This window comes from Phaeovulum sp. W22_SRMD_FR3, assembly GCF_052113705.1.
Classification (GTDB): Bacteria; Pseudomonadota; Alphaproteobacteria; order Rhodobacterales; family Rhodobacteraceae; genus JBGQOG01.
The window spans coordinates 284,382-328,683 of the sequence record NZ_JBGQOG010000005.1 but is presented as its reverse complement, the minus strand read 5'-3'; the positions used below and the strand labels follow the sequence as shown (position 1 = coordinate 328,683).

43 protein-coding genes are annotated in these 44,302 nt (G+C 65.5%); 29 read left to right on the top strand and 14 right to left on the bottom strand.

Features of this window, described 5'->3' with window-relative positions:
* The 4 genes from ACEN2S_RS09565 to ACEN2S_RS09550 form a co-directional block, all read left to right on the top strand.
* Positions 1-424: acyl-CoA thioesterase (locus ACEN2S_RS09565; RefSeq protein WP_441865490.1), on the top strand; the 424-nt coding region annotated here is incomplete at its 5' end.
* A gap of 18 nt (positions 425-442) precedes the next feature.
* Positions 443-856: a RidA family protein gene (locus tag ACEN2S_RS09560; RefSeq protein WP_441865488.1), complete on the top strand. Its 414-nt coding sequence runs from the start codon at positions 443-445 to the stop codon at positions 854-856.
* Positions 849-1,247: a hotdog domain-containing protein gene (locus ACEN2S_RS09555; protein ID WP_441865486.1), complete on the top strand. Its 399-nt coding sequence runs from the start codon at positions 849-851 to the stop codon at positions 1,245-1,247. Before ACEN2S_RS09560 ends, ACEN2S_RS09555 begins: the two co-directional genes overlap by 8 nt.
* A 197-nt stretch (positions 1,248-1,444) precedes the next feature.
* Positions 1,445-1,909: a MarR family winged helix-turn-helix transcriptional regulator gene (locus tag ACEN2S_RS09550; protein WP_441865484.1), complete on the top strand. Its 465-nt coding sequence runs from the start codon at positions 1,445-1,447 to the stop codon at positions 1,907-1,909.
* Between the two features lie 147 nt (positions 1,910-2,056).
* Here ACEN2S_RS09550 and ACEN2S_RS09545 read toward each other — a convergent pair whose 3' ends face one another.
* Positions 2,057-3,079: an AraC family transcriptional regulator gene (locus ACEN2S_RS09545; RefSeq protein WP_441865481.1), complete on the bottom strand. Its 1,023-nt coding sequence runs from the start codon at positions 3,077-3,079 to the stop codon at positions 2,057-2,059.
* A gap of 121 nt (positions 3,080-3,200) precedes the next feature.
* Here ACEN2S_RS09545 and ACEN2S_RS09540 point away from each other — a divergent pair, with 121 nt between their 5' ends.
* The 14 genes from ACEN2S_RS09540 to ACEN2S_RS09475 all read left to right on the top strand — a co-directional run bounded on the left by ACEN2S_RS09540 (position 3,201) and on the right by ACEN2S_RS09475 (position 19,512).
* Positions 3,201-3,998, top strand: coding sequence for an SDR family oxidoreductase (locus ACEN2S_RS09540; RefSeq protein WP_441865479.1), 798 nt, complete (start codon positions 3,201-3,203; stop codon positions 3,996-3,998).
* Positions 3,999-4,071: 73 nt separating this feature from the next.
* Positions 4,072-5,301 carry a styrene monooxygenase/indole monooxygenase family protein gene (locus ACEN2S_RS09535; protein ID WP_441865477.1) on the top strand — a complete coding sequence of 410 codons (1,230 nt, stop codon included), beginning with the start codon at positions 4,072-4,074 and terminating at the stop codon, positions 5,299-5,301.
* Positions 5,302-5,304: 3 nt separating this feature from the next.
* Positions 5,305-5,796 (top strand): flavin reductase family protein, encoded by a 492-nt coding sequence (locus tag ACEN2S_RS09530; protein ID WP_441865474.1) that lies wholly within the window; start codon positions 5,305-5,307, stop codon positions 5,794-5,796.
* A gap of 305 nt (positions 5,797-6,101) precedes the next feature.
* Positions 6,102-6,893 carry a cyclase family protein gene (locus ACEN2S_RS09525; protein ID WP_441865471.1) on the top strand — a complete coding sequence of 264 codons (792 nt, stop codon included), beginning with the start codon at positions 6,102-6,104 and terminating at the stop codon, positions 6,891-6,893.
* Positions 6,894-6,902: 9 nt separating this feature from the next.
* Entirely contained in the window at positions 6,903-8,465 is a 1,563-nt protein-coding gene (locus tag ACEN2S_RS09520; protein WP_441865468.1) for a phytoene desaturase family protein, read from the top strand.
* Entirely contained in the window at positions 8,462-8,923 is a 462-nt protein-coding gene (locus ACEN2S_RS09515; RefSeq protein WP_441865465.1) for a MarR family winged helix-turn-helix transcriptional regulator, read from the top strand. The genes ACEN2S_RS09520 and ACEN2S_RS09515 overlap by 4 nt, the downstream gene beginning before the upstream one ends.
* Positions 8,924-8,991: 68 nt before the next feature.
* Positions 8,992-11,136 carry a thiamine pyrophosphate-dependent enzyme gene (locus tag ACEN2S_RS09510; RefSeq protein WP_441865463.1) on the top strand — a complete coding sequence of 715 codons (2,145 nt, stop codon included), beginning with the start codon at positions 8,992-8,994 and terminating at the stop codon, positions 11,134-11,136.
* 10 nt (positions 11,137-11,146) lie between these two features.
* Positions 11,147-12,703: an indolepyruvate oxidoreductase subunit beta family protein gene (locus ACEN2S_RS09505; RefSeq protein ID WP_441865460.1), complete on the top strand. Its 1,557-nt coding sequence runs from the start codon at positions 11,147-11,149 to the stop codon at positions 12,701-12,703.
* The gene (locus ACEN2S_RS09500) at positions 12,700-14,238 is read left to right on the top strand and encodes a phytoene desaturase family protein (protein WP_441865458.1); all 1,539 of its coding nucleotides are present in this window, start codon (positions 12,700-12,702) and stop codon (positions 14,236-14,238) included. The genes ACEN2S_RS09505 and ACEN2S_RS09500 overlap by 4 nt, the downstream gene beginning before the upstream one ends.
* A 78-nt stretch (positions 14,239-14,316) precedes the next feature.
* Positions 14,317-15,843 (top strand): ABC transporter substrate-binding protein, encoded by a 1,527-nt coding sequence (locus ACEN2S_RS09495; RefSeq protein WP_441865455.1) that lies wholly within the window; start codon positions 14,317-14,319, stop codon positions 15,841-15,843.
* A gap of 73 nt (positions 15,844-15,916) precedes the next feature.
* A complete protein-coding gene (locus tag ACEN2S_RS09490; RefSeq protein ID WP_441865453.1) occupies positions 15,917-16,921 on the top strand; it encodes an ABC transporter permease in 1,005 nt (334 codons plus the stop codon).
* The gene (locus ACEN2S_RS09485) at positions 16,914-17,783 is read left to right on the top strand and encodes an ABC transporter permease (protein WP_441865450.1); all 870 of its coding nucleotides are present in this window, start codon (positions 16,914-16,916) and stop codon (positions 17,781-17,783) included. The genes ACEN2S_RS09490 and ACEN2S_RS09485 overlap by 8 nt, the downstream gene beginning before the upstream one ends.
* A complete protein-coding gene (locus ACEN2S_RS09480; RefSeq protein WP_441865449.1) occupies positions 17,780-18,646 on the top strand; it encodes an ABC transporter ATP-binding protein in 867 nt (288 codons plus the stop codon). Before ACEN2S_RS09485 ends, ACEN2S_RS09480 begins: the two co-directional genes overlap by 4 nt.
* On the top strand, positions 18,643-19,512 hold the full coding sequence (locus tag ACEN2S_RS09475) for an ABC transporter ATP-binding protein (protein WP_441865447.1): 870 nt from the start codon (positions 18,643-18,645) through the stop codon (positions 19,510-19,512). The genes ACEN2S_RS09480 and ACEN2S_RS09475 overlap by 4 nt, the downstream gene beginning before the upstream one ends.
* Before the next feature lie 183 nt (positions 19,513-19,695).
* Here the strand turns inward: ACEN2S_RS09475 and ACEN2S_RS09470 are convergent, their stop codons facing one another.
* The 12 genes from ACEN2S_RS09470 to ACEN2S_RS09415 all read right to left on the bottom strand — a co-directional run bounded on the left by ACEN2S_RS09470 (position 19,696) and on the right by ACEN2S_RS09415 (position 33,308).
* Positions 19,696-20,613, bottom strand: a complete 918-nt coding sequence (locus ACEN2S_RS09470) for a SphA family protein (RefSeq protein WP_441865445.1) — start codon at positions 20,611-20,613, stop codon at positions 19,696-19,698.
* 112 nt (positions 20,614-20,725) lie between these two features.
* Positions 20,726-21,532, bottom strand: a complete 807-nt coding sequence (locus ACEN2S_RS09465; protein ID WP_441865443.1) for an SDR family NAD(P)-dependent oxidoreductase — start codon at positions 21,530-21,532, stop codon at positions 20,726-20,728.
* Positions 21,529-22,371, bottom strand: a complete 843-nt coding sequence (locus ACEN2S_RS09460; protein WP_441865440.1) for a fumarylacetoacetate hydrolase family protein — start codon at positions 22,369-22,371, stop codon at positions 21,529-21,531. The genes ACEN2S_RS09465 and ACEN2S_RS09460 overlap by 4 nt, the downstream gene beginning before the upstream one ends.
* A gap of 61 nt (positions 22,372-22,432) precedes the next feature.
* Complete coding sequence (locus ACEN2S_RS09455; protein ID WP_441865437.1) at positions 22,433-22,858, bottom strand: cupin domain-containing protein; 426 nt, start codon at positions 22,856-22,858, stop codon at positions 22,433-22,435.
* A 341-nt stretch (positions 22,859-23,199) separates the two neighbouring features.
* Entirely contained in the window at positions 23,200-23,889 is a 690-nt protein-coding gene (locus ACEN2S_RS09450; RefSeq protein WP_441865434.1) for a response regulator, read from the bottom strand.
* Positions 23,886-26,609 carry an ATP-binding protein gene (locus ACEN2S_RS09445; RefSeq protein WP_441865431.1) on the bottom strand — a complete coding sequence of 908 codons (2,724 nt, stop codon included), beginning with the start codon at positions 26,607-26,609 and terminating at the stop codon, positions 23,886-23,888. Before ACEN2S_RS09445 ends, ACEN2S_RS09450 begins: the two co-directional genes overlap by 4 nt.
* A gap of 8 nt (positions 26,610-26,617) precedes the next feature.
* Positions 26,618-27,196, bottom strand: a complete 579-nt coding sequence (gene kdpC, locus ACEN2S_RS09440) for a potassium-transporting ATPase subunit KdpC (RefSeq protein WP_441865428.1) — start codon at positions 27,194-27,196, stop codon at positions 26,618-26,620.
* 12 nt (positions 27,197-27,208) lie between these two features.
* Positions 27,209-29,233: a potassium-transporting ATPase subunit KdpB gene (gene kdpB, locus ACEN2S_RS09435; protein WP_441865425.1), complete on the bottom strand. Its 2,025-nt coding sequence runs from the start codon at positions 29,231-29,233 to the stop codon at positions 27,209-27,211.
* 58 nt (positions 29,234-29,291) lie between these two features.
* Entirely contained in the window at positions 29,292-30,977 is a 1,686-nt protein-coding gene (gene kdpA, locus ACEN2S_RS09430; RefSeq protein ID WP_441865422.1) for a potassium-transporting ATPase subunit KdpA, read from the bottom strand.
* A gap of 11 nt (positions 30,978-30,988) precedes the next feature.
* Positions 30,989-31,189, bottom strand: coding sequence for a hypothetical protein (locus tag ACEN2S_RS09425; protein WP_441865419.1), 201 nt, complete (start codon positions 31,187-31,189; stop codon positions 30,989-30,991).
* Positions 31,190-31,607: 418 nt separating this feature from the next.
* Entirely contained in the window at positions 31,608-32,243 is a 636-nt protein-coding gene (locus tag ACEN2S_RS09420; protein ID WP_441865416.1) for an SGNH/GDSL hydrolase family protein, read from the bottom strand.
* Between the two features lie 123 nt (positions 32,244-32,366).
* Entirely contained in the window at positions 32,367-33,308 is a 942-nt protein-coding gene (locus ACEN2S_RS09415; RefSeq protein ID WP_441865413.1) for a LysR substrate-binding domain-containing protein, read from the bottom strand.
* A gap of 150 nt (positions 33,309-33,458) precedes the next feature.
* On the opposite strand from ACEN2S_RS09415, the gene ACEN2S_RS09410 reads away from it, so the two are divergent.
* The 4 genes from ACEN2S_RS09410 (at position 33,459) to pcaD (ending at position 36,953) form a co-directional block, all read left to right on the top strand.
* The gene (locus ACEN2S_RS09410) at positions 33,459-34,646 is read left to right on the top strand and encodes a muconate/chloromuconate family cycloisomerase (protein WP_441865410.1); all 1,188 of its coding nucleotides are present in this window, start codon (positions 33,459-33,461) and stop codon (positions 34,644-34,646) included.
* 8 nt (positions 34,647-34,654) lie between these two features.
* Complete coding sequence (catC, locus tag ACEN2S_RS09405; protein WP_441865407.1) at positions 34,655-34,945, top strand: muconolactone Delta-isomerase; 291 nt, start codon at positions 34,655-34,657, stop codon at positions 34,943-34,945.
* Positions 34,946-35,011: 66 nt separating this feature from the next.
* Positions 35,012-35,950 (top strand): catechol 1,2-dioxygenase, encoded by a 939-nt coding sequence (gene catA, locus ACEN2S_RS09400; RefSeq protein ID WP_441865404.1) that lies wholly within the window; start codon positions 35,012-35,014, stop codon positions 35,948-35,950.
* A 214-nt stretch (positions 35,951-36,164) separates the two neighbouring features.
* Complete coding sequence (gene pcaD / locus ACEN2S_RS09395) at positions 36,165-36,953, top strand: 3-oxoadipate enol-lactonase (protein WP_441865401.1); 789 nt, start codon at positions 36,165-36,167, stop codon at positions 36,951-36,953.
* Positions 36,954-37,047: 94 nt separating this feature from the next.
* On the opposite strand, the gene ACEN2S_RS09390 is transcribed toward pcaD, so the two are convergent.
* Positions 37,048-37,614 carry a nuclear transport factor 2 family protein gene (locus ACEN2S_RS09390; protein ID WP_441865399.1) on the bottom strand — a complete coding sequence of 189 codons (567 nt, stop codon included), beginning with the start codon at positions 37,612-37,614 and terminating at the stop codon, positions 37,048-37,050.
* Positions 37,615-38,071: 457 nt separating this feature from the next.
* Between ACEN2S_RS09390 and ACEN2S_RS09385 the strand changes: the two genes are divergently transcribed.
* Genes ACEN2S_RS09385 through ACEN2S_RS09355 form a run of 7 tightly spaced genes read left to right on the top strand, consistent with a single transcriptional unit; the run spans position 38,072 to position 44,294 of the window.
* The gene (locus ACEN2S_RS09385) at positions 38,072-39,241 is read left to right on the top strand and encodes an amidase (protein WP_441865397.1); all 1,170 of its coding nucleotides are present in this window, start codon (positions 38,072-38,074) and stop codon (positions 39,239-39,241) included.
* Positions 39,238-40,377, top strand: a complete 1,140-nt coding sequence (locus ACEN2S_RS09380; RefSeq protein WP_441865395.1) for an acyl-CoA dehydrogenase family protein — start codon at positions 39,238-39,240, stop codon at positions 40,375-40,377. The genes ACEN2S_RS09385 and ACEN2S_RS09380 overlap by 4 nt, the downstream gene beginning before the upstream one ends.
* A 24-nt stretch (positions 40,378-40,401) precedes the next feature.
* Positions 40,402-40,764: a hypothetical protein gene (locus ACEN2S_RS09375; protein WP_441865394.1), complete on the top strand. Its 363-nt coding sequence runs from the start codon at positions 40,402-40,404 to the stop codon at positions 40,762-40,764.
* Between the two features lie 38 nt (positions 40,765-40,802).
* On the top strand, positions 40,803-42,077 hold the full coding sequence (locus tag ACEN2S_RS09370) for an aromatic ring-hydroxylating oxygenase subunit alpha (RefSeq protein ID WP_441865392.1): 1,275 nt from the start codon (positions 40,803-40,805) through the stop codon (positions 42,075-42,077).
* Positions 42,074-42,568 (top strand): aromatic-ring-hydroxylating dioxygenase subunit beta, encoded by a 495-nt coding sequence (locus tag ACEN2S_RS09365; RefSeq protein ID WP_441865390.1) that lies wholly within the window; start codon positions 42,074-42,076, stop codon positions 42,566-42,568. Before ACEN2S_RS09370 ends, ACEN2S_RS09365 begins: the two co-directional genes overlap by 4 nt.
* Positions 42,568-43,329 (top strand): SDR family NAD(P)-dependent oxidoreductase, encoded by a 762-nt coding sequence (locus tag ACEN2S_RS09360; protein ID WP_441865388.1) that lies wholly within the window; start codon positions 42,568-42,570, stop codon positions 43,327-43,329. Before ACEN2S_RS09365 ends, ACEN2S_RS09360 begins: the two co-directional genes overlap by 1 nt.
* Positions 43,326-44,294 (top strand): PDR/VanB family oxidoreductase, encoded by a 969-nt coding sequence (locus ACEN2S_RS09355; RefSeq protein ID WP_441865386.1) that lies wholly within the window; start codon positions 43,326-43,328, stop codon positions 44,292-44,294. Before ACEN2S_RS09360 ends, ACEN2S_RS09355 begins: the two co-directional genes overlap by 4 nt.
* The last annotated feature ends 8 nt before the right edge of the window (positions 44,295-44,302 follow it).

Here is a 44,302-nt window from a genome sequence, read left to right as displayed (position 1 = left end):
CACCCTGCGCCGACAGGTCGAATTCAACCACTGCGACCCCGCCGGGATCGTTTTCTACCCGCGCTATTTTGAGATGATCTCGGCCCTGACCGAGCGGTTCTTTGCGGATGGCGTCGGCCACAGCTGGGCCCGAATGGCCGCGCAAGACGGTGCAGGCACCCCGCTGGGCGCAATCAACATCCGCTTCCTCGCGCCGTCGCGGCTTGAGGATTGGCTGGATTTCACGCTGCAGATCAAGGCTTTGGGCAGCGCTTCGGCCACCTTTGCCCTGACGTGCTCCTGCGCAGGCGAGACGCGTTTCACCGGCGAGGCGACCGTGATCCATGCGCGGCTGTCTCAGGGGCATTCCTCGCCCTGGCCTGACGCGGTGCGCCGCGCGATGGCGCGCTATCTGCTGACCCCGCCCGACACCAAAGACAGTTGACCCAGGAAAGACGTTGATATGACCGCACTCACCCCGCACATGTTCCTGCAGCCCGATGGCTGGGTACCGGCAAAAGGCTATGCCAACGGGATGCTGGCAGAGGGCCGCATGGTTGTCACCGGCGGCCTTGTCGGCTGGAACGCCCAGCAGGTCTGGGAACATCAGGATATGCTGGGCCAGTTTCGCCAGACGCTGATCAATATCGTCGCCGTGCTGGAGGCGGCCGGTGCGGCCCCCGAACATCTGGTGCGGCTGACCTGGTACATCACCGACAAACAGGAATATCTGGCCAATCTGCGCGACTTTGGCGCCGCCTACCGCGAGATCATCGGGCGGCATTTCCCGGCAATGGCCGTGGTGCAGGTGGTGGCGCTGATGGAAGATGACGCGAAGATCGAGATCGAAGCCACTGCGGTGATCCCGCATGGCTGACACCCCCGCACCGCAGGCGCTGCCCACCGCACCGCAGGGCGATCTGGTGCTGCGGACCGCGGCGCCTTTTGATCAGGTGACCCCGAAGGGGGCCGTCACCGGTGCCTGGATCCTTGGCGCGCTTGACACCGCAGCCGGGATCGCGGGCCGCCGCGTCTCGGGCGGGGATGCCCTGATCCTCAGCCTGCAGGAGGCCAGATTTCACGCCCCGCTCACGCCCGGCACAGCCGTCGACATGACCGCCGAAATCCTGCGCAAGGGCAACACCTCCTTCACCCTGCAGTTCACGCTCTGGGCAGAGCCTGACACCGCGCCGAAACGCATCCTGACTGCGCAGGTAGTCATGGTCGCCGTCGATGCCGAGGGCAAACCGCGCAAACTCGCGGCCTGACCCGGCCCAGAGGATTTATTTCAGACTGCTGGCTTTTGCCCGTTTGCCCGCGGGATTCCGGCAGCGGATTGCGGCGCATCTGCCACGTCGGATGCGTCTTTTCTCCATCGTCTGCGATGGTGCAGGCTTCGGCAGTTTTCTTTCCAGACCATTGATGTATAAAATACCTCAGGTTGAAACATGTGAAGGATGCTCCGGTGCCCGAAGAGAGCCAACATCAGGTCAGAGACAGCGCCCTTGCCCGCCAGCGGCTGCGCCTGTGGCTGCAAATGCTGAAAGCGGTCCGGCATGTGGAAAGCGACCTGCGCGAAAAGCTGCGCTCAGGATATGACACCACTTTGTCCCGCTTTGACGTGCTGGCCGCGCTGCATGCGGCCCCAGAGGGGATGAAGATGAGCGAATTGTCACTGCAACTCGTGGTGTCAAACGGCAATGTCACCGGGGTGGTGGACCGTCTGGTGACGCAAGGGCTGCTGGAGCGCCAAACCGTCGAAAGCGACCGCCGCGCGTTTTTGGTGAAAATCACCGACAAGGGGCGCGCGCTGATGGATGAAATGACCGGCGCGCATCTGGGCTGGATTGATGAAATGTTTGAAAACGTGAGCGAAACCGATGCCGCGCGCGGGATCTCGATCATGCTCGACATCCGCCACAAGGGTTAGGTGCGCCGGGCGGTCAACGCGCCGCCTTGTCTCAGACATGCATCCCAGCGGCACTGCGCGCGCGAAAGCCTGCAGCACGCGAAACGGCACCGATCAATCGACCGTGGGCCATTCCGGCGAAGCCCGCCGCAAGGGGCGCCTGAACCCCTATTGAAACCGCGCAGCGCGCAGCGTCTCAACCGGGGTGCAGCCGAATTTCTTGCGGTAATTCTCGGCAAAGCGGCCCAGATGAAAAAACCCCAGCCGGGTGGCCACCTCGGTCACCGAGGTGTCGGGCGCCGGATGGCTCAGCTCCTGCCAGGCGCGCTCCATCCGCAGATCGCGCAAAACGGTCAGCGGCGGCCGCCCCCGATGCGCCCGAAAAGCCATTTGCAAGGCACGCTCACTGCTGCCCGAAGCGCGGGCCAGCTCATCCAGCGTGATCTCTGCACCCAGGTTCTCCCGCATATAGGCTTCGGCCAACCGCACCATGCGCGGCACGGGCCCGCCGCTGCGGTCAGACGAAGGCGGCATCAGATTGTGCCGCTGGGTTTCCAGCAGACCCAGCAGCAGGGTTTGCTCCAGCTGCCCCGCCATCAGACTGTCGCTGCCCAGCAAACCACCGCCCCGCTCCGCCTCAGCCATCGCAAATTGCACCAGGTCGAGAAAGGCCCGGCCCGCGCCCTGACGCATGTCATTCGCCCCGGTGAATCGCAGCCTTTGCCCCTCGGGCAGCCCGAAATGCGTCCGCGCCGCCGCCATCAGCGCCTGCCGGTCCACCTGCAACAGCAGCTGCGTGCAGCCCTCGCTCCAGATCATGCAGGTCTCATCTTCGGGGTTGAGGACGCCCGATTGCCCGCCGCCGATCTCGTGCTGGTTGCGGCCGTTGGTGACCGACGCGTGACCGCTCAGGGGAAACTGAAACAGATAAAACCGCTCGAGCGCGCCGGGCGCAATCAGCGTTTTTGCCCCATATGTCATGACATTGATCGAAAGATTGCGCCCCGCAAGACGGTTGTGGCAGGCATGAAAGACCCCCGCCCCGATCTGCTCAAGACGGTGGTCGCAATAGACGCGCGCCACGCGGGCCCGCGCCTCATCCAGATCAAGACAGTCAAACAGCGGACGGCTTGCCAACGGCAACACCCCGGGGGTGGTTTGGCCCGTCCAGATCGCAGATTCCGGAACCATGGCTGATCCTCCTGAGCGGCTATTTTATCCATGAAACATTTAATTGCGCAATGCGGATACCGGTTTCGGTGAGCGGATAGTCCGACGGCCCCCGGCTCCGGCAAGCTTTGATGACAAAATCATGAAAAGCAGGGAGACGGAAATGCGCGGATTGGCGGGCAAGGTTGCCATTGTTCCGGGGGGTGCCACCAAGATCGGCGCCGCCGTCGTCGCGGCCTTTACCGCAGCGGGGGTGCGGGTTGTTGTCGCTGACATCGACCGCGCAGGGGGTCTGGCCCTCGCAGGCCCGGAGGTGGCATTTGTTGAGGCGGATCTGCGCCGTGATGCCGATATCGCCCGCGTGGTGGCCACCGCCACGGAACGGTTTGGCCGCATCGACTTTCTGGTGAATGTGGCGGCGACATATCTGGACAAGGGCGCCGAGAGCAGCCGCGCGGAATGGCTGGAGGCGCTGGATGTGAACCTCGTGGGGTCGGTCATGCTGATGCAGGCCGCGCGCGGTGAACTGGCCAGGACCCGGGGCGCGATCGTCAATTTCGGCTCGATCTCGGCGCGTGTGGCGCAGACCGGGCGCTGGCTCTATCCGGTGAGCAAGGCGGCAATCCTGCAGCTGACCCGCAATCAGGCAATGGATCTGGCCCCTGAGGGCATCCGGGTGAACGCGGTCTCGCCGGGCTGGACCTGGTCGAACATCATGGACAGCCTGACCGGCGGCGACCGCGCCAGAACCGACCGCGTCGGGGCGGATTACCACCTGATGCCCCGCGTCGCCGACCCGGAAGAGGTGGCCTCAGCCATTCTCTTCCTCTGCTCCGACGATGCCAGCTTTATCACCGGCACCGATCTGCGGGTCGACGGCGGCTACAGCGCCATGGGCCCTGAGGGCGCGGCCCCTGCCATTCCCCGGCTGATGGACTGACGCGCGCCGTCAGCCCTTTCTCAAAAGCAACAGGCCGCAGCAGAGCAGGCCGATCATCCAACAGGAGACAGACATGAAACGCATCACCATCGTCGGCGGCGGCCAGTCGGGCCTGCAACTGGCCATTGGCCTGCTGAAAAAGGGTTATCAGGTGAAGGTCGTGCAGGATCGCACGGCCGATCAGATCGCCGCAGGCAAGGTTCAATCCTCGCAGTGCCAGTTCAACGCGGCGCTGGACCACGAACGGGCGCTCGGCATCGATTTCTGGGCCGAGACCTGCCCACCGGTTGAAGGGATCGCCTTTTCGGTGCCCGCGCCGGAGGGTTCGGGCAAAGCGCTCGACTGGTCGGCACGGCTGGATCACTACGGCCAATCGGTGGATCAGCGCGTGAAGATGCCGGCCTGGCTGGCGGAATTCTGCCGTCTGGGCGGGGTGTTGCAGATTGCCACCGCCGATATTGCCCTGCTGGAGACCGAAGCCAAGGCCACCGATCTGGTCTTGGTCGCCTCGGGCAAGGGCGAGATCGGCAAGCTGTTTGAACGCGACGCCGCCCGCTCGCCGTTTGACGCGCCGCAACGGGCACTGGCGCTGACCTATGTGCACGGAATGACCCCGCGCCCGCAGCATTCGGCGGTGAATTTCAACCTGATCCCGGGCGTGGGCGAGTATTTCGTCTTCCCGGCGCTGACCAAATCTGGCCCCTGCGAGATCATGGTGTTTGAGGGCATCCCCGGCGGGCCGATGGATTGCTGGAAATCGGCCACCACGGCGCAGGCGCATCTGGACACCTCGCTGCAGATCCTGAAAACCTTTGTGCCGTGGGAATATGACCGCTGCCGCAATGTCGAGCTGACCGATGAGAATGGCGTGCTGGCGGGGCGCTTTGCGCCGACGGTGCGCAAGCCGGTCGCCACCTTGCCCTCGGGGGCGAAAGTCCTCGGCCTCGGCGATGCGGTCTGTCTGAACGACCCGATCACCGGACAGGGTGCCAACAATGCCGCCAAGGCCGCCGCGATCTATCTCGACGCCATTCTGGCCCAGGGCGAGCATCCGTTTGACGAGCTCTGGATGAAAGCGACCTTTGAGCGGTTCTGGGACTATGCGCAATGGGTGGTGCGCTGGACCAACATGATGCTCTTGCCACCGCCGCCCTTCGTCCTGAACATCATGGGGACCGCGCAGGCGGCCCCGGCGCTGGCCCGGCGGATTGCCAATGCCTTTGATGATCCGCGCGATTTCTTCCCGTGGTTCGCCGAGGAAAACGCGGCAACCGAATATCTCACCCGGCTGCAGGCGGCCTGAGCCATGGGCATCGACATTCCCACTTTCCGCAACGCGATGGGGCTGTTTCCCGGCGCGGTGACGCTGATCACCACCGGCAGCGGCGATCTGCGCCGCGGGATCACCGCAACCGCGGTCTGTTCGGTATCCGACAGCCCGCCCAGCCTGCTGGTCTGCGTCAACCGCAAGACCGGCACCTGCGCCGAAATCCTGCGCAGCGGCCGCTTCAGCGTGCAGCTGCTGGACCAGACCCAGACCGAGGTCGCGCTGCAATTCGCCGGGGCCACCGGCAAAAGCGGGGCGGAGAAATTCGCGCTTGGAGGATGGGACAGCTGCCCCTTCGGCCTGCCCCGCTTGCGCGGCGCCCTCGCCAGCCTGTCTTGCGCGGTGCTGGCCACGACCGAGACCGGCAGCCATTGCATCTTTGTGGGCGGCATCGACGACGCCGCGCTCGCCCCGGGCGATGCCCTTGTCTACGCCCGATCAAAGTTCCACCGCCTGAAAGCGGTGGCCTGAACCGGAAGGGGAAAGCCATAGCCCTCTTTCGCCCGGCCCCCACGCATTCGGCTGCCGTGGGGGCCGGAAGCCTTCTGTCGATTCCTTTAAGTTCGCAATATCTCGCCCCGGGGCGACAGCCAAAACCCCGCTCAGGCACGCCAGTATGCCTAATATTTAGGCGAATACTGCAACATCACCACCGCAAACCCCTATCCTCCGGAAATCTGACTTCAAAAACTACTTTATACTTGAAGCTTAAATAAATCTGCATTTGCATATATCCAAGCGCCCGCAAAGACGGCACAACATCCAGGGAGATCAAGATGACCGAAACCGAAACCCTTTCCATGCTTGCCACTGCCCTCGCCTCGGGCGGGGTGAAGGTGGTGGATTGCACCGCCGTTCTTGGCCCGAACACACCACTGCTGAAGCTGCCGCCGGAATTTGCCGATGACACGCCGCCGATCGAGATCCACGCCATTTCACGCTATGGCGACCGTGGTCCGTTTTGGGCCTGGAACTGGCTGAAACTCGGCGAGCATTCCGGCACCCATTTCGATGCGCCCCATCACTGGATCACCGGCAAGGATTATCCTGATGGCGCCACCGACACCATTGATCCGCAAAACTTCGTCGCCGCCTGCAATGTCATCGACTGCGCGGCCGCGGCATCGGCCGACAGCGACTTCCTGCTGACCAAAGCCGGTGTCATCGCCTGGGAGGCCGAACATGGCCCGATCAAAGAGGGCGAATGGGTGCTGATGCGCACCGATTGGGACCAGTATAACACCGACGCGGGCAAGTTCCTGAACGCCGATGAAACCGGGCCGCATACGCCGGGGCCCTCGGTCGATTGCATCGAATATCTGATGGAGAAAAAGGCGCTGGGTTGGGGCACGCAATGCATCGGCACCGATGCCGGGATGGCGGGCGGCATGCAGCCCCCCTATCCGGCGCATAACCTGCTGCACAAACACAACCGCTACGGCCTCGCCTCGCTGACCAATCTGGACAAGCTGCCCGCCAAAGGCGCGATCCTGATCACCGCGCCGCTGAAGATCGAAAACGGCACCGGCTCTCCGATCCGGGCGCTGGCGCTCGTGCCCGCGGCATAGGAGCATCGCATGGCCGCGCTCGATTTTGCCATCATCGGTTCCGGGATCAATGCGCTGACCGCGGGGGCCTTGCTTGCCAAAGCGGGCAAGCGGGTGGTGCTGTGTGAGCGCGAGGCGGTCGCGGGCGGTTGCATGCAAAGCGCCGAACTGGCGCCGGGGGTGATCCATGACCCTTTGGCGACCACCTTCGTGCTCTGGGTCACCGGCGGCGCCCATGCGGCGCTGGCCGGGGATCTGGTCCGGCACGGGCTTGCGTTTTGCGCCACCGACACCCCCACCGGCGTGCTGCTGCCCGATGGCCGCGCGCTGGTCTACAGCCGCGACCGTGCCGCGAATGTCGCGGCCTTCAACGCCGCCGCGCCCGGCGACGGCGACCGGCTTGCCGCCGATCTTGCGGCGTTTGGCGGCAATGCGGGCCTGCTCTTCGGGCTGATGGGCGGCGACCCCTGGTCGGCATCCACCGCGAAACTGCTGGGCAAAGAGGCCTGGCGGCGTGGCCCGCACGGCCTGTTGGCGACGATGGGTGGCGCACTGACCTCGATGCGCGGCTGGCTGGAAACCTCTTTTGACAGCGACCTGTCGCGGGCCCTCTGGGCACCCTGGTGTCTGCATGCCGGATTGGGGCCGGAGGCGGCATTTTCCGGCCAGATGGGACAGGTGATCGGCTTTGCGCTGGAGGCGGCGGGCGCGCCCGTCGTCAAGGGCGGGGCCGCGCAGATGGTGCGGGCCTTGTCGGCGATCATCATCGAGAACGGCGGCAGCATCCGCACCTCGGCCGATGTCGCGGAAATTGTGGTCAGCGGCGGCAAGGCACGCGGCCTCCGGCTGACTTCGGGCGAAGAGATCCGGGCCGGGGGCGTTCTGGCATCCGTCACCCCGCATCAGCTGTATGATGGTTTGCTCAAGGCCCCCGAGCGCGCAGAACAATTGCGCAAATACCGCTACGGCAAAGGCAATTTTCAGCTGCATTACGCGTTGAAAGGGCCGGTCAACTGGGCCACGCCGGGGTTGGAAAACGTGCAGCTTTTGCATCTGACACCCGGGCTCGATGGCGTCTCCAAGGCGGGCAATGAATGCGAGCGCGGGCTTTTGCCGGAAGTCCCGACAATCTGCGTCGGCCAGCCCTGCGCCGCCGATCCCAGCCGCGCGCCTGCGGGACAAAGCGTCTTGTGGCTGCAACTGCCCGAGGCCCCGCGCGTGGTGAAAGGCGATGCGGCGGGGCGGATCGAGACTCCCGCCGACGGCCGCTGGACCGAAGCGTTGCGCGAAGCCTTTGCCGACCGGGCCGAGGCCATTCTGGCGCAGCACATCCCCGGCCTGCGCGATAGGATCGTGACCCGGCGCGCAATATCCCCTGCGGATCTGCACGCGATGAATACCAATCTTGTCGGCGGCGATCCCTATGGCGGCGCCTGCGGGCTGGACCAGTTTTTCGCCTGGCGCCCGTTTGCCGACAGCAAACGCCATGACACCGGGATCAAGAACCTCTGGCATATCGGCGCCTCGACGCATCCGGGGCCGGGCCTCTCGGGCGGCTCCGGCCTGCTCACGGCGCAGGAGATCCTGAAGTGACCGATCCCCGCACCCCTTCCGATGTCCGCGCGCTGGAGGCTTTTACCCCCTATCTGATGAACCGCATCATGGCGCGCTATAACCGGGGTGTCGAAGATGCGCTGAAAGCCGTGGGGGTCACCGTGCCGCAAATGCGCGCACTGACGGTGCTGGCCGAGGGCGGGCCCTTCAACATCAACGACTTATCTGTGCTGACAGTGATCAAACCCTCGACCCTGTCGCGCACATTGGATGGCATGGAAAACACCGGGCTGATCCGGCGGGAAACCGGCGACACCGACAGCCGCGTGCGGATGATCCATCTGACCGAGGCCGGGAAAATCGCCCATCAGACCGCCTGGCCCGAGATGGAACGGATGCGCGAAACCATGCTCGCCAGCCTCACCTCCGAGGAACGTGTCCTCTTAAACACGCTGCTGTCCCGCGTGTTGCGCGGCATCCGGCACCACGATTTCTGACGGGGCGGCGCCGTGGCGACCTGCCCGGCCCCTGCCCCTCACCTATGCACAAGAACGGGAGACCACCCATGGCCGAAAGATCCTTCGCCAAGGAAGTCCAGAAACTGAAAATGGGAGCGGGCGAGACCTTCTCGGGTGAGGGCATCCTCGCCATCACCAAGGCTTTGCTGGAGAATGGCGTCGGCTATGTCGGCGGCTACCAGGGCTCGCCGATCTCGCATCTGATGGATGTGCTGGCCGACAGTCAGGAGATCCTGTCCGACCTCGGCGTGCATTTTGAGGCCTCGGCTTCAGAGGCCACGGCCACCGCCATGCTGGCCGCCTCGGTGCACTATCCGATCCGCGGCGCGGTGACGTTCAAATCCACCGTCGGCACCAATGTAGCCTCGGATGCGCTGGCCAATCTGGCGTCCGGCGGCGTGACCGGGGGCGCGCTGATCATCATCGGCGAGGATTACGGCGAAGGCTCCTCGATCATGCAGGAACGCAGCCATGCTTTCGCGATGAAATCGCAGGTCTGGCTGCTGGATCCGCGCCCGAACCTGCCCTCGATCGTGAAGGCGGTGGGGGATGCGTTTGAGCTGTCCGAGGCCTCGAACACCCCGGTGATGCTGCAGATGCGCATCCGCTCTTGCCATGTGCACGGGCATTTCGAGGCGCGTGACAACCAACGCCCGGCGATGACCGTCTCGCAGGCGCTGGAGAACCCCGCGCGCAATCTGGACCGGATCGTGCTGCCGCCCGCCACCTATCTGCATGAGGCGGAAAAGATCACCAAACGCTGGCCCGCTGCCGAGAAATTCATTCTGGAGCGCGGGATCAATGAGCGTTTTGGCGACCCCAGAGGCAAGGTGGGGATCATCCTGCAGGGTGGGATGTACAACACCGTCATCCGCGCGCTGAACCGTCTGGGCCTGGCGGATATCTATGGCGAAACCTCGGTCGACATGCTCTGCCTGAACGCCGTCTATCCGCTTTTGGAAAGCCAGATCCTCGACTTTTGCGAGGGCAAGGATGCGGTCCTCTTGCTGGAAGAGGGTCAGCCCAATTACATGGAACAGGCCATCGGCCTGATGCTTTACAAGGCCGGGAAACACATCCGTCTGGAAGGCAAAGGGCTGTTGCCGGAATTTGGTGAATATACCGGTCAGGTGATGGTCGACAGCCTCGGCGCCTTTTTTGAGGCGCATGCCCCCGAGGTGCTGCCGGTGGCCAAGATCGCCACCAATGAAACCCCGGTGGCGATCCCCGATCTGTCGAAAATGCTGCCCGCCCGGCCGCCCGGTTTTTGCACCGGCTGCCCGGAGCGCCCGATCTTTGCCGCCACCAAACTGGTGCAGCAGGAACTCGGCGAACATCACATCGCCTCGGATATCGGCTGCCATCTGTTTTCGATCATGCCGCCCTTCGACCTCGGGGCGACCACGATGGGCTATGGCCTTGGGCCGGCCTCGGCTTCGGCCTTTCAGAACACCGACCGGAGCGGCAAACGCTCGATCTCTTTCGTCGGCGATGGCGGATTCTGGCACAATGGCCTGACCTCATCCGTTGGCAATGCGGTGTTCAACAAGAATGACGGCGTGATCGTCATCGTCGACAATTTCTACTCCTCGGCCACCGGCGGACAGGACATCCTGTCCAGCCGCGCGCAGAACAAAACCAAATCCACCAATAATTCCATCACCCAGGCGGTGAAGGGGATGGGGGTGAAATGGGTGCGCCAGATCGACCGCACCTATGATGTCACCAAAATGCGCGACACGCTGAAAGAGGCGCTGGCTTCGCAGGAAGAGGGGCCCAAGGTCATCATCGCCTCGTCGGAATGCATGCTGAACAAAGAGCGTCGGGTCAAACCGCTGCTGGCAAAGGCCGCCAAAGAGGGCAAACGTGTCGAGCGGCCCCGCTTTGGCGTCGATGAGGACATCTGCACCGGCGATCACGCCTGCATGCGGCTCTCTGGCTGCCCGTCGCTGTCGGTGAAGGATACCGGCGATCCGCTGCGCGATGACCCGGTGGCGGCGATCGACCAGACCTGCGTCGGTTGCGGCAATTGCGGAGAGGTGGCCGATGCTGCCGTGCTCTGCCCCAGCTTTTACGAGGTCCGCGTGGTCACCAACCCGTCGCGTGCCGAGAGCCGCCGCGCCCGTGTTGCGGGCCGGATCACCGGCTGGCTGCAGGCCCGCCGCGATGCCGCGCGCATCGTTTTCCAGTGAGGACCCCGCGATGAACCTGCAAGTTACCCCCCGCATCGCCCGCCGCTCGCCCGGCCCCGATGGCGAAAGCATCATCACCCTCGCGGCGCTGGCCGTGGGCGGTCAGGGCGGCGGCGTGCTGACCAACTGGATCGTCGCGGTTGCCGAGGCCAATGGCTATCACGCACAATCCACCTCGGTTGCCGGGGTGGCGCAACGGACCGGCGCCACCATCTACTACGTGGAAATGTGCCGCGATACCGGGCGGATGCCGGTTTTTGCCCTGTCCCCCTCCGAGGGTGATGTCGACATTCTGATCGCGTCGGAACTGATGGAGGCCGGGCGCGCGGTGATGCGCGGTTTCGTCACGCCCGGACGGACGACGCTGATTGCCTCCACCCACCGGATCGCGGCGGTGTCGGAAAAGATCGCGCCCGGCGACGGGCGCGCCGATGGCCCCGAAGTGATCGCGGCGCTGGGGATTGCCGCCGATCAGGTGGTGGCCTTTGACATGGAGACGCTGGCGAAACAGGCGGGGTCGGTGATCTCGGCCTCGCTCTTCGGCGCGCTGGCGGGCTCGGGTGCCCTGCCCTTCCCGCGCGAGAGTTTTGAAGCCGTGATCCGCAGGTCCGGCCGCGGGGTAGAGGCGTCGTTGCGCGCCTTTGCCGGGGCCTATGACTGCGCCAAAGGCACCGCCGTGCCTCCGGTTGAGGCCGTGGCGGCACCCGTGCCGCAGGCCCTGCATGTGCCTGCGAAACTGCAGGGCCCCTGGGCCGCGCTGCAATCCCGTCTGGCCATCCTGCCCCCCGAAGTGCGCGAGATGGCGCGGCTGGGGCTGCAAAAAGTGGTGGATTATCAGGATGCGGCCTATGGGGCCGACTATCTCGACGCGCTCGAGCAGACCCTGGCTCTGGATGCCGCCCCCTATGCGATGTCGGTCAATGCCGCGAAATATCTTGCCCGGGCGCTCTGCTATGACGATTTGCTGCGGGTGGCCGATCTGAAGACCCGCGCGTCGCGTTTTGCGCGCGTGCGGCAGGAAGTGTCGGTCAAGAGCGAACAGCTGATGATGCTGACCGAGTATTTCCACCCCCGGTTCGAGGAATTCACCACCACCCTGCCCCGGCGGCTGGGGCGGCGGGCGCAGGCCAGCACCGGCCTGGCGCGCTTTTATGGCAAGCATTTTGACAAGGGCCGCCGCATCCGCACCGACAGCCTGCCGGGGTTTCTGGCGCTGTGGCTGGTCTCGGCGCTGCGCCCCTGGCGACGCAGTCTCTTGCGGCATGAGACCGAGATGGCGCATGTGCAAAACTGGCTGCGGGCCTGTTTGCAGGCGGCGGAAACTGACCGGGCCCTGGCGGCCGAGCTCTTTGCCAACTACCGGCTGATCAAGGGCTATTCCGACACGCATGCCCGCGGGCTGTCCAAGTTTTCCCGCGTGATGGAGGGCGCGCGACTGCTCGCGGGTCGCCCCGATGCCGCCGAGTGGATGCGCCGCCTGCGCACCGCGGCCCTTGCCGATGAAAAGGGCACGGCGCTCGACGGGGCATTGGCCACGGTCGCCAGCTTTGCGGGCAATCGGGCATGAGCGATATCCTTATCCTTGGTGCCGGGATCAACGGGCTCGTGGCGGCGGCGGATCTGGCCGCGCGCGGCCGCCGCGTGCTGGTGCTGGAGCGCGGCCCGACACCGGGGGGCGCGGTGCGCACCGAAGAGCTGACCCTGCCCGGGTTTCGCCACGACGTCGCGGCGATGAACCTGTCGATGTTCGCCGGTTCCGCCTTCATGGCGCGGCACGGCGCCGAGATGGCCCGGCATGGCTGCGAATTCGTGCCGGTGGCCCGCCCCTTTGCACAGGCGCTCGCCCCCGGCGACTGGCTGGGCGTCTCGACCGATGTCGAGGAGACGCTGGCCTCCTTTGCCTCGGAGACAGACCGGGCCACCTGGCGCGCGCTGATGGCGGAATTTCCGCAAAAGGCGGGCTTTATCGGCGGTTTGCTGGGCACGCCGATGAAACGCGGCGCATTGGCAAAATTCCTCTGGAAGGCCTGGCGGCAGCAGGGCACGGCGGGGCTGCTGGACCTTGGCCGCTTTCTGCTGACCTCGCCCCGGCACTGGCTGGAGGAGACCTTTGAGGACCCCCGCCTGCACGCAGCATTGTCCAGCTGGGGCCTGCATCTGGATTTCGCCCCCGACATCGCCGGTGGCGCGATCTTTCCCTATCTCGAGGCGATGGGCGGTCAGGCGATGGGCATGGTGATTGGCAAGGGCGGTGCCGATACGGTCACCCGCGCGCTGGTGGCGATGATCGAGGCGCATGGCGGCGAGATCCGCTGCAACACCGAGGTGACCGCCATTCACCACCGGGCGGGCCGCGTCACGGGGGTGGACACCACGACCGGCCCGGTGGCGGCGCAGACCGTGCTGGCGACATTGGCCCCCAAACATCTGATCCGCCTGACCGGCGGCAGCGGAGAGGCGCGCTTTGATCAGGGCATGACGCGGTTCCGCCACGCGCCCGGCACGCTGATGATCCATCTGGCGCTGTCCGGCCCGGTGCCTTGGCAGGCCGAGGCCCTGCGCCGCTTTGCCTATGTGCATGTCGGCCGCTCGGCCGATAACGCCGCGCAGTGCTATGCGCAGGCAATGGCCGGACTGCTGCCCGCATCCCCGGTGCTGGTGGTGGGGCAGCCGACCGTCTTTGACCCCAGCCGCGCGCCAGAGGGCCAGCATACGCTCTGGGTGCAGGCACGGGTGATGCCCCCCGAGATCCGGGGCGATGCCCGCGGCGAGATCACGGCCCGCGACTGGGCCGGGGCCAAAGCGGCGATGGCCGAGCGGGTGCTCGACCTGATCGAGGAACAGGCGCCGGGTTTCCGCGCGGGCATTCTGGCGCAAACCGTGCAGTCCCCCGCCGATCTGGAGGCTGCCAACCCCAATCTCGTCGGCGGCGATCAGATCTGCGGCTCGCACCATCTGACGCAGAACTTCCTGTTCCGCCCGCTGCGCGGCTTTGCTGATGGCCGAACCCCGATCCGCGGCCTGCGGCTGATCGGGGCGGCGACCTGGCCCGGCGCCGGTACCGGCGCGGGCTCCGGCTACTTCACCGCACAAGAGCTGTAACCCCGGCCTCGGCCGGGGAAACGTCCGCGCAAATGCTTCAACTATAAAAAATCTATATATAAACCAACGGAGAGACCCATGACCCTGAACCGTCGCGATTTCCTGACCCGCTCCGCCGCCCTCGGCGGGCTGGCCGTGCTGCCCTTTGGCGCACAGGCGCAGGCTGCGGGCGATCTGACCATCGCCTATAACGTCGCGGCGCAAAGCTGGGACCCGACGACCGGCCCCGCCGCGGTCAATCCGGCGCTGCAATCGCTCTATCTGGCGGTGTTTGACCGCTATGTCGATCAGGCACCGGATCTGAGCTTTGGCCCGGGCCTGCTGACCGACTGGGGCTACAGCGAGGACAAGACCCGGATCCATCTGACGGTGCGGGACGGGGTTACCTGGCACAATGGCGATGCCTTCACCCCCGAAGATGTCGTCTGGTCGCTGGAGCGCGCCGCCGATCCCGCAACCGGCAATCCGATGCAGTTCATGTGGGCCAAGATCGGCAATTTCAGCGTTGACGGGCAGGTTATCACGGCCGATGTCAGGGAATTCGAACCGGCCCTGTTCAAATGGATGGCCTTCCTGACCGCCTATGTCCTGCCGAAAGCCTATTACGAAAAAGTCGGGGCCGAGGGTTTCGAGGCCGCCCCGATCGGCACCGGCCCGTACCGCATCGAAGCCTTTGAGCGGGGCGCCTATGTGCGCCTGCGCGCTAACCCGACCTATTGGGGCGGTGTCCCCGCCTTTGAAACGGTGACGGTGAAATTTGTGACCGATGCCGCCAGCCGCGTCGCCGAAATCGAGAGCGGCAATGCGCAGGTCACCTCCAACATGCCCTATGAAGAATATGACCGGCTGATCGCTTTGCCCGGCCTGTCCGGCATTGCGCAGCCGATCACCGATATCGGCATGATCTTCCTGAACGATATCGATGTCATGCTGGACAAGAATGTCCGCCTGGCGGCGCATTATGCCATCGACAAACAGCTCATCATCGACCGGCTTTTGCGCGGCTACGGCCGCCCCCTGTCAACGCTGGAGGTGCCGGGTTACGCCGCCTATGACGAGACCATCGTGGTGGATTACAACCCCGACAAGGCCCGCGACCTGCTGGCGGCCTCCGGCTATTCGCCGGAAAAGCCGGTGACCTTCACCATCCAGACCACCCGTGGTTTCAAGCCCAAGGATTATGAGATGGTGCAGGCCATCGTTGGCATGTGGCGCAAGGTCGGGATCGAGGCCGAGATCGAAGTCTATGAGATCGCCAAACATTACGAGCTGCGCGCCGCAGACACGCTGGCCCCGGCGGCCTTTTACAACTGGGGCAATTCCATCGGCGACCCCTCAACCTCAACCGGTTTTGCCATGTTCGGCCCCTCGCCGCATTCGGTCTGGGATTCCGCCGATCTGGTCGGGATGATCGCCCCGCTCTTTTCGGAACCCGATGAGGAGAAACGCATCGCCGGGTACAAGGCCGTGTCGCGCCATATCGCCGAAGAGGGCTATGTGATCCCGCTTTTGCAATATGTGATGCCGATCGTCTTTGACAGCACGCTGAACGTCACCGGCTATGCCTCGGGCGATCTGCTGCCGCAGGGCATTGCCCGCGCCTGAGACGGGCGCCCTCCGACCCGATCAGAGCGGACGCCGCGCCGCTCTGATCCTTTGCTCAAGCAAGGCCGAAAAAATGCTACGATCCCTGTTTCTCAGGGCAGTGACCAGTCTGGCCACGCTGTTTGGCGTGGCGGTGGTGGTCTTTGTCCTTGTCCGGGTGGCGCCCGGCAACCCGATTGCGATGATGCTGCCCCCGGGCGCGACCGAGGCCGATATCCTGCGGCTCAAGGCGCTCTATGGCTTTGACAAAAGCCTGAGTGCGCAGTTCGTCATCTGGCTGGGCAATGTGCTGACCGGCGATTGGGGCACCTCGATCACACTGCGCCAGCCCGCCGATGCGCTGGTGCTGAGCCGCCTGCCCGCGACCCTGGAACTGGCGCTGATGGCGCTGACGCTGGCGGTGGCATTGGGCGGCACGCTCGCGGTGATCGGGGCCAAACGCCGGGGCACCGCGACCGAGCTGGGCCTCGACATCGGTGCCGGGGCGGCGCTGTCGGTGCCCGATTTCCTCTGGGGGCTGCTGCTGATCCTGGCCTTTGGGGTGTTCTGGCCGGTGCTCTCCATCTCTGGCCGGATTGATCCGCGTCTGGATGTGGATTTCACCAGCAATTTCTTTGTGCTGGAGGGGGTGCTGCGCGGCCGCTTTGACATTGTCGGCAATGTGCTGGCGCATATGTTGATGCCCGCGCTGGCGCTGGCGCTGCCGCTCGCGGCGATGATCGCGCAGCTGTTGAAGCAAAGCCTCAAGGAACAACTCTCGCTGGATTACGCAACGCTGGCGCGGGTGCGCGGCCTGTCGGAAACCGGGGTGATCCTGCGCGAAGCCCTGCGCAATGCGGCCCTGCCGACGCTGACGCTGGTGGGGGTGCAGTTCACCTTTCTGATCGGCGGCACCGTCATCGTGGAGCGGCTGTTCTCATATGAGGGCCTGGGCAATATGGCGATTGATGCGGTGATCAACCGCGATCTGCCGCTGATACAGGCCATCGTGCTGCTGTTTGCGGCGCTGTTCATCACCATCAATCTGCTGGTCGATCTGTCCTATGCCCTGCTGAACCCGAGGATGCGTCATGGTTGAAACCACCCTTTCCGCGCCCCGCGCGGCGCCGCGCCGACGCCCGCTGAACCTGCGGCTGTGGCTGCCGCTGGCCTGGCTGTCGCTCCTGCTGCTGGCCGCGATTTTTGCGCCGCTGGTGGCGCCGCATGATCCGCTCGCGCAGGATCTGATGCTGGAGCGGCTGCCCCCCGCCTGGGCGCCCGGGGCCGAGCCGGGTTATCTTCTGGGCACCGACAGTCTGGGCCGTGATGTGCTGTCGCGGCTGATCTACGGCGCCCGGATCGCGCTGATCGTCAGCGCCACGGCGGCACTGGCCGCTGCCGTGACCGGCTCGATCCTCGGGCTTCTGGCCGGCTTTTACGGTGGCTGGTGGGACCGGCTGATCTCGCGTCTGGTGGACATCTGGATGGCGTTTCCGCCGGTTCTGTTCGCCATTTTGCTGGTGGCGGTGATCGGCACCGGGCTCACTTCGGTCATCCTCGCGATCGCGCTGATCGACTGGACGCGCTTTGCGCGGGTGGTGCGCGCCGAAACCATGGTGCAAAGCCAGATGGATTATGTCGACAGCGCCCGCATCGGCGGCGCCAGCCGCTTTGCGATCCTGCGGCAGGAAATCCTGCCCAATGTGCTGCCCACCATCCTTGCGCTTCTCTCGCTCGAAATGGGCATCGCGGTGATCGTCGAGGCCATCCTGAGCTTCGTCAATCTCTCGCTCTCCTCCGACGCGCCCACCTGGGGCGGCATGATCGCCGAGGGCCGCGCCTCGCTGCATTTCGCCTGGTGGGTGCTGATGGCGCCGCTGATCACCCTGTTCCTCACTGTGCTCAGCTTTTCGCAGCTGGGCGAGGGGCTTAAACTCCGCTTTGACCCGGTGCTGCGATGACACAGATGCTTGAAATCACCAATCTGGCCATCGCCTTGCCGGACGGGCACCGCCTCCTCGACCAAGTCTCGCTGAACGTGGCCCCCGGCGAGGTGCGCGCGCTGGTCGGCGAAAGCGGCGCCGGGAAATCAATGATCGGCAAGGCGGTGCTGGGCATTTTGCCGCCCGGTCTGAAAATGCCCGAGGGCGAGATTATGCTGGGCGGTGCCCCGCTCGGCGGTCTGACGCCCCGGCAACGCCGGCAGCGGGTTGCCGAAGTGGCCGCGCTCATTCCGCAGGATCCGCTGACCGCGCTGAACCCGGTGCGCAAGATCGGCGTGCAGATCACCGATCCTTTGGTGCGCATTCACGGCTGGTCGCGCGCGCGGGCCGAGGCCAAGGCGCTGGACCTGCTCGACCGGGTGCAGATCCGCAACCCCGGCCGGGTCATGCGCAGCTATCCGCATGAGCTTTCGGGCGGGATGCGGCAGCGGGTGCTGATCGCCGCGGCCTTTGCGCCCGCCCCCCGTCTGATCGTGGCCGATGAGCCGACAACCGCACTGGATGTGACCGTGCAACGCGAGATTTTGCGGATCATCCGCGGCCTGCAGGAAGAGACGGGAACCGCCGTCCTCTTTGTCACCCATGACATGGGGGTGGTGGCCAAGATCAGCCAAAGCGTGACCGTGCTCTACAACGGTCGGATCGTGGAATCCGGTCCGACGGCAAAGCTGATGACCGCGCCCGATCACGCCTATACCGCCGCCCTGATCCGCGCCACGCCCAATTACGCCCATCCCACAGCCGCCTTTGCGCCGGTGCCCGAGGCGGTGATTGCCGCCCTGCGCGCCGAGCAGGCCGCCGCCGCGAGGTTCACCGCATGAGTGTCGTTCCGATCCCCAGTCTGCCCCCTGCCCTGCCCGCCGGACCGCGGCCCCTGCCTGCCCCGCAACCGTTGTTTCGGGTGGAGGGGTTGCGGCTCTCGTTCGCAGACCGCGCGGCCAAGCCGCTCTTTGGCAAAGCGCCGCGGATTGAGGTGCTGAAGGGGCTGGATTTCGAGATCCCCGAAGGGTCTGTCACCGGGATTGTCGGCGAAAGCGGTTCGGGCAAATCCACGCTCGGCCGGGTGATGGTGCGGCTCCTGCGCCCCGATGCCGGGCGCGTGCTCTGGGACGGGCAGGATATTGCGCAGCACCCCGAGGCGGATCTGGCGCCGCTGCGCCGGGATTTGCAGATGATCTTTCAGGACCCGATGTCCTCGCTCAATCCCCGGCACCGGGTCTGGCAGATCGTCGCGGCACCGATGCGGCGGTTTGGCATCGGGGGCAGCCGCGCGGATGCCGAAGCCGTGCTGGAGCGGGTGGGTCTGGGCCCGGCCTTTGCCGAGCGGTTCCCGCATGAGCTGTCCGGCGGCCAGCGGCAACGGGTGGGCATCGCCCGCGCCATCGCCGTGCGGCCCCGGTTCATTCTGGCCGATGAAATCGTCTCCGGGCTGGATGTGTCCAGTCAGGCCCGCGTTCTGGCGCTCTTGCAGGATCTGGCGCGCGAGATGGGGCTGACGGTGGCCTTTATCAGCCATGATCTCAGCGTGATCCGGCATTTGTGCAGCCATGTGATCGTGCTCAATCACGGTGAGATTGTTGAACAGGGCCGGGTGGAGGAGGTCTTTGCGCGGCCCGCCTCGGCTGTCACCCAAAAGCTGATCGCGGCGGTTCCGCTGCCCGAAATTGATGCCGATTGGTTGGCCTGAACCGACGCAGAAGGAGACAGATGACCCCCGCTTGCCGCCACCGCAGCGGGCGGGGGCGGGGGTGGGGGCGGGTCTGCGTATCGGCACCCCCGTCGCAACCGTCATATGACGGGCTCCGGTCCCGCAACAGACCACAGGAAACCCCGAAACAGCCGGGGCGGCAGTACCGCCCCGGTTTTTGCTTTACTGGCCCAGCGGCAAGGTGAAATTCACCCACAGCCGTTGCCCGCCCAGCGTGTTTTTGGCCACCACATCATCGGTGAGCATCAGATTGGCGCTGACCTTGCCGATCTGTCTGGTAACCCCCAGCCCCAGCGCCAGCTGTTCCGCGCGGCCAAAGCGGGTGCCGCCATAGGCCGTGCCGCCGTTGTCATCCCCGCTGACCTGCTTGCGCCAATAGGCCACCGGCCCCAGGCTCCAGTCGCCAACGCCTTTCATTGCGGTCAGGTTCAGGTTGATCTCATTGCCCGAGCGGTAGCCGTTGTCCCGGTTGCGCCCGTTGACGAAGTAGATCGCATGCGCCGACAGGTTCCAGCCATCGCGCAGATAGCTGAAGCCGACGCTGGGGGCGAGTGACCAGAAATGGCCCGCCGTGCTGACGGGCGCGGTGCCGCTCCAATAGCCGGTGGGGGCATGAATGCTGAACCCGGCATTCACAAAGATCCCCGGCTCGATCTGCCAGGACAGATCCACCGGGCGGATTTCCACATTGCCCAGCCCGGTTTTGCCCGCGCTGCCGCTGCCCATCGGCGCGGACAAGGTCTGGTGGATGTCCAGGATCGGCAGCAGCACCATGGCCTTGTAATCGGCCCCCCAGAACTGCGTGCCGGGCACCCACAGGAATTGCAGCGCCGTGTCGCGGATGCGGACATCGGCGCCCATCGCATCGCCCTGCCCGTCGCGCAAGGTGGTGTCGGAATAGCCGCTGCGCAGGCTGAAATAGAGCCCCGGCGGTGGTGATGCGGCGATGGGGACGCCCATGGTGGCGCCGGGCGGGATGGTGGGCGGCACGCCCGGTTCACGGGCGGTGGCGGGCATGGCAAGGCAGAGCGCCGTCAGCCCAGCTGCGGCGCGTGTCATCAGTCCTTTGAAAGGAGTCATTTTGGCTTTCCCTGTTGGTGGCTCGGCTGCGCACCCCGGAAAGGCGTCCGGTGTCTGCGGCTGTACCGGCATGGGTTCCGCGCGCCGCAGGGCACGGAACCGCCGCTTGCGCCTAGAGAAGCCCGGTTTCGCGGGCCACCCGGCGATAGGCCGCACCGGCGGTAAAGCCCCCGTCGATGACGAAATCCTCACCGGTGATAAAGCCCGAACCCTCCGCAGCCAAAAACAGCACCAGCTGCGCGACCTCTTCGGCCTCACCGCTGCGCGCCATCGGCGTCATCCCGATCATCGGTGCCAGATGCGGCGACCCACGGTTCAGATCGGTGACGATCAGCCCCGGACAGACCGCATTCACCCGTACCCCCGCTTCGGCATATTCCATCGCCGCTGAGCGCGTCAGCCCCCGCAGACCCCATTTGGAGGCGGTATAGGCCGGGTCGTAATGCCCCGAAAACGCGCTGTTGGACGAGATGTTGACGATGCTGCCGCCCCCGGTTTCGGCCATCACCGGTGCCGCTGTCTTGATGCCCAGAAAAGCACCTGTCAGATTGACCTCGATCACCTTTGACCATTCGGCGGGCGACATGTCACGGATCAGCTTGCGGTTGATGATCCCGGCGTTGTTGACCAATACATCCAGCCGCCCCGTCGCGGCCGTCACCGCCGCAACCACGGTTGCCCAATTCGCGGCATCGGTGACATCCAGCGCCAGAAATTCGGCCTGCAACCCCTCGCCGCGCAACCGCGCCGCAAGCGCCTCGCCCTCTGCGACCAGAACATCGCAGAGCCAGACCGCCGCCCCGGCCCGCGCCAGCATCTCGGCTTCAACCGCGCCCTGGCCCCGGCCCGCGCCGGTCACGATGGCACTGCGCCCGGTCAGGTCGGTCAGCGCCGCGCGGGCTTTGTCAAACCCGTTCATGCCTGCACCATGCGCTGGCGCTGCTCGCCCAGTCCCGGGATGCCCAGCGTGACCACCTGGCCCTCGCGCAGGAAAGTCGGCGGCGTCATGCCCAGCCCGACGCCCGGCGGCGTGCCGGTGGCGATGATGTCGCCCGGCTCCAGCGTCATGAATTGCGAAATGTAGTGCACCAGATGCGCCACCGGGAAGATCATCGTCCGGGTGTTGCCGGTCTGGCGCCGCGTGCCGTCGACATCCAGCCACAGATCGAGCGCCTGCGGATCGGGGATTTCGTCACGCGTGGCGATCCAGGGACCGATCGGGCCAAAGGTATCGTGGCTTTTGCCCTTGATCCATTGCCCGCCGCGCTCTGACTGAAAGCGCCGCTCCGAGACATCATTCACCAGCACATAGCCCGCGACATGCGCCATCGCCTCGGCTTCGCTGACATATTTCGCGCGGCTGCCGATGACAATGCCCAGCTCGACTTCCCAGTCCGTGCGGTCAGAGCCACGGGGAATTTCCACATCATCATTCGGGCCACAGACGGCGCTGATCGCCTTGGAGAACAGCACCGGTTCGGCGGGCGGCTCCTTGCCGGTTTCGCGCGCGTGGTCGGCATAGTTCAGCCCGACACAAAGGAATTTTCCAATCCCAGACAGCGGCGCCCCGATGCGCGGCAGCCCCGGCACCAGCGGCAGGCTGGACGGATCCAGCGCCCGCAACCGGTCCAGCGCCCGCGGCGTCAGCGCGGCCGGGGTGATGTCATCCAGAATGCCGGACAGGTCGCGCAAACGGCCCTCGGCATCCAGCAGGCCGGGACGCTCCGCGCCCCTTTCTCCGAACCTCAGAAGTTTCAATTCCGGTTTCCTTATGTGATCTGGGGGCAAGGGTCCGCACGCGCGACGCGCCGCCGCACGCTTAGGGGCGGCGATAGCCTGCAAGCTGCGCATCCGGCACGTCGGGCAGATTGGTGACCAGATTGTCCGGCGTGCGGCAGGTCAGCCAGACCAGCTCCTCAGTCGTGCTCATGTTCACCTCAACATGCGGCATGAACGGCGGCACAAAGACAAAGTCACCTTCGTATAGGTCGACAAACTCGGCGTAATCCGCCCCGAAATAGATCCGGCCGTGGCCTTTCAGCACATAGCCGCCGGTTTCGCATTCCTCATGGTGGTGCGGCGGCGAGCGGTGGCCCGGCTCATTGCTGACCCGGCCGAACCAGATCTTGGTGGCAGGAGTGTGCTGCGGGCTGACGCCTGATTTGCGGACGCAATCGCCCGATTGATTGGTGCTGCCATCCAACTCGCTGCCGCGCGTGACCACCGGCACAATCTTGTCGGTCATGATTTCCCTCTCTCCCCGTTGACTGAACTTTGCGCCCAGAGCGCCACAGCATGAGTCGCCCGGCGTCACGGTCACATTTTCACTTTTTATTTTAGGTTTCAAGTATATTTATCGAATGAAGTATCTACGCATTCGCAAAACATGCATATTTAGCCGATAGTATATTACCTATATGAAGATAATCGCGCCTCCTGCCACCTTCCGGATCGGGCAAGGCTTCCCCCAAAACCGCCCAAATGGCAGCGCTTGGCTGGGAGGAGGCAGCGGGTGGGAGCAGTTACCAAGACCGACACGGACCTGCGGCCGCGCGCCGGGGCCATCGGGCGGCGGCGCGGCCGCGCTCAGCTGTCGCTGAGCCGGTATCCCACCCCCGGCTCGGTGAAAATCCACCGGGGATCGGCCGCATCATCGCCCAGTTTGGCGCGCAATTGCCGGATATAGACGCGCAGATACTGGCTGTCCTCGGTGTGAGCCGGGCCCCAGATCGCGCTCAGGATCATCTTTTGTGTCACCAGCCGCCCGGCATGGCTGGCCAAAAGCCACAACAGATCAAACTCGCGCCGCGTGAGTTTAAGATCCTCGCCCTGCAAGGCCGCCCGATGGTCCGCCGCATCAATGCGCAGCGGCCCGAGGGTCAGCACCGCCGGAGCCGCCTCGCGCGCGCGGTCACGCAAAAGGCCGCGCAGACGGGCCAGCAACTCGCCGGTGGAAAACGGTTTGGTGACGTAATCCTGCGCGCCCGCATCAAAGCCCGCGATCTTGCCCGCCTCATCGCTGCGCACCGACAGGATCAGCACCGGCATCTGCGACCATTCGCGCACCGCCTTCAGCACGGTGATCCCATCGGCATCCGGCAGACCGAGGTCAAGGATCATCACCGCCGGGGCTTCTTTCGCCGCCAGCGCGATCCCGTCCCGCGCGGTGGCGGCCTCCGAGACCAGATGCCCCTCGGCCTCCAGCGCCAGCCGCAAAAACCGCCGGATCGGCGCTTCGTCCTCAACGATCAGGATGCGGGCTTGCGCTGGGTTCAATGTGACACCTCGGGGTTCCAGAGCGGCAGTTCCATCACGATCCGCGTGCCCCGCCCGTCCGGATGCACGGCTTCGGCGCGGATCTTGCCGCCATGGGCTTCCACGATCCCTTTGCAAATGGCAAGGCCCAGACCGGTGCCGGTGCGCCCACCATCACCCTGCTCGGCGCGCCAGAACATGTCAAAGACCTGCGCGGCGGCCCCCGGTGGCAGGCCCGGCCCGTCATCCTCCACCGAGAGAAGCGCCCGCCCGCGCCAAACCTCGGCCCCGATGCGGATCGGACTGTCGGGCCCGGCATATTTGCGGGCGTTATCAAGGATGTTCACCAGAACCTGCTCGATCAGCATCGGGTCCACCTCCACCGGCGTCAAATCGGCGGGGATGGTCACAGCAACCGATTGACCGCGCAAGACACCCCGCAGCCGGTGCCGTGCGGCCCCTGCCAGTTCGCGCAGATCGGTGGCGGTGGTGCGCGGTTTCAGCGCCCCATGCCCCAGCCGGGTCATGTCCAGCAGGTTCTGGATATAGCGGTCCAACCGCTCGCCCTCCTCGCGGATGGTCCCGGCCAGCAGGCTGCGGCTGCCCTCGCTCAGCCCGGCTTGCTCCAACCCCTCTGCCGCGCCCAGGATCGAGACCAGCGGCGTGCGCAGATCATGGCTGACCGAGGAGAGCAGCGCCGAACGCAGACGTTCGGTCTCGCTCAGCACCCGGCTTTGCGCGAGATCATCGGCCAGCCGCACCCGCTCCAGCGCCAGCGCCACCTGATCGGCCAGCGCCTCCACCAGACGGCGGTCTCCCGGCGCCGGTTCGCGGCCATCGGCATAGCTCAGCCCCAGCACGCCGATGCGCCGCTCCGAGGCCGCCAGCGGCAGAAACAACCAGCGCGAGGCGGGCAGCGTGGCCGAGCCTTTGCCCGCCGGTTCGCCGTGCTCATAGGCATAGCGCGCGGCGGAAATCTCGCGCGGTTCCATCCGGTCTTCGGGCGGGAACGCCCCGACGATGGCCAGCCGCCCCTCGGCATCGGGCAACAGCAGGATCGACTCGCATTCCAGCACCGCCGCCACATGGCTGACCGCCGCCCAGACCACATCATCCACCGAGGCCGCCGCCGCCGCCTTGCGCGAAAAGTCATAGAGTTTGCGCGTGCGGTCCGCGATGGCGCGCTGCGCGATGACCCGTTCGCGCAGCCGCGCCGCCAGATTGCCGGTCAGGATCGAGGCGACCAGAAACAGAAGCAGCGTCAGAAACTGCGCCTCATTCCAGACATGCAGCGTATAGCGCGGCTCGGTGAACAGGAGATTGTAGAACACAAAGCTGAGGATCGCCGCCGCGACCGAGGGCCAGCGGCCCAGCTTTGCCGCCACCGCCACCACCGTCGTCATGTAGATCAGCGAAAGGCTGAGCACTGGCACCAGCCGGTCTGCGGCCATCGCCACCAGCGTCGTCACCCCCACGGCCAGTGCCACCGTGCCGATGCGGCGGCTGGCGTCGGACCAGGCGGGCGCGGCGGGCCGCTGGCGCTGGCGGGCCGGGCTTTCGTCATCGGTGACGAGGGTCAGCTCGAACTGCACCGCCGCGCGCAAAAGGCCCGCCACCGCAATTTCGTGCGCGGTCGGCGCGAGCCAGGAGGCGAGACGCCCCCGGGGGCGCGGGCGCGGCACCACGATGCGGCGGACGTTATGGGCACGGGCAAAGGCCACCACCTCCTGCACCGCGTCGCGCTCGGTCTGCAGCACGCTGACCTCGGCCCCCAGCCGCTCGGCCAGCCGCAATGCCCCTGCCGGCCCGTCGCGCGCCCCGTCATGCCCCCCGTCCTGCGCCGCATCGCCTGCCTGATCCGCGCGGGTTTCCGCCCGCAGGCTGGTCAGCGCCACTGCCAGCCATTCGCTCCGCGCCCGGTCGGCCGAGCGTTTGCCGATCCGCACCGCATCGCGCCCCACCGCCCCTTCGGGCAGCACCACGAGGATACGCTCCTGCGTTGGCCAAGGCCCCTGAATGGCATGCGCCGCCATGTGTTCCTGCAGCTGCGCATCCACCCGGTCGGCGGCGGTGCGCATGGCAAGTTCGCGCAGGGCGGTCAGATTGCCCTTGGCAAAGAAATTCGCCACCGCCCGCGCCGCCTGATCCTGCACATAGACCTTGCCCGCCCGCAGCCGCGCGATCAGCTCATCGGGCGGCAGATCGACCAGCTCGATCTCATCGGCGAGTGCCAGCACTACATCCGGCACGGTTTCGCGCACCCTGACCCCAGTGATCCGCGCCACCGTGTCGTTCAGCGTCTCGACATGCTGCACGTTCAGCGTGGTGTAGACATCAATCCCCGCGGCCAGCACATCCTCGACATCCTGCCAGCGTTTCTCATGCCGCCCGCCCGAGAGATTGGCATGCGCCAGCTCGTCAATCAGCGCCAGATCGGGGCGGCGGGCGATCAGCGTCTCGGCGTCCATTTCCTGCAGGATGCGACCGTTGTGATAGACCGGGCGGCGCGGCAGCACCTCCAGCCCGCGCAGCATCGCCTCGGTCTCGGCGCGGCCATGGGTTTCGACCACGCCCGCCAGCACAGTCACCCCTTCGGAGGCCCGCGCCCGCGCCGCCTGCAACATCGCGTAGGTCTTGCCCACGCCGGGGGCCGCGCCAAGGAATATCTTCAGCCGCCCCCGGCCTTCACGGCGGGCTTCGGGCAGCAGGGCATCAGGTTCAGGGCGCGGCAGATCCGGCATGGCACTCCTCAGCTGCCGTCAGCAAGCGGCAGCGGCAGGGCGGCGTCAAGGGCGAGATTGGTCACGAGCACATTGACCCGCGGCGCGCCAAAGAGGCCGAGCCAGCGGCCCTCGGTATGGGCGGCGATGATCGCCAGAACCGCCTCTGGCGGCGCGCCGCGCGCGGCGGCGATGCGGCTGGCCTGCAGGCGGGCATTCTCGGGCGAGATGTCGGGATCAAGCCCCGAGGCCGAGGCCGTCACCGCATCCACCGGGGCCGTCGCGCCATTCTCGGCCTCCCATGCCGCGCGCCGGGTGGCGATCTCGGCGGCAAGGGTTGCCGAGGTGGCACCGAGGTTCGAGGCGCCAGAGGGCATGGCGTTATACCCCACCGCCGAAGGACGCGGGTGCAGGTAGCCGGGGGTGGTGAAGCCCTGCGCGATCAGCGCAGCGCCAATCACGCGGCCCTCCCGCGCGATCAGGCCGCCATTGGCGGTCTGCGGCACCAGGGCCTGCGCGAGGCCGGTCATTGCCAGCGGATAGGCAAGGCCGGTGAGCAGGGTCATTGCGGCGAGGAGGGTGACGGCGGGGCGAAGATGGGTCAGCATCGGGATCTCCTTTCAGGCCAGACCAAGGGCGGTCACGGCCATATCGATGGCCTTGATGCCGATGAAGGGCACCACAAGACCGCCGAGGCCATAAAGCGTGAGGTTGCGGCGCAAGAGGGCCGCCGCGCTGGCGGGGGCGTATTTCACCCCGCGCAAGGCCAGCGGGATCAGCGCGATGATGATCAGCGCGTTGAAGATCACCGCCGAGAGGATGGCGCTTTGCGGACTGCTCAGCCCCATCAGGTTCAGCACCCCCAGCCCCGGATAGGCCACGACAAAGATGGCGGGCAGGATGGCGAAGTATTTCGCCACATCATTGGCAATGCTGAAGGTGGTCAGCGCGCCGCGGCTGATCAGCAGCTGTTTGCCCACCATCACAATCTCGATCAGCTTGGTCGGATCGCTGTCGAGATCGATCAGATTGGCGGCCTCTTTCGCGGCCGGGGTGCCGGAGTTCATCGCCACGCCCACATCCGCCTGCGCCAGTGCGGGCGCGTCATTTGAGCCGTCGCCGCACATCGCCACCAGCCGCCCGCCCGCCTGCTCGCGGCGGATATAGTCGAGTTTCATTTCCGGCGTCGCTTCGGCCAGAAAATCATCCACCCCCGCCTCTGCGGCGATGGCGGCGGCGGTCAGGGGGTTGTCGCCGGTGATCATCACCGTGCGGATCCCCATCGCGCGCAGCTCGGCAAAGCGTTCCCGCACCCCGGGCTTGATCACATCCTTCAGATGGATCGCGCCCAGAATGCGGTCATCTTGCGCCACCAGCAACGGTGTGGCCCCCGAGCGGGCGATCTCGTCGACCTTGGCGCGCAGGGCGGCATCAGCAGGCGCGCCGATAAAGCGCTCCACCGCGTCCACCGCGCCTTTGCGCAGCCGCCTGCCCGGCAGATCAACGCCCGAGAGCCGGGTCTGCGCCGAGAAGACCACCGTCTCCCCCTGCACCGCCGCATCGGCGGCCAAATCGGGCAGCAGTTTGCGCGCCAGATCAATGATGGATTTCCCCTCCGGCGTGTCATCGCTCAGCGAGGCGAGATGCGCCGCGCGGATCAGTTCGGCCTCGCTCACCCCGCGGGCGGGCACGAAAGCATCCGCCATCCGGTTGCCAAAGGTGATCGTGCCGGTCTTGTCGAGCAACAGCGTGTCGACATCGCCCGCCGCCTCCACCGCGCGCCCCGATTTCGCGATCACATTTGCCCGCACCAACCGGTCCATCCCGGCGATGCCGATGGCCGAGAGAAGGCCGCCGATGGTGGTGGGGATCAGCGTCACGAACAGCGCCGCCAGCGTGATCACCGGGATCACGATCCCCGAATAGCGCGCGAACGGCTCCAGCGTCACCACCACGATCAGGAAGATCAGCGTAAGGCCGGTCAACAGGATGTTCAGCGCGATTTCATTCGGGGTTTTCTGCCGCTCGGCCCCCTCAACCATCGCGATCATCCGGTCGAGAAAGCTTTTGCCCGGTTCTGCCACGATCTTCAGGATCAGCTGATCCGACACGATCCGCGTGCCACCGGTGACCGATGAGCGGTCGCCGCCCGACTCGCGGATCACCGGCGCGCTTTCGCCGGTGATCGCGCTTTCGTCGACCGAGGCGACACCGCGGATCACTTCGGCATCGGTGGGGACCAGATCGCCCACCTCGACGAGTACCAGCTGCCCGGGGCGCAGCGAGGCCGAGGGCACCAGCCGCGGCGCGGTGTCGTCCTCCTGCGTCAAGAGCTTGACCATGGTCTCGGCCTTGGTGGCGCGCAGACTGTCGGCGCGGGCCTTCCCGCGCCCTTCGGCCAGGGCTTCGGCGAAATTGGCAAAGAGCACGCAGACCCAAAGCCAGACGGCGATCTGCAGGTTCACCCCCCAGCCGGGGGCAGCCACCGCCAGATCGCGCAGCGCCAGAACGCTGGTCAGCATCGCGGTGACGGCGGTGACAAAGATCACCGCATTGCCCATCAGCGCGCGGGGATGCAGCTTGGCAACGGCCGCCTTCAGCGCCGCCGCATAAAGCCCGTGTCGGGGCAGGGTTCGGGTGGACATCGTTTGGTCCTCGTCAGGGAAAGAAGGGGGGCGGCCGCGCGGGGGGCCGCCCGGTGGGTCAAAACGTCTGCCCGGCGATCCGCGCGGTCTCTTCCGCGATGGGGCCTAGCGCCAGAACCGGAAAGAAGGTCAGCGCGCCCAGAACCGCGACGGTCAGGATCAGCAGGGTGACAAACAGCGGCCCATGCGTCGGGAAGGTGCCCGCGGTGACGGGCGCCTGTTGCTTACCGCTCAGCGATCCGGCGATGGCCAGCATCGGCAGGATGATCGCATAGCGGCCCAGGATCATCAGCACCCCCAGCGCCGTTGTCTGCCAGGGCGTGCCCGCACCAAAGCCCGCAAAGGCCGAACCGTTGTTCCCCACCGCCGAGGAATAGGCATAGAGGATCTCGCTCAGCCCATGTGGCCCGGGCTCCTGCACCGAGGCGAGGGCCGCGGGCAGCGTGGCCGAAACCGCGCCGCCGACCAGAATGCCCAGCGGCATCGACAGAAAGGCCAGCATCGCCAGCGTCACCTCCCGCGCCTCGATCTTGCGCCCGAGGTATTCGGGCGTCCGCCCCACCATCAGCCCGGCCAGAAACACCGCCAGCACAACATAAAGCAGCATCCCGTATAGCCCCGCGCCGACGCCGCCAAAGATCACCTCGCCGATCTGCATGTTGACCATCTGCACCAGCCCCGAGAGCGGCATGAAACTGTCATGCATCGCATTGACCGAGCCGTTGGAGGCGGCGGTGGTCGCCATGCTCCAGAGCGCCGAGAGCGCCACGCCAAAGCGCTGTTCCTTGCCCTCCAGATTACCGCCCGAAGCGAAACCGGCAGACCCGGCCAGCTCGGCGTTCCAGATCACCGCAAGGCCCGCGATAAACATCACGCCCATCGCGGCATAGATCGCCCAGCCCTGACGCCGGTCCCCGGCCATGCGGCCGAACAAAAAGCAAAAGGAGACCGGGATCAGCAAGATGGCGAAGCTCTGCGCCATGTTCGACAGGATCGTCGGATTCTCGAACGGATGCGCCGAGTTCACGCCGAAAAAGCCGCCGCCATTGGTGCCGAGCTGCTTGATCGCCACCTGAGCTGCCACCGGCCCGCGCGCGATCACCTGATCCGCGCCTTCGAGTGTGGTGACATGCGCCGCCCCCAGCAGGGTTTGCGGCACGCCCTGCGCCATCAGGACCAGCGCCAGCACGACCGAGAGCGGCAGCAGGACATAGAGCACCGAGCGCGTCATATCGGCCCAGAAATTTCCCAGGCCCAGGCCCTTTGGCCCGGTGAACCCGCGGATCACCGCCACGCCCACCGCCATGCCGGTGGCGGCGGAGACAAAATTCTGCACCGTCAGCCCCGCCATCTGCGCCAGATAGCTCAGCTGCGCCTCGCCGGAATAGGCCTGCCAGTTGGTGTTGGTGACAAAGCTGACCGCGGTGTTGAAGGCCAGATCGGGGGCCATGCCGCCGATGCCCTCGGGGTTCAGAGGCAGCAGGCCCTGCAGCCGCAAAACGGCATAGAGCAGCACAAAGCCCAGCATGTTGAACCCGAGCACCGCCAGCGCATAACTTTGCCAGCCTTGCGTGTTGTCCGCACGGATGCCCGCCAGCCGGTAGATGCCCCGCTCCAAAGGCGCGAGAGCCCGCGACAGCGCCGTGCGCCGCCCGGCATACACCCGCGCCATATGGCCCGCCAGCACCCAGCCGCCCGCCGTCAGCGCGGCGCAAAACAGGATATAGCCCAGAAGATCCCGCATCATGCCCCCCCTCAGAACCGCCCCGGACGCGCCAGCGCCAGGATCAGAAAGCCGAACATTCCCGCCGCGACGGCGAGACCCAGAATGATGTCGAACATCTGCCCCTCACATCCGGTCGATGAGGCGCAGAGCAGCGGCAAACAGGCCAAAGCCCGCCAGCCCGAGTCCGAGGTAAATGAGATCTGCCATGATAGGTCTCCCGCAGTTTCCATGCGGGTTTGATCGGCCCAAGCCGCGTAAACGCGCTATGTGAAAGCCGGGCCAGCGCGTAAAATCCGCGTAAAGAAAGCAGCTTGAGGTGGCAAAAGCAGCGGCACCGCCCCGGGACGGGTGCCGGCCCCCCCCCCCGGCGGCCAAGCTCACGCGGGCCAGCCTGACACGGACCAGCCTGAGGTCGGCCAACCTGACGTGGCCCAGCCTGAGGTGGGCCAGGATATCACGCGGGCGCGGATGGCGATCCGGCCGGGACACCTGCCGCCGGGGCGGAGGCGACGCGATGGGGGCGCAGATTGCGCGCCGTGACGCGCCTCGGCCCGGTGATGAGCGCGCAGCCTTGCCCTTGGCGCTTGGCGTGATGCACAGGCCCGCCGCAGCTGGCGGCCCGCACCGCGCGCGACTGCCACCCGGGCGTTAGTTCAGCAAGGCACGCACCGGCTCGATCAGGGCGCTCCCGATCGCCCGGGTATTCTCGGCATCCAGATGCACGCCGTCCACGGGGCTGGGCCGGGCCACTGTCGCCGCATCAAAAAACGCACAGCCCTGCGCCTCGGACAGCGCCCGGTACCCTTCGGCCAGCAAATAGCTTTGCTCGACCACCCGCCCGGACAACGGCGGCTCACCATTGGCGCGCAGGCAAAAATGCGGTGGCGAGACGATCATGATCTGCGGCATGCGCAGGCCGGTGCCATAGGGGAAGGTCCGGATAATCTCAACCAGACGGCCCATTCCGGCCATGGCGGCATGCGGCGCCGTGCTGATCACGGCCTTGAGGTCATTCGCCCCCAGCATGATGATGACCAGGTCCAGCGGAGAGTGGGACGCCAGAAGCATCGGCAAGGCACGCGCGCCGTTTCGGTCAAACGCGGCGGTGAAATCATCAAAGGCGCTGGTGCGCCCACCCAGCCCCTCCGGGATCACCCGCGCCTGCGTGCCCAGCCCCGCTTGCAACACGCTGGGCCAGCGGTCTTCGTAGGCATGCCGCCCGCCATCCGCGGGATTGCTGCCCCAGGTCAGACTGTCGCCGAATGCCATGATGGTTTTGGTCACAGATATGCACTCCGAATTGCCGCAGGTTGCTGTCAGGCCGGAATACTCACCTGTCAGCCAGAAGAGAGCAACGGCCATCTGCAACCGCGCAACCGCGCAGCGTCCCCGCCGCCCGAACCGCCGTCAGACGCGTTCTGCCCCCCGGGCCGGAGCCGTGCCGCCTTCCTCCGCGGAGGCGGCGTCTTCTGCATAGATGTCGCGGATCAGCGCCTTGATGAGTTCGAGCGGGCGCGACGTGTCGCCCACGCGGTGGTTCAGGATGACCGGCGAGGTTGCGCGGGTATCCTCGATCGCGCGGTAAAGCACGTCAGAGCGCATCTGCCGCGCCGAGGCCGGGATGATGCAGACCCCCGATGCCGCCGCGACCAGCCCCAGCGCCGTCTGGATCTCGCGCACTTCATGCACCTCGGCGGGGCGCACCTCCGCCTGTTGCAGCAGGCTCAACACCTGATCGGCGTAGCTCGGGCGGGGCTCTCTGGGATAGACGATCAGGTTTTGCCCGCCGAGCATCGCCAGCGACAGCGGCCCGGTCTCTTCGGCGAGGGGCGTGTCGAGCGGCACGGCGACGACCAGACGCTCATCATGCAGAACGGTGCTGACGATATTGGGATCGCTGTGGCGCAGACGGCCAAAGCCGACATCGATCCGGCCCTCTTTCAGCGCAGGCAGTTGCGGCGTCGAGAGGATCTCCAGCAGGCGGACATCCAGCTCCGGCGCACTTTGGCGCAGCCGCCTGACCAGCAGCGGCAGGCCGCCGTAGAGGGTCGAGGCGACGAAACCGATCGACAGCACGCTGTTCTGGTTCAGCCCCACCCGCTGGGTGGCCGCCTTCATCTGATCCACCCGCCCGAGCACCTGCAAGGATTGTTCATAGAACAGCCGCCCCGCCTCGGTCAGTTTGACGGGGCGGCTTTTGCGCAGCAGAAGCACGACGCCAAGCTCCTCCTCCAGCAGCTGGATCTGGCGGCTGAGCGGCGGTTGGGCGATGTGCAGGATCTGCGCCGCGCGGGTGAAATTCCGCTCGCGTGCAACGGCGACGAAATAGCGCATCTGGCGCAGATCCATGCTGGTCTCCCCCCTCAGAAACTCGGCGTTTTCGGTATTTTGCAGGCCATAATGCCACCAAAACCCCATCACCTTCCAATGATAATACCCGATAGGTATAATATCAAAGCCAAATGGTGTTGGACGTCCTATTGGGGCGGGGTGCACACTATGCGCATGAATCAGACCTTTGCCCCCCTTGCTGCCACCGCCACCTCCGGCCCCGTCATTGACCGGGTCGAGACCTTGCTGATCGACCTGCCCACCATCCGGCCGCACAAGCTGTCGGTGGCGACGATGGACGGCCAGACCCTCATGCTGGTCAAAGTTCATTGCAGCGACGGTGTGACGGGGATCGGCGAGGGCACCACCATCGGCGGGCTGGCCTATGGCGGCGAAAGCCCCGAGGGGATGAAGCTCGCGGTGGATACCTATTTCGCGCCGCTGATGATTGGTCAGGCCGCGGCGCAGGTGCAGGCGTTGATGGCGCGCATCGGCAAGATGGTGAAAGAGAACCGCTTCGCGAAAAGCGCGGTGGAGACGGCGCTTTTGGATGCGCAGGGCAAACGCACAGGCCTGGCGGTGAGCGAATTGCTGGGCGGTCGGCGGCGCGCACGTCTGCCGGTGGCCTGGACCCTCGCTTCGGGCGATACGGCCCGCGACATTGCCGAGGCCGAGCGGATGCTCGACCTGCGGCGGCACCGGATCTTCAAGCTGAAGATCGGCGCCAAAGACCTGCAGGACGACATTGCCCATGTCGCCAAGATCAAACGCGCGCTCGGCGACCGCGCCGCCGTGCGGGTCGATGTCAACATGGCCTGGAGCGAGAGCGAGGCCGCCTTTGGCATGGCCGCGCTGGCGGCGGCGGGCTGTGAACTGGTGGAACAGCCGGTTGCCTCGGCCGCGGCGCTTGGCCGCTTGGTGCGCCGGTTTCCGGTGGCGCTGATGGCGGATGAATCGCTGACCGGGCCGGAATCCGCCTTTGAAATTGCCCGGGTGCACGGCGCCGATGTCTTTGCCGTCAAGATCGAGCAGAGCGGCGGGCTGTTCAACGGCCAGCGGGTTGCGGCCATCGCGGATGCGGCAGGCATCGGCCTCTATGGCGGCACCATGCTGGAGGGCGCGGTGGGCACCATCGCCTCGGCGCAGCTGTTCGCCACTTTCGCAAACCTGCACTGGGGCACCGAGCTGTTCGGGCCGCTGCTGCTGACCGAAGAGATCCTGCAAGAGCCGCTGGACTACAGTGACTTTGAACTGACCGTGCCAACCGGGCCCGGCCTTGGCATCGCCTTGGATGACGACCGCGTGGCGCGTTTCGCCCGCGACGGACTGCACCGCACGATTTACCCGGCACGATAGGAGACGCCATGCTGTTTCATGTCCGAATGGATGTCCGCCTTCCCCACGACCTGCCCGAAGCCGAGGTCGCGGGCATCCTCGCGCGCGAAAAGGCCTATGCACAAGATCTGCAGCGCCGCGGCAAATGGCGCCATATTTGGCGTCTGGCGGGGGAATACGCCAATTTCAGCATCTTTGACGTGGCGGATAATGCCGAACTGCACGCGATCCTGTCGGGCTTGCCGCTCTTCAAATACATGGAGATCAGCGTGACACCGCTTTTGCGGCATCCCTCCTCGATCCGCGAGGATGACAGCTGACCCGCCCCGGGCGGAAGGAGGACAGCCTGCCCGCCCCCCCAATGCACATTCAGGAGGAGACCCACCATGACAGTCAAGATTTTCGACCGGCCCGACATTCAGGAATTTCTGAAGGTCCTCAGCGGCTTCAACCAGCCTGACGGCAGCCCGCGGATGAAAGAGATCACCCATCGCCTCGTCTCGGACCTGTTCAAGGCGATCGACGATCTCAACATCACCCCCGATGAATATTGGTCCGGCATCGCCTGGCTGAATGACATCGGTGCCGCCGGTCAGGCGGGGCTGATCTCGCCCGGGCTTGGTTTTGACCACTTCATCGACGAGCGTCTGGACGCGATTGACGCCGAGATGGGCATTGAAAACCCGACGCCGCGCACCATCGAAGGCCCGCTTTATGTGGCCGGTGCGCCGGAATCGGTGGGTTTCGCCCGGCTGGACGACGGCCGGGACGAAAGCGGCCATACGCTGATCATGCATGGCCGGGTTTTCGGGGCGGATGGCCAGGTGATGCCGGGCGCCAAGGTCGAGATCTGGCATTGCGACACGCGCGGCTTTTACTCGCATTTTGACCCGACCGGCAAACAGGCGCCCTTCAACATGCGCCGCACGATCATTGCCGATGCCGAGGGCCGCTATAAATTCCAGAGCATCCTGCCCAGCGGTTATGGTGTGCCCCCGGGCAGCCCGACGGAGCAGCTGCTCTCTGCCCTGGGCCGCCACGGCCAGCGCCCGGCGCATATTCACCTCTTCATCAGCGCCGACGGCCACCGCAAGCTGACGACGCAGATCAACATCGAAGGCGATCCGCTGATCAATGACGATTTCGCTTATGCGACCCGTGAAGGGCTGGTGCCGCCGGTGATCGAGCGCAGCGATGCGGCCAGCATTCAGGCGAACAACCTGACCGGCCCGTTTGCCGAGATTGCCTTTGACATCCACCTGACCGCGCTGGTCGATGGCGTCGACAATCAGATCAACGAACAGCGTCGCCGCGCCGTCGCCTGATCCATCTTCGGCGGGCCCTGCGCGCGGGGCCCGCTCTTGCGGCAACTGTGGTCCGCACAGATCCTGTGCCACAGCGCCGCCGCGACCAATGCATTGCCCGACACCCTCGCAACGCCGCCCCCGTCACCCGCGCGGGCGGCGCCTGCAAGCCCGAGCCCGGCGGCCGATGCGGATGCGGCCGCGGCCCAGCAGCCCCATCCAGCGGACAAAAGCCATGCCCTATCTCAACTTGCCGACGCATCGCCTGCATTACCGGATGGATGGCGTGGCCACCAAGGCCCCCTGGCTGGTGTTTTGCAACTCCCTCGGCACCGATCTGCACATGTGGGACGTGCAAGTGGCGGCGCTGTCGGATCACTTTCGCATCCTGCGCTATGACCGCCGGGGCCATGGCGGCTCTAGCGCCCCACCGCCGCCCTATGCGCTGGCCGATCTGGGGGGCGATGTGATCGCGCTTCTGGATGCGCTCGACATTCGCCAGAGCCATTTTTGCGGCTTGTCGATCGGGGGCCTGACCGGGCAATGGCTGGGGATACATGCCGCCGATCGGTTTGATCAGCTTGTTCTTTGCGCCACCGCCGCGCGGATCGGCAGCGCCGAGGGCTGGGCCGCGCGGATCACCGAGGTGACCGAGAACGGGCTTGCCGCTCTGGTCCCGGGAACAGGCGCGCGGTGGTTCACCCCCGCCTTCAGCGCCGCGCAACCTGAGACCGTCCGCGGCATTCTGCAGCAGTTTGAGATGACATCGGTCGAAGGCTACGTTGGCTGTTGTGCCGCTTTGGCGGGCGCGGATCTGCGCGCCGACATTGCGCAGATCGCCAACCCGGTGCTGACGATTTCCGGCAGCGATGATCCGGTGTGCCCGCCCGCCGATCTTGCGGCCATCGCCGCAACGGTTTGCCAGGGGCGCGCCGTGTCTCTGCCCGGGCGGCATCTGGTGAACATCGAAGCCGCGGGTGCCTTCAACGCCACATTGCTGAACGCTTTGACGGGCAGGATGTAGCGGCATCTGAGGCTCGATGAACGGGCGCGCTTGCGCCGCTGCCGTGCGAAGCGGCCCCCATCCGCGACAACGAATAGGGGACCGCTGATCTCGCTCAGGGCTGCATCAGGACCGATTGTTGCGGGTAATCGCTGGCCCAGGTCGCCGGCAACGGCGCCACAAACACATTCTCGGTGCGGTTGCGGGTGTAGCGCCACTTGCCATCCTCGCATTTGCGGAACGCATTCCACAGACGCGAAGAGCGCAGCAGTGCCTTGCCGTCGGAGAACAGCCAGGGCTGCATATGCACCCAGTTTGCCTCGGCCGTCATCCCGTCCGCCGCCACATGGATCTGCTCGGTGGTCAGGTAATGGCAATTCAGGATCAGCTTCGGATCCTGACGGCTGCCCCAGAAATTCTCGAAATGTTTGCGCAGCCCCGCTTTGCCCTCCACGCGGCCAAACTGTCCGGCATAGAATTCGCCCACGCCTTCCCAAACGGCGGTTTCGTCGAACAATTCCAGGATCGCGTCGATCCTCTCCGCGTCCGTATCAATGCCGAACTCCGGGATCGGTGTGTCGCAGAGGAAGAAGTAGCGCGCTTGAATCCGGCGGATTTCAGCTTCGGCCTCAAGGGTTTCAATGCGGCGGACAAGGGATTGGATGTCGGGTGTGGTGGTCATCGGTCGGTCCTATCTGCTGAAAGCATCGCCCCGCCACGGGGACTGCGGCGGGCGTATCCGGCCACCCTAAGCGCGGGGACATATCGATCAAGCGGTAATATTACTGTAAATCCGGCGCGCGCTGCCGCAACGCCCTGCAATGACTGACAAAGCTGAAGTTTGCCAAAAGCCGAAAAACACTCTTGCAGAACAAACAACAAAAATGTGCCAAATGCCGTGCTAGGGTCTCTGCGCGAGCATCCGATGTGCCTCTGGCGGCATGTGCTCTGCCCAAAGCCACCGCAGAACCGCCCCCGGCCGCGACTTCGCGGATCGGGGCCCTTCGGGCGCGCACCAATCATAAGCCAATGAAAATAATGACATTTCTGCAAAAGCCATCTCGAATCATGTTGACCGAATGTCTTATTACAGTAATGTTCATGTTATAAATCACGTCACTTGCACGAGGCCGCACCGCATGTCCCTCACGACCGCCCTGCCCGCTGCTGTCTTTACCGAGGTTTTCCCGGAAACGGGAAAGCAGGGGCCGACCGTGGCCATCAAGGATTGCATCGACATCGCCGGTCATGTGACCCGCAGCGGCTCTGCCGCCTTTGCAGATGCCGGGGCCGCCGCGAAGAATGCGGTCGTCGTGGACCGGCTGCTGGAGGCGGGCTGCAGGGTCCTCGGCAAAACCAATATGCATGAGCTGGCCTATGGCATGACCGGCGTGAACGCGCATTTCGGCACGCCGGTCAATCCCGGATGGCCCGACCGGATCCCCGGAGGCTCGTCCTCGGGGTCGGCGGTGGCGGTGGCGGCAGGTCTGGTTGATTTTGCCATCGGCACCGACACCGGCGGCTCTGTCCGCCAGCCCGCCATTTGCTGCGGTGTCATCGGCTTCAAGCCGACTTTCGGGCGCGTTGACCGGCGCGGCGCGGCCCCCGCCGAAAGCACCCTCGATTGCATCGGCCCTTTCGCGCGCTCCATTGAGATGATCGAGCGGGCGATGGCGATCATCGATCCGGCATTCGTTTCGCAAACCCTGACCAAGGCACCGCGCATCGGCCGGTTGCGCACCGATTTTGCCCGCGAGGTTGGCGATGCGCTGATCCTGCCGATCATGGAGCAGAATTTCATTCCCGCCTTCTACAGCTTGCCGCTGCTGGACGCGGCCTTCCGCGCCGGAATGACCCTGATCGGCCGCGAGACCTACCGTGCCTTTGGCCATCTGCTCGCCCGGCCCGCGCTGCTGGGGGCCGATGTGCGCGCGCGTCTGGAAGCAGCGGCCCTGATCACCGATGCAGCGGTCGCTGAGGCCGAAGACATCCGCCTGCGCTTTACCGCCGAGGTGGATCAGGCGCTCGGCGACTTCGACGTGTTGATCACCCCGGCGCTGCCGGTGGTCCCACCAACCCTCGCCGAGGCGGCCGCCGATCCCGCGGTGATCCTGCCCCTGACCCGCTATCTGCGCCCGTTCAACCTCTCGGGGCATCCCGCGCTGGTGTTGCCCACCACCTCGGCCAGCGGCCTGCCCGTTGGCATCCAGTTCGTCGGGCGCAAGGGCGAGGATGCCTATCTTTGCGCCGTTGCCGCCTGGTTCAGCGCCGCCGTTCCCCAATTTCAGCCGAAGGAAGCAATCCGATGAATGCGTCGACCCCGACCCGGCCCGAGACGGAGATGGACCGTCTCAAGATGGACATCCGCGCCAGAAGTCAGGAATTCCAGAGCCTGCGGCACATTCCGCAAGATATTGTCGCGCGTTTCCAAAAGGTTGGGATCTACCGCGCCTTTGTACCCGCACGCTTTGGCGGTGACGCGAAATCCCCCGCTGAATTTTGCCGGATGATCGAGGAAATCTCCTGGGCAGATGCTTCGGCGGGCTGGGTGGCGAGCTTTGGCGTCTCTGCCACCTATCTCTCGGCGCTGCCGCCGGAGACCTATGCCAAGATCTATGGCAGCGATCCCGATACGGTGTTTGCGGGCGGCATGTTCCCGCCGCAAAACGCCCAACGGGTGGCAGGCGGGCTTGAGGTTTCCGGGCGGTGGCCCTGGGTCTCGGGGGTGATGGGCGCATCCCTTGTCGGCGCCGGGATCAAGATTGCGGGCGAAAGCACGCCCCTGCCGCGCACCGCGATCATGCAGCGCCACGAAGTCACCGTTCTCGACAATTGGGACACGATCGGGCTGCGCGCCACCGGCAGCCATGACATCACCGCCGATAAGGTCATCGTGCCCGAAGACTGGACCTTCATCCGCGGCGGCAAACCCACGATGGATGATGCCATCTTCCGCTATCCCGCGATGGCGCTGGCGGCGCAGGTGCTGGCCGTGGTGGCGCTTGGCACCGCCCGCGCGGCGCTGGACTGGCTGCGCGATGATGCGATTGGCCGCAGCTCGATCACCGGCGCGCCAAGCCCGGCGGCCCGTGGCTATGTGCAGAGCAGCTTTGCCAAGGCCGAGGGTCTGCTCCTGGGCGCGCGCGCGGCCTTTTACGACACGATTGAAGAGGGTTGGCACCAGATGCTCACCGCGGGCGAGGTCGACCGTGCCACCCATATCCGGCTGCGTCAGGTCGCCTCCAAGGCCGCCGAAGACAGCGCCGAGGCTGCCCGAATTGCCTTTGTGCTGGGGGGCTCGGAATCCCTCAACACCGGGCATCCGCTGGGCCGCTACATGATCGACGCCGCCGGTGTTGCCCAACACGCCTTCGTCGGCGCGGGCAGCTGGCAAATGGCCGGTGCCGCCCTGCTCGAGCAGCCCGCCGCCCCCGGTTTCCCGTAATTCACGCGCTGAACAGGATATGACATGACCGACATCAAACCGATCCGCACCCTTCTCTGCCTCGCGGTACAACCCGCCTTTTTCGACCTGCCGTTCAACAAGATCGGCGCGGTCTGGGGCGCAACACAGGCGTTCATGGCGGGCGTCGCCCGGCTCGAGGGTGTCGTGGTGCTGGGCACACTCGACGATGACGAGACGCAGGTCGGCACCTCGCCGTCCTTCCCCTGGACCTGGTACATGCTCTGCGATTTCCCCAACCGCGACGCGGTGGTGGCGGCCTGCAACCTGCTGCGCACCATCGTCGTCGACGACGAGGACCACCGCCTGTGGAAATACATGCGCGTCGAGGCCCGGATGGGCCGCGCCCTCACCATTCCCGAGCTTTGACCCGACCGCCGTCAACTCCCGCACGAAAGGAACACCCCATGTCCCTCGACACCCCGAAGTTCAGCGACCTTGACGCGCTTTATTCCGACACGGAGGCGAAGGTCGCCACCGTCATGTACGAAGACCCGGACCTCTTCAAAGAAGAGATGACCCGGATCTTCCGCAAGACCTGGGTCTGGGTCGCGCATGAGAGCGAATTCCCCGAAAAGGGCTCGTTCAAACTGTCGACCGTCGGCGAAGAGCCGGTGATCGTGGTGCGCGACCGCAAGGGCGCCATCCATGTCATGGTCAACCGCTGCCGCCACCGCGCCGCCACCGTCTGCGAAGTGAAGAAGGGCAAGACCTCGTCCTTCCAATGCCCCTACCACGGCTGGGGCTATGCGCTCGACGGCAGCCTGCGCGCCCTGCCCTATCCCGAGCAATACGGCGATGATTTCAACAAGGAGCAGCACGGGCTCGAGCGGTTGCGCACCGAGAGCTATAACGGGATGGTCTTTGCGACCTTCAACCACGAGATCGAACCGCTGGTGGATTTCCTCGGCCCGGTCACCAAATGGATCGACCTGTTCATGAAACAGGGCGGTGGCTTCCCGGTCAAAGTACTGGGCGAACATCAGTTTTCGGTGCCGATGAACTGGAAGGTGCAGCTGGAAAACACCACCGACGCCTATCACTTCCCGGTGGTGCACAAATCCTTCATGCAGTCGCTGGACGGCGAAACCGAAGAGATTTTCAAATTCCTCGACACCGGCAAGGGCTTTGTCGAAGACTTGGGCAATGGCCATTCGGTCATGGTGATGATCCCCGAGCTGGTCGATCTGGACGAGAACCTCGATGCCCCGATCCCCGAGCGCTTTCAGGAACTGGCGCAAGAGCTGCGCGACGAGGGCTACCCGGAAGACCAGGTCAAGAAGATCGTCCGCGCCACCGGCGGGGCGGGCTTCAACCTGAACCTCTTCCCCAATGTCTCGTTCTCGCTGTCCTTCTTCCGCGTGCTGACGCCGATCACGGTCGAGAAAACCGACATCCGCCACATCGCGCTGGGGATGGAGGGCGGACCGGCGGCGGCGAACCAGATGCGCCTGCGCCTACATGAGCATTTTCAGGGCCCGATGGGCTTTGGCTCGCCTGACGATGCCGAGGTCTGGGAACGGGTGCAGCGCGGCACCAAGGGCGCCGATCACCTGCCGATCCTCGTCAACCGCGGCATGGTCGACGAAGCCCCCGGCGAGGACGGCCCGCGCGGCCATATCAGCGCCGAAACCGGCATGCGCGCGGCCTATAAAATGTGGAAAAGGATGATGTCAGCATGAACGAAATGGTTCACATCAACAGCACGGCCCAACTGACGGCGGTTGCTGAATTCATCTGGTCGGAAGCAGATCTGCTCGACCGCAAGGATTATGACGCCTGGTTGGCCCTGTGGGAGGGCAAGGGTTTTTACACCCTGCCCATCGGCGATACCGAAGATTTCGCCAATGCGCTGAACCTGTGCCACGACAATGCCAAGATGCGCAAAGACCGCGTGGCGCGGTTCCAGCAGGGGTTTTCGATTTCCTCGGCCCCGCCGGCGAAAACCGTGCGCACCATCTCGCGCTTCAGGATCGACAGCGCCGAGGGCGACCGTCTGGTGGTGCGCTGCGCCGAACATCTGATCGAGGACAAATTCGGCCGCCAGCGCGTCTGGGCCGCCGATCTGACCTATACGCTGCTGGTCACCGAAAACGGTTTCAAGATCCACGACAAGGTGGCGCGTTTGCTGAACTCTGACGGGATGCTGAATTCGTTCAGCTATTTGTTCTGATGACCGCGCCGCTTCCGGAGAAAATCCAGACGGCGGTGGTGACGGGTGGCGCTCGGGGCTTTGGTGCCGAGGCCGTCCGGGCGCTGCACCGGGCGGGGTTTCGCGTCATCATCTCGGATCTGGATGCCGAGGCCGGCGCCGCGCTGGCCTCGGAACTGGATCTGGCGGGGGAAACCGCGGTCACCGCGACGCTGGATGTGACCAGACCCGGGGATTTCCAGAGCGTGCTCGACAAAACCATCGACCGCTGGGGCTCGGTCGAGGTGCTGGTGAACAATGCCGCCCGCACCGCGGTGCAACCGGTGCTGGAGATCGACCCGGCCGATTTCAACGCGATCCTGTCGACCAATGCGGGCGGCACTTTCGCGGGCAGCCAGATCTTTGGCCGCCATTTCAAGGCGCGCGGCTATGGCCGGATCATCAATCTGGCCTCGCTTGCCGGGCAGAATGGCGGCACCGCCACCGGGGCGCATTACGCCGCCTCCAAAGGCGCGATCCTGACGCTGACCAAGATTTTCGCGCGCGATCTCGCCCCGTTTGGCGTGACCTGCAATGCGATCGCGCCGGGGCCAATGGACACGCCGATGGTCCGCTCGGTGATCACGCCCGAGAAGATGGCCGGGGCACTGGCCGGGATTCCGGTGGGCCATCTGGGCGATCCGGTTTTCGTGGCGCAATTGGTGGCGCTCTTGGCGGGCCCGACGGCGGGCTTTGTGAACGGCGCCTGTTGGGATGTTAACGGCGGGATCTACATGCGATGAGCGAAACGATGATGACCCTGAAAGTCGCAGAGCGCATTGAAGAGGCGGGCAATATCGTGCGCCTCCGGCTCTCTGCCCCCGATGGCGCGGCGCTGCCCGCCTTTACCGCGGGCGCGCATCTTGACCTGCATCTGGTCGATGATAGCTGCGATCTGTGGCGGCAATATTCGCTCTGCTCCGACCCTGCCGAAACCGGGTTTTACGAGATCGGCGTTTTGCGCGATCCGAACAGCCGCGGCGGCTCGGAGGCGGTCCACCGTCTGGCCACGCCCGGCGCCCGCTTTCCCGTCGAGGGGCCGCGCAACCATTTTCCGCTGGCGGAGGATGCGCAAAACACCGTGCTTCTGGGCGGCGGGATCGGCATCACCCCGATGCTGGCGATGGCGCAGCGCCTGCACGCCCTCGGGCGTCCCTTCACGCTGCATTATTGCACGCGCTCGGCCAGCGTCACAGCCTTTCAACAGATGATCGCCAAAGCACCTTGGGCAGCGAATGTGGTGTTTCACCACGATGATGCCGCCCCGGAGCAACGCCTTGATCTGACCCGCGATCTGCCTGCCCCGGATGCGGCCACACATCTTTACGTCTGCGGGCCGCAGGGCTTCATGGACTGGGTGATCAGCACCGCCGAGGCTGCGGGCCATGCGACCTCGAATGTCCACCGCGAGTATTTCTCGGCCGATGTCGACACCTCGGGCGAGAGCTTTGAGGTGGTCGCCCAACGGTCGGGCATCACGGTGACCGTCGGGCCGAACGACACCATCGCCAAGGTTCTGGCGGCGCAAGGCATCAAGATCGACGTGAAATGCGAAGAGGGCGTTTGCGGCACCTGTGTCACCGATGTGCTTGAGGGCGTGCCGGACCACCGCGACAAATTCCTGACCCAAGATGAGCGGGACGACGGCGATGCGATCTGCGTTTGCTGCTCGCGCGCCTGCTCCAAAACGCTCGTCCTCGACGTGTAAAGGAGGCC

Coding starts and splice junctions, on each gene's coding strand:
- ACEN2S_RS09560 (WP_441865488.1), top strand. CDS start 443: ATGACCGCACTCACCCCGCACATGTTCCTGCAGCCCGATGGCTGGGTA.
- ACEN2S_RS09555 (WP_441865486.1), top strand. CDS start 849: ATGGCTGACACCCCCGCACCGCAGGCGCTGCCCACCGCACCGCAGGGC.
- ACEN2S_RS09545 (WP_441865481.1), bottom strand. CDS start 3,079: ATGGTTCCGGAATCTGCGATCTGGACGGGCCAAACCACCCCCGGGGTG.
- ACEN2S_RS09540 (WP_441865479.1), top strand. CDS start 3,201: ATGAAAAGCAGGGAGACGGAAATGCGCGGATTGGCGGGCAAGGTTGCC.
- ACEN2S_RS09535 (WP_441865477.1), top strand. CDS start 4,072: ATGAAACGCATCACCATCGTCGGCGGCGGCCAGTCGGGCCTGCAACTG.
- ACEN2S_RS09530 (WP_441865474.1), top strand. CDS start 5,305: ATGGGCATCGACATTCCCACTTTCCGCAACGCGATGGGGCTGTTTCCC.
- ACEN2S_RS09525 (WP_441865471.1), top strand. CDS start 6,102: ATGACCGAAACCGAAACCCTTTCCATGCTTGCCACTGCCCTCGCCTCG.
- ACEN2S_RS09520 (WP_441865468.1), top strand. CDS start 6,903: ATGGCCGCGCTCGATTTTGCCATCATCGGTTCCGGGATCAATGCGCTG.
- ACEN2S_RS09510 (WP_441865463.1), top strand. CDS start 8,992: ATGGCCGAAAGATCCTTCGCCAAGGAAGTCCAGAAACTGAAAATGGGA.
- ACEN2S_RS09505 (WP_441865460.1), top strand. CDS start 11,147: ATGAACCTGCAAGTTACCCCCCGCATCGCCCGCCGCTCGCCCGGCCCC.
- ACEN2S_RS09500 (WP_441865458.1), top strand. CDS start 12,700: ATGAGCGATATCCTTATCCTTGGTGCCGGGATCAACGGGCTCGTGGCG.
- ACEN2S_RS09495 (WP_441865455.1), top strand. CDS start 14,317: ATGACCCTGAACCGTCGCGATTTCCTGACCCGCTCCGCCGCCCTCGGC.
- ACEN2S_RS09490 (WP_441865453.1), top strand. CDS start 15,917: ATGCTACGATCCCTGTTTCTCAGGGCAGTGACCAGTCTGGCCACGCTG.
- ACEN2S_RS09485 (WP_441865450.1), top strand. CDS start 16,914: ATGGTTGAAACCACCCTTTCCGCGCCCCGCGCGGCGCCGCGCCGACGC.
- ACEN2S_RS09480 (WP_441865449.1), top strand. CDS start 17,780: ATGACACAGATGCTTGAAATCACCAATCTGGCCATCGCCTTGCCGGAC.
- ACEN2S_RS09475 (WP_441865447.1), top strand. CDS start 18,643: ATGAGTGTCGTTCCGATCCCCAGTCTGCCCCCTGCCCTGCCCGCCGGA.
- ACEN2S_RS09470 (WP_441865445.1), bottom strand. CDS start 20,613: ATGACTCCTTTCAAAGGACTGATGACACGCGCCGCAGCTGGGCTGACG.
- ACEN2S_RS09465 (WP_441865443.1), bottom strand. CDS start 21,532: ATGAACGGGTTTGACAAAGCCCGCGCGGCGCTGACCGACCTGACCGGG.
- ACEN2S_RS09455 (WP_441865437.1), bottom strand. CDS start 22,858: ATGACCGACAAGATTGTGCCGGTGGTCACGCGCGGCAGCGAGTTGGAT.
- ACEN2S_RS09445 (WP_441865431.1), bottom strand. CDS start 26,609: ATGCCGGATCTGCCGCGCCCTGAACCTGATGCCCTGCTGCCCGAAGCC.
- kdpC (WP_441865428.1), bottom strand. CDS start 27,196: ATGCTGACCCATCTTCGCCCCGCCGTCACCCTCCTCGCCGCAATGACC.
- kdpB (WP_441865425.1), bottom strand. CDS start 29,233: ATGTCCACCCGAACCCTGCCCCGACACGGGCTTTATGCGGCGGCGCTG.
- kdpA (WP_441865422.1), bottom strand. CDS start 30,977: ATGCGGGATCTTCTGGGCTATATCCTGTTTTGCGCCGCGCTGACGGCG.
- ACEN2S_RS09425 (WP_441865419.1), bottom strand. CDS start 31,189: ATGGAAACTGCGGGAGACCTATCATGGCAGATCTCATTTACCTCGGAC.
- ACEN2S_RS09415 (WP_441865413.1), bottom strand. CDS start 33,308: ATGGATCTGCGCCAGATGCGCTATTTCGTCGCCGTTGCACGCGAGCGG.
- ACEN2S_RS09410 (WP_441865410.1), top strand. CDS start 33,459: ATGCGCATGAATCAGACCTTTGCCCCCCTTGCTGCCACCGCCACCTCC.
- catC (WP_441865407.1), top strand. CDS start 34,655: ATGCTGTTTCATGTCCGAATGGATGTCCGCCTTCCCCACGACCTGCCC.
- catA (WP_441865404.1), top strand. CDS start 35,012: ATGACAGTCAAGATTTTCGACCGGCCCGACATTCAGGAATTTCTGAAG.
- pcaD (WP_441865401.1), top strand. CDS start 36,165: ATGCCCTATCTCAACTTGCCGACGCATCGCCTGCATTACCGGATGGAT.
- ACEN2S_RS09390 (WP_441865399.1), bottom strand. CDS start 37,614: ATGACCACCACACCCGACATCCAATCCCTTGTCCGCCGCATTGAAACC.
- ACEN2S_RS09385 (WP_441865397.1), top strand. CDS start 38,072: ATGTCCCTCACGACCGCCCTGCCCGCTGCTGTCTTTACCGAGGTTTTC.
- ACEN2S_RS09380 (WP_441865395.1), top strand. CDS start 39,238: ATGAATGCGTCGACCCCGACCCGGCCCGAGACGGAGATGGACCGTCTC.
- ACEN2S_RS09375 (WP_441865394.1), top strand. CDS start 40,402: ATGACCGACATCAAACCGATCCGCACCCTTCTCTGCCTCGCGGTACAA.
- ACEN2S_RS09370 (WP_441865392.1), top strand. CDS start 40,803: ATGTCCCTCGACACCCCGAAGTTCAGCGACCTTGACGCGCTTTATTCC.
- ACEN2S_RS09365 (WP_441865390.1), top strand. CDS start 42,074: ATGAACGAAATGGTTCACATCAACAGCACGGCCCAACTGACGGCGGTT.
- ACEN2S_RS09360 (WP_441865388.1), top strand. CDS start 42,568: ATGACCGCGCCGCTTCCGGAGAAAATCCAGACGGCGGTGGTGACGGGT.
- ACEN2S_RS09355 (WP_441865386.1), top strand. CDS start 43,326: ATGAGCGAAACGATGATGACCCTGAAAGTCGCAGAGCGCATTGAAGAG.